Origin of the sequence: Microbacterium gallinarum (genome assembly GCF_014837165.1) — a bacterium.
Lineage (GTDB): Bacteria > Actinomycetota > Actinomycetes > Actinomycetales > Microbacteriaceae > Microbacterium > Microbacterium gallinarum.
Genome location: NZ_JACSPM010000002.1, coordinates 450,986 through 508,656, shown reverse-complemented (window position 1 = coordinate 508,656; position 57,671 = coordinate 450,986). Strand labels below are relative to the sequence as shown.

Here is a 57,671-nt window from a genome sequence, read left to right as displayed (position 1 = left end):
AGACCGACCGGCCTGCAAAAGTGATAGCGAGCGTATGGCGAAGAAAGACGGTGTCATCGAGATCGAGGGCGTCGTGTCCGAGGCTCTTCCGAACGCGATGTTCCGCGTCGAGTTGAGCAATGGACACAAGGTCCTCGCGACGATCTCCGGCAAGATGCGGCAGAACTACATCCGCATCATCCCCGAGGACCGTGTGGTCGTGGAGCTCAGCCCCTATGACCTCACCCGCGGGCGCATCGTCTACCGCTACCGCTAGACCGGTCGAGAAGTAACGCCCCGCGCTCACGCGCGCCCGGCGAAGACAGCGAAACAGGAAATCATGAAGGTCAACCCCTCCGTCAAGCCCATCTGCGACCACTGCAAGGTCATCCGTCGCCACGGTCGCGTCATGGTCATCTGCAAGAGCAACCCGCGTCACAAGCAGCGCCAGGGCTGATCGGATGCTGCGCCCCGGCGCAGCCCGATGCTGACAACTGAACACCCGCGTCTCGGACGCGGACACACAAGGCAGGACCAGAACCCGTTCGCGGGGGACACCTCGGGCGGAGGCCCGGGCACCGGCTCTGCTCCACACCTCCACTCACTCCTTAGGAGAACCGCATGGCACGTCTTGCCGGCGTTGACATCCCGCGCGACAAGCGCGTGGTGATCGCCCTCACGTACATCTACGGCGTTGGCCGTACCCGCTCGAACGAGATCCTCGCGGCGACGGGGATCGACGAGAACATCCGCGTCAAGGACCTCAGCGACGACCAGCTCATCGCGCTCCGCGACCACATCGAGGCCAACTTCAAGGTCGAGGGTGACCTCCGCCGCGAGGTTGCCGCCGACATCCGCCGCAAGGTCGAGATCGGCTCGTACGAGGGTCTGCGCCACCGCCGCGGCCTTCCCGTGCGCGGTCAGCGCACGAAGACCAACGCTCGCACCCGCAAGGGCCCGAAGCGCACCGTCGCCGGCAAGAAGAAGGCGCGCTAAGGCGCGGCCCCCAGGGTTTAGGAGAGCAAAGCAATGGCACAGGCCAAGACCGCCGCGCGCAAGCCGCGTCGCAAGGAAAAGAAGAACATCGCGCTGGGCCAGGCCCACATCAAGTCGACGTTCAACAACACGATCGTCTCGATCACCGACCCCTCGGGCGCTGTCATCAGCTGGGCCTCGTCGGGTGGCGTGGGCTTCAAGGGCTCGCGCAAGTCGACCCCGTACGCCGCTGGTATGGCCGCCGAGTCGGCTGCCCGCCAGGCGCAGGAGCACGGCGTCAAGAAGGTCGACGTCTTCGTGAAGGGCCCGGGCTCGGGCCGCGAGACCGCGATCCGCTCGCTCCAGGCCGCCGGCCTCGAGGTGGGCTCGATCCAGGACGTGACGCCGCAGGCCCACAACGGCTGCCGTCCGCCCAAGCGCCGCCGCGTCTGATCTTCCGGAGCCGGGGCACCCTTGCGGTGCCCCGGCTACCGCACGCTTCCGGCATCCGCCATCTCGATCCGCGGCTGCCCTGAGAAAAACTCAACACCTCACCCACCGCACGTGTCATATAGCGGGCACGTGATCGAAAGGAACACATAGTGCTCATCGCACAGCGTCCCACTCTGACCGAGGAGAAGATCGGGGAGTTCCGCAGCCGCTTCGTCATCGAGCCGCTCGAGCCCGGCTTCGGCTACACGATCGGCAACGCGCTGCGTCGCAGCCTCCTGTCGTCCATCCCCGGTGCAGCAGTGACGTCGATTCGCATCGACGGCGTCCTCCACGAGTTCAGCACCATCCCGGGTGTCAAGGAGGATGTCACCGAGATCATCCTCAACATCAAGCAGCTGGTCGTCTCCAGCGAGCGCGACGAGCCCATCACGGCGTACCTCCGCAAGACCGGCGCCGGTGAGGTCACCGCCGCCGACATCTCGGCTCCGGCCGGTGTCGAGGTGCACAACCCCGAGCTCGTCATCGCGACGCTCAACGACACCGCGAAGTTCGAGCTCGAGCTCACCATCGAGCGCGGCCGCGGCTACGTCTCGGCGACCCAGAACCGCAACGAGTACGCCGAGGCGGGCCAGATCCCGATCGACTCGATCTACTCGCCGGTCCTCAAGGTCAGCTACCGCGTCGACGCCACGCGCGCCGGCGAGCGCACCGACTTCGACAAGCTCGTGCTGGACGTCGAGAGCAAGCCCTCGATGGCACCGCGCGACGCCGTCGCGTCGGCCGGTCGCACCCTGACGGAGCTGTTCGGCCTGGCCCGCGAGCTCAACGTCGAGGCCGAGGGCATCGAGATCGGCCCGGCGCCGGTCGAGACCGTCCTCTCGAACGAGCTCTCGATGCCGATCGAGGACCTCGACCTCTCGGTCCGCTCGTACAACTGCCTCAAGCGCGAGGGCATCAACACCGTGTCGGAGCTCGTCGCCCTGTCCGAGACGCAGCTCATGAACATCCGCAACTTCGGTCAGAAGTCGGTCGACGAGGTGCGCGACAAGCTCGTCTCGCTCGGCCTGTCGCTCAAGGACTCGGTGCCCGGGTTCGACGGCGCGCACTTCTACGGCGGCTACGACGACGAGACCGTCTGAGCACCGTCATCCCCGACCGAATCTCATCCTGGAGTAACTGAGAATGCCTAAGCCCACCAAGGGTCCCCGCCTCGGAGGCGGTCCCGCCCACGAGCGCCTGCTGCTTGCGAACCTCGCCGCTGCGCTCTTCACGCACAAGTCGATCAAGACGACCGAGACCAAGGCCAAGCGCCTGCGTCCGCTCGCCGAGCGCCTGATCACGTTCGCCAAGCGCGGCGACCTGCACGCGCGCCGTCGCGTGCTGTCGGTCATCGGTGACAAGGAAGTCGTGCACGTCCTGTTCACCGAGATCGCGCCGCTGGTCGCCGACCGTGAGGGCGGCTACACCCGCATCACGAAGGTCGGCAACCGCAAGGGCGACAACGCGCCCATGGCCGTGATCGAGCTCGTCCTCGAGCCCGTCACCCCGAAGGCGAAGTCGTCGAAGAAGGCTGCCGCCAAGACCGCCGCTCCGGCTGCGGACGAGGCTCCCGAGGCCGACGAGACCCCCGCCGCCGACGAGGCCGCCGAGGCCGGCGCCGAGTCGCCGGAGGAGGGCGCTGCCGCCGAGGCTGCGGCCGAGGACGCCGTCGAGGCTCCCGCCGAGGAGAAGTCCGAGTAATCGGGCCGCCGGGCGCAGCAGCCCGGCAGGTCGCGCCTCGCGCGACCACCCTTGCACCGCGAGACCCGCGTGCCCTTCGGGGCCGCGGGTCTCGTTGCGTCTGCGGGCGGTGCTGCGGCTGCGCGGGGCCTGGGTGCGTGCGGGGGCCTGGGTGCGTGCGCGCGGCGCGGCGCCCGGCGCCCGGCGCCTTGGGCGCGAGACGGCGCATCCGCGACGAGACGGCGTCACACGCGTGGTGTCTCGTCGCGAATACGTCGTCTCGGCGGCGTAGGGGGCAGCAACAGACAAGCAGAGCGGATGCCGCGGCATCCGCTCTCCGCTGTCTTGAGCCGGTCGGCCGAAGCGAGACGGCGCATCCGTGACGAGACGGCGTCATAGGCACGGCGTCTCGTCGCGAATACGGCGTGTCGGCGGCGGTGCGGGGCGTACGTGGGCGAGCGGGACGTACGAGAGCGAGCGGGGCGGATGCCGCAGCCTCAGCCACAGCCCGGCTCACTGCGCGATCGGCAGCGGGCGGTGCGTGAGCCGCTCGTACAGGCGCAGCTCGCGCTCGTACTGGTCTTGCGCGCGCTCGCGTTCCACGGCGTCGACGCTGCGCGCGACCACCTCGGCGAAGACGGTCGCGCCCCCGGCATCGGGATGGATGGAGTCGCCGGCGAGCAGGTCGGCGCGCGAGGAGATCGCGGCGGACCAGTCGGCGACGACGACGCCGGGCCGCGACTTCGCGAACGCGGCGAGATCGGCGTTCACTCCCGGGATCCAGTCGCGGGGAGCGTAGGCGTTGACCAGGATGAGGTGCCGATCGGGGCCGGTGATCTCGGCCATGCGCGCGAGGGCGTCCTGGTCGACGGGACCGTTCGTGCCGAGGGCGACCACGACGTAGGGACGCAGCTCGCCGCGGGCAGCGAGTCCTTCGAGGATGCCGGGCCCCGCCCACGTCGAGCGCGACACCTCGGCGTCGACCTGGATGCCGGGCAGTCGCTCGAAGAGCGCGGGCACCGATGCCAGCATCACCGAGTCGCCGACGGCGGTGATCTCGTCGCCGGTGACCGGTGTGGGCTGCGGGACGGGCGACGGCTTCGTCGTGAGCGGTCCGCCGGTCGGCGCCGGTGCGGCGATGCCGGGCGCCGGTGCGGCGGGCGCGACCGGCGCGGGGGCGACGGGCTCCGGAGCGACGGGCGCCGGGGTCGCTGCCCCTGTGGGGCGACGGTTGGCCTGTTCGAGCGCGGCCTGTCCTGCGGCCACGGCGCTCTCGCTCGACGACTCCGCGGGCGCGGCTGCGATCGCGGCCGACGTGCCGCCGAGCACGAACACGCCGGCCGTGACCACGCCGACCGCGCGCAGGCGGCCGCGGCTATCGGCGCGCACCAGGTCACGCAGACGTCGCAGCGACGCGAGGAACCCGAGGCGGCGCACCGGGGTCTCGACGAACCGGAACGATGCCTCGGCGGCGACCAGCGTGACCGCGAGCACTCCCAGGCCGATCCACAGCTGGGTGGTCGTGATGCCCGAGGCCGGAAGAGCCGCGGTCGCGAGCACCAGCAGCGGCCAGTGCCACAGGTAGATGCCGTACGAGCGGTCGCCGACCCACTTCAGGGGGCGCACGTCGAGGGCAGGACCGAACCACGAACCCGGCCACACCCCTGCGACGATCGCAAGGGCGGTGAACACGCTCGCCGCCAGGAGTGCACCGGGGAAGGTGGCCGCGTCGTCGCCCGCCGGCAGCGATGCGCAGACGGCGATCCCCGCCAGCGACACGATGCCGAGCCAGCCGGTCACGGTGCGCGCCGCTTTCGAGTCGATCCACGCCGGCCGGGTCGGAGGCGCGGCGCGCAGCGACGCCGGCAGCACGATCGTCCAGCCCGGGGGCGGAGTCACGGACGGGATCGGCGCAGCGGCGACCTCCTGCCGCGCGGGCCGCAGCAGCCCGTCGAGGAGGAACGCGAGCGCGACGCCGAGGAGGATCCCGAACGAGTGCGTGTCCGTGCCGAAGTACGCGCGGGTGACGTCGCCGCCGGCGGACACGAGACCGGCCATCCACGCGGCGGAGGCCGCCGCGAGGGCCACAGCGGCCGCAGCGCGCGCCGCGCCGCGGGGGAGGAGCAGGAACAGCGGCAGCACCAGCGGCCACAGCACGTAGAACTGCTCCTCGACTGCCAGCGACCAGAAGTTGCGGAACAGCTCGGGAGCGGCAGACCCGAAGTAGCCGACGTCGCCGCTGATCGACACCCAGTTGTAGCTGAAGGTCGCGGCGCCGAACACCTGCTCGCCGAGGCGCAGCAGCACGTCGCCGCCGATCAGCCACGCGATCGATGAGCACACCGTGACGACCAGGGCCATCGCCGGCAGCAGCCGTCGCGCGCGTCGTACCCAGAAGGCCCCCAGCCGGATCCGCCCGGTGCTCTCGTGCTCGCGCAGGAGGAGGCTCGTGATCAGGAAGCCGCTGATGACGAAGAACACATCGACGCCGACGAAGCCGCCCGGGAGCAGCGCCGGCGGGAAGAGGTGATAGACGAGCACCAGGGCGACCGCCACCGCACGCAGGCCGTCGAGACCCGCGTAGCGGGATGGAGGTGGTGCGAGCGCGAGGGACGTCATGAGTTTCGTGGGGCGAGATGCCATTCTAAGCCGGGTACTCGTGCCGTCCGGAAGTATCTGCGCGGGTCTTCTCGTCCTCTATCCCACGAACGAACGCGAGCGCTAGTCTGGGCGCAGCCTCGGGGCAGCGGGGTACTGGGGAAGCTTCCTGCGCCGGGGGCGGCGCACGAGGGGGACGACGTGTCCGAGCAGGCGATGCCGACGGCGGCACCCACGGAGTGGGTGGGCACACCGCGCGCTCGCCGGCGGGCCGGACTCTCGATCTACTCGATCCTGCTCATCATGCTGCTCTCGGTGAGCGTCCTCTCGAGCATCGTCGTCGGGGTCATCGGCTACGTCAACGGAACGGAGGCGCTGCGCACCATCGCCTACGAGAAGCTCGTCGAGATCCGCGAGAACCGCGCCCGCGAAGTCACGCAGCTGTTCCGCTCGATCGAGAACGCGGTGCGGCTGAGCGCCATGAACGAGACGAGCCGGCAGGCGGCGCGCGCATTCACGGCCGGCTTCGCCGAACTGGATCAGCAGGAGACGGATGCCGCGGCATCCGCTCTCGTCGACGAGTACTACCGCGACACGTTCGCCGCCGACCTCGCCGAGGCGACGGGGGAGTCCGTCGACGGCTCGTCGTTCGCGCCGCGCGGCGCGGCGCAGACCTACCTGCAGCACCGGTACGTGATCCCGTACGACGACTGGGAGGACGCGATCCTCACCGCGGACGCGGGCGACGGCAGCTCCTGGTCGCAGGCGCACGCGCGCTACCACCCCTACTACCGCGCGATGACCGAGCTGCAGGACTTCGAAGACGTCCTCATGCTCGACACCGAGGGGAACGTCGTCTACACGGCCTTCAAGGGGGTCGATCTCGGCACGAACCTCTTCGAGGGGCCGTACCGGCTGTCGAACCTCGCGGCCGCCTATCGCGAGGTGATGGACCGCAACATCATCGACGACGTCGTGGTCGCCGACTTCGCGCCCTACAGCCCGAGTCTCGGCAATCCCGCGGGGTGGGCGGTCACGCCGATCGCCGACGACGGCGAGGTGATCGGGGCCCTCGCCATCGAGCTGCCCATCGACCGGATCAACGAGGTCATGACCGTCGGCGGCGAGTGGGAGATGAACGGCCTGGGCGCGACAGGAGAGACCTATCTCGTCGGACGCGACCTGCTGATGCGCTCCATCTCCCGGCAGCTGCTCGACGATCCCGACGGGTACGAGCGCACCGCCGTGGCCGCCGGGCTCGCGCCCGCGACGGCGGCGCTCAGCGTGCAGAACGGCAACACGCTCATGCAGCAGTCGATCTCGGGCGAAGCCGTCGCGCGTGCGCTCGCCGGCGAGCAGGGCACCCTCCTCGAGCGCGACTACCTCGGTCGCGACAGCCTGGTGGCGTTCGCGCCGCTCAACGTCGACGGCCTGAACTGGGTCATCGTGGCGCAGGAGACCTCGGCCGAGGCGCTCGTGCCGGTCGAGGACTTCACGCGCAACCTCATCCTGTCGACAGCGGGCATGATCATCTTCGTCTGCCTGCTCTCCCTGGTGCTCGCCCAGGTGTTCGTGCGGCCCCTGCGACGGCTGAAGGCCGCCGCACAACGGATCGCCGCAGGTGATGAGGGGGTGCAGGTCGACGCCGGCTCGAGCGATGAGCTCGCCGACGTCGCCCACGCGTTCAATGACATGAGCCGCAGTCTGCAGGTCAAGTCGCAGCTCATCGAGGAGCAGGAGAAGGCGAACGAGCAGCTCATCCTGTCGTTCATGCCCGAGGGCATGGCCGACCGCTACAAGCACGGCGACGACGCGATCACGCAGGACAGCGATGACGTGACGGTCGTCTTCGCCGACATCGTCGGCTTCGAGGAGCTGGCGCTGACGATGTCGTCCGAAGAGGCGGTGGCACGCCTGAACGACCTCGTCCGCTCGTTCGACGAGGCGGCCGAGCGGCACGGCGTCGAACGCGTGCGCACCACGCGTCAGAGCTACCTCGCGAGCTGCGGCCTGGCCACACCGCGCGTCGACAACGCACGACGGGCCGTCGAGTTCGCCCTCGAGCTCGACTCGATCCTGGAGCGCTACTCGGCGCAGCAGGGCGTGAAGCTCGGCCTGCGTGCGGGCCTGGACGCGGGGCAGGTCACGAGCGGACTGATCGGTCGCGCGCGGGTCGTGTACGACATGTGGGGGGATGCCGTGAACCTCGCGTTCCGCGTGCAGGGAGACTCCGACGAGCCCGGCATCTACGTGACGCAGCGTGTGGCGGACCGCCTCCCCGATTCGATCCCCGTGCGGCCAGCCGGCGACATCGAGACGCAGAGCGGCGCGCAGCGCGTCTGGAAGGTCGAGGCCCCCATGGTGACGGTGGAGGGGTGACGCCGCGGTGGCCGACATCGTCTCGCAGCCGTGGTTCTGGCCCGCCGTCATCGTCTCGGTGGGGCTTCCGCTCGCGCTGATCGGCCTGACCGAGTTCCACAACGCGCTCGCCCGCCGCGGCAGCCGCGCGGCGCCGATCGTGCTGATGGTGCGCAACTACCTCGTGCCGGTCGCGGGCATCCTGGTGCTCATCAGTCAGCCCGGCGCCTGGCAGGGGGGCGGAACCTGGCCACGCGTCATCTGGACGGTCTTCGGGCTCCTCGTGATCGTCGTGACCATCAACGCGATCAACCACCTCGTGTTCCACCGGGCCGAGAAGGGCTCGTGGCGCGACCGGTTCCCGACGATCTTCAGCGACCTCATCCGGTTCGTGTTCATCATCCTCGGCATCGCGGCGGTGTTCTGGTGGGTCTGGGACGCCGACGTGGCCGGTGTGTTCGCGGCCCTCGGCATCACCTCGATCGTCGTCGGGCTCGCGCTGCAGAACGCGGTCGGCTCGGTCGTCTCGGGACTCTTCCTCGTCTTCGAAGCGCCGTTCGAGCTGGGCGACTGGATCGAGACCGGCGGCACCCGCGGGCAGATCGTCGAGGTCAACTGGCGGGCGATCCACCTCGACACCGGGAACGGCATCGTCGTTATGCCGACCGCGGAACTCGCCGACGGATCGTTCGTGAACCTCTCGCGCAGCCCCGACCCGTACGCGGCGGTGGTCGAGCTGTCTTTCGGAAGCGACGATCCGCCGGGGCGCGTCCGCGAGCTCCTCGTCGCCGTGGCGCGCGACATCCCCCTGATCGCACCCGACCGCGAGCCGACGGCGACGACGCTGACCGGCGGCGAGTACGCGGTCGCGATCCCGCTGCGCACGCCAGGCGACCGTGACGCCGTCCGCGACGCGTTCGCGACGCGCGTCTGGTACGCGGCGCGGCGTGCTGACCTGCACCTCGACGGCGACCTCAGCGACGACTGGCGCACGCCCGCGCATCTGCAGGACGCCCTGCGCAAGATCGCGCCGGCGCTGAGCCTCAAGACGGGAGAGGTCGACGCGCTCGCCGCGCACGCGCGGCTCGAGCGCTACTGCGCGGGCGAGTCCATCCTGCGTCCGGGCGTCGTGCCGACCGAGACCCGGTTCATCCTGGCGGGCAGCGTCATGCTGGGCATCCCGACCGACGACGACGGCTTCGTGCAGATCACGGTCCTCGGGCCCGACGACGCCATCGGCCTGACGGCGCTCTCGCGGACCCAGACCATTTCGCGGGCCGTCGCGCTGAGCGAGGTCGACGTCGTGGTGGTCCCGGTCTCGGTGCTCGACGAGATCGTGCGGCAGCATCCCGTCGTGGCCCGCGAGATCGTGCGCGAGAGCGAGAACCGCGTCCGGCTGGCCCGCACGGCGCTGCAGGCGGCGGGCGGCAACTTCCCGCGCGGGCGGCACGTCCTGGGCTGACCCCGTCGTGGCCACGCGGCGACCCGGGCTGACGGAGCCTCCGGATCCCGACGCCTAAGCTGGGGCGGTGCGGATCCGCCTCGACATCGCCTACGACGGCACGCACTTCCGCGGCTGGGCTCGACAGCCCGGGCTCCGCACGGTGCAGGACACGCTCGAGAGCGCGCTCGCCCGCGTGCTCGGCGGCGATCCCCGGCTCGTGGTCGCGGGGCGCACCGACGCCGGTGTGCACGCGTCCGGTCAGGTCGCCCACGTCGACCTCGACGAGGCGCAGCGCGACCGGCTCTTCGCCCGGCGTCCGCGCGCCGGCGCTGAGACTCCCGACCCGGTCGGCACGCTTGCCGCGCGCCTGAGCGGGGTCGTCGGGGCGTACTCCGACGTCGTGGTCACGCGCACGGCCCTCGCCCCCGACGGCTTCGACGCGCGCTTCTCGGCCGTCTGGCGCCGCTACGAGTACCGCATCGCCGACAGCGTGTCGGGGTACGACCCGCTCGAGCGGCATCGCACCACCACCGTGCGCGCAGCCCTTGACGGGGAGGCGATGGATGCCGCGGCCCGGTCGCTCATCGGACTGCACGATTTCGCCGCCTACTGCAAGCCGCGCGAGGAGGCGACGACCATCCGGACGCTGCTCGAGTTCGACTGGCGCCGCGACCGCGACGGCGTGCTGCTGGCCCACGTCAAGGCCGACGCGTTCTGCCACAGCATGGTGCGCGCGCTGGTCGGGGGCTGCGTGGCGGTGGGGGAGGGACGCCTCGACGCCGGCGACCTGCTCGACATCCGCGACGGCCGGGAGCGCGTCCCCGAGGTGAAGGTGCTGGCAGCGAGGGGTCTCACGCTCACCGAGGTCGGCTATCCCGACGACGGGCTGCTGGCGCAGCGCGCCGAGCAGACCCGTGCGCGGCGCGATCGCGAGTGAACGCCACCCCGTCGGCGCGCCGAGTCAGGATCGCTGCAGCGGGTTGAGCAGGCGGTCGGTGACCGTGACGCCGACGCGTTCCCACCGATCGCCGCCGTTCTCGCTCGCCAGGGTGGCCGCCTCGCGGCCCATGTACAGCAGGGCGTCGAGGTCATAGCCCACGACCGACACCGGGGCCCATCCTGCGCTCGCCGAGGGGCGGATGGGCAGCGAGACGTCGACGTCGAGATTCGAGATGCGCTCCAGCACCGTGCGCAGGTGATCGCGGACGGCGGCGTCGTTGCGGGGCAGCAGCACGACCGCCGTGCCCGCTGCCGGCGATCCGACGTCGGACTCGGCAGGGAAGACGGACCGCACCGTGTCGAGGAACCGCCGGGACAGTTCGCCGAGCACGGCCGCGCCGCCCATCTGACGGATCTCGGCCGCATCGTCCAGCTGCAGGTATACGACCGACCACGGCTCGCCGGACTGCTGGGCGCGCGCGAGGCGCTCGACCGCGGTGAGCTGGAAGCGCTGCCAGCCGGCGGGCGCCTCGGAACTGCGGGCGAACGCGGTGTCGCGCGTGGAGATGCCGATCACGGCCACCAGCGCGCAGGCCGTGTAGGCCAGCATCCCGATCGAGCTGATGACACGGAGGAGCGCCAGGTCGTCGCCCGTGGTCGCCGGGAAGACGAAGCCCGCGATGCCGTTCGCAGCGCCGGCGGCGAAGAAGGCGAGCGACATGATCGCGAACGGGAGCGCGACCCGATCGCGCCGCGCCGGAACCCGCACCCAGTCGATGAAGAACAGGCCGGCGCAGACCGACGTGGCGAAGAACACCACCCGATACGCCGGGCTGAACCAGATCGTGTCGCCGGCGGCGACGAGCAGGGCCGCCGACGCGGCTCCCACCAGGGGGCCGACCCAGGGGAGAGCCCGCACACCCCAGAACGCGCGGAAGCCCGACCACAGTAAGGCGGGTGCCCCCATCAGGATGCCGAGGAAGATCCGGCGGACGGTCTCGGCCTCGGCGGCTGCGCCCGCCGCGACGCCGAACGTCGACACCATGGCGAGTGCGAAGGCGAAAGACCAGAAGAGTGTGGCGCGCGAGGGTTTGGCGAGGAACGCGATGCCGATCGTGAGCATCGTCGCCAGAGTCGCGATCGCGGCCTGTGCGATGCCGAGCCCCACGGCGATGTCGACGTCGTTCACGAGTCTTCCTTCTCTGCGCCCCGCGATGCGGGCGCGAACCTCGGCAGCCGCACGGTCACCGTCGTGCCCGATCCGAGCTCGCTGTCGATCGCGAGCGTGCCGCCGTGCGCGGCGATGATCTCGCGGGTGATTCCGAGCCCCAATCCGGTTCCGCTCGCCGTGTCCTTCGCGGTGTCGGTGCGGAAGTAGGGCGTCATGATGCTCGGCAGGTCGTCGGGTGAGATGCCGATGCCCGTGTCGGAGACGGTGAGCGTGACGATGTCGTCGTCGATGGATCCGGTGATGCGGACATCGCCGTCCCGCGGCGTGTACTTGATCGCATTGCTCACGAGGTTGTCCACCACCTGGCGCATGCGGAACCCGTCAGCCGTCGCGGGCAGCGGCTCGTGCACGTCGAGAGCGATCGTCACGTCGTGGGCGGTGGCGGTCGGGCGGAACGAGTCGACGGAGTCGACCACGATCTGCCTGACGTCGATGTCGTCGTACGACTCGCGACCCTCGAACGCGGTGCGCGACGACTTGAGCATGCTCGACGTCATCTCGAGCACGCGCTCGCTCGCGCGGAGGATGGTCTCGAGGCGCTCGCGGATGCGAGGGCTGAGGTCGGGGTCCTCCAGTGCCAGGTCGGCGTTGCCGATCATCACGGTGAGCGGATGCTTCAGCTCGTGCGAGGCGATGGCCGACAGGCGCTCGCGCTCGCGCTGGGCGTGGGTGATCGCGGTGACGTCGTAGGCGAGGAGCAGCATGCTGGCGTCTTCCCGGTCCAGCCCGCTGAGCCGCTTCGAGCTGACGGAGAGCACGCGCCACTCGCCACTCGCGGTGAACACCCACACGCGGGCGTCCGTGAAGATCTCGCCGCGCGCCGCGCGGGCGAGGGGCCGCTCGGACAGCGGCACCGGCATGCCGCGCAGTCCGGTGTACTCGACGGACTTGGCGGGCTGGCTCACGTCACGCGGATCGAGCCCGTACAGGCGGGCGAACGCGTCGTTGACCATCAGCAGCGATCCGGAGAGCGAGATCCGGGCCACACCGGCATCGACGCCGTTGAGGATCTCGTGGGTACGGCGTTCCTGCCCCGAGCGACGGTCGAGCGTCTCGGAGAGGCGGCGCGCCTGACGCTGGAGCACGCGCCGCAGTGCGCGCATCTGACGCATCGCGAGGTGGGCGGTGATGCCGATGAATCCGAGCGACAGCAGGACGATGAAGATGCGCAGCGCCGCATTGCTGTCGGGGTTCGACGTCGAGTCGAGGAGGAGGATGACCGCGATGGTGGCAAGCACCGCGCCCAGCATCGTGGCCGGGAAGTACATGGCCACCCACATGACCGGGAACACCCAGAGGTAGCCGAAGCGCAGTTCCGTGTTGCTGGCCATCAGGCCGATCGCAAGGGTGTCGAGGAACACCACGACCAGGACGGCTTCGCGCGGAAGGCGCGTCCAGGGGACGGCAAGACTCGCGACGGTGACGACGATGATCGCGAGGACGCCGACGGCGAAGTTCCAGACCCCGAACAACGACGGTCGGAGGGCGACGACGAGCACCCCGATGATGACGACGCTCGCGGCGAGCACGAGCTGGGTCAGCCAGATCGATCGCGTGCGTGTGTCGGGGGCGGAGAGCGTCTGGTCGTCGACCAGCGACGGGGCGGCCTTGGGCGTGACCCTCTTGAGCGTCATCGGCACCGCCCGCCGATCGCATCGGGCCTGTCTTGCGCATTCCTTGCGCGAACCTTGCGCAAGAAGGAAGCGTACGTCGACGTCCGTCGAAGGATCGCTTGCGGTCGCGTGGGCAGAGTGGAGACCACAAGCCAGCCACCGACGAAGGACTCGAGATGACCGCCGCCCTTGCCCGCATCACCGCCGACAGTGCGGTCGATCGCGCACCGGCGGGCCGCGCGACGATCGGCTGCCTCATCCTCGCCCGTGACGCCGAAGAGTCCGTCGCCGGCGTGATCGAATCGCTCCTGCACCAGACCCGAGTGCCCGACGTCATCCACGTGATCGTCAGCGACACCTCCGACGTCACTGTGGAGATCGCCTCCCGCTATGCCGGTCCGCGTGACGTCATCACAGCACTGGGCGCGCAGGCCACGCGGGTGTTCGTGCACGACATCGGCCGGAGCCCCGACGCCCGGGCGAGCGCACTCGACTACGGCTGCACGCTGGCGGAGGGCTACGACTACCTTCTCGGCGTCGACGGCGACACCGTCGTGGGCGAGCGGGCGATCGAGCACCTCGAGTCCGAGGCGATGTCCGACACGAGGACGCTCGGCATGTTCTTCACGCTTATCCGTCATGAGAGCGGAGAAAAGGTCTGACGCGGACCCGAAACGCGTCGGATGCCGGGGCTGGGGAGCCCGGTGGGGGAAGTGATGGGGCCATCCTTTTGGGGAAGGATGGCCCCCTCACTGATCACGCTCGTCATGCGTCGGACGTGAGCCGGTACCCCACGCCGCGAACGGTCTCGATGTAGCGCGGATTCGTCGGGCTGTCGCCGAGCTTGCGCCGGAGGTTCGTCATGTGGGCCTCGATCGCGCGCTTGTCGGCGTCGCCGACGTAGTAGCTCGTGACGTACGCCTCGCCGCGCAGCACGAGCGTCAGATCGGCCTTGCTGCGCACCCGCCGCTTCGACTCGAGCAGCGCGGCCAGCAGATCGAACTCGGTGCGGGTGAGGTCGAGATCCTCGCCGTCGACGAGCACGATCCGGTTCTCGGGGTGCAGGCTCAGGTCGCGGTGGACGAGCCACTCCCCGTCGTCGGCTGCGTCGCCGGACACCGCGTCGGCCGCACCGGCGCCGACTCCGACAGGCAGCGCTGCGCCGGATGCTCCGGGCTTGTCTTCCGCCTCCGCGGGCGCGCCCGCCTGCGCCGGGGCAGTGCGCGCGCGACGCAGCAGCGCCTCGACGCGGGCGCGCAGCTCGCGGGGACGGAAGGGCTTCAGCAGGTAGTCGTCTGCGCCGGCACCGAGGCCCGCGATGACGTCAGCCTCGTCCTGCAGCCCGGTGAGCATGATGAGGTACGTGTCGGACTGCGCCCGGATGCGCCGCGCGGCCTCGAAGCCGTCGATGCCCGGCATGCGCACGTCGAGGGTCGTGAGCAGGGGGCGATAGGTGAGCACGGCTCGGACCCCGTCGACGCCGTTGCCCACGGCGACCGTGGAGAAGCCGGCCGACTCGAGCACTTCGGAGAGGATGAGCCGGATCTCAGGATCGTCCTCGATGATGACCGCGGTCTTCACGGCATCGGCGATACTGCTCATCTCGGCGTAGGCCTCTCACATCGGAGTTCACATTCGCCCCAGCGGCCCCCAGACCGTCCGCGCGCCGCGCGGTTATCCGATGCTACACACCCCGACCCCCAAGCGCCCCATGAACGTGTGTCGACCATGAGTGTGCTGTGCGTTCGCCGCCGTCGAGAGGACGAGCGAGCCGATCCCTCGTATCGTGGTCATCACATGAAGGTCATCTCGTACAACCTCCGGAAGCACCGCGCGGTGGGAGAGCTCGTCCATCTGGTCGAGCGCCACGGCGCGGATGTGCTGTGCCTGCAGGAGGCCGACACCACCGACATCCCCGACACCATCTCGGGGCTGCGGCTGGCCGACGCCACCCAGCGCAATCGGCTCGGGCTGGCGGTGTACTACCGCGAGAACACTTTCCGTGCCGTCGACGTCCGTTCCCTCGCGCTCAAGAAGTCGTTGCACGACCGGGTGCTCAAGCCCGCCGAGGAGCGATTGCTGGGCGTGCGCCTGCACGACATCGACGACGGGCGAGAGCTCATCGTCGCCTCGTTCCACGCTGCCCCGCTGACCGCCCTCAACTCGCTGCGGCGTCACCAGATCCGCACGGCGCTCGCCGAGTTGCAGAGCCTGGGCGACGGCCTCCCCGCCCTCATGGTCGGCGACTACAACTACCCCGTGTTCAAGGAGCACCTCGGCCAGAAGGTGCGCGAGCAGGGGTACGAGTTGAATCTGAGCGACTCCCGCACGTACACGCGGTACCGGTTCTTCCGCGGCCACTACGACTTCGCGACGTCCGTCGGGTTCGAGATCGACCGCGTGCGCACGCTGCCTCAGGGCCTCAGCGACCACCTGCCGATCCTCGTGACGGCCCGGCCGCTGACCGACGCCCGGCGAGCGCTCGAGGTGCCGCCGCGGGCCGCGGCGTCTTAGACCGGGACGGCGACGTCAGACGTTCCGGCTCCGGCGGGCTCACGCAGAGCGCGGGAGAGCGGATGCCGCGGCCCGCGTGCTCGTGGTGTCGACCGTCGCGCGGCCCCGCGGGCGCTGGCGGCGAGACTCGTCGGCTGACGAGAACGTCTCCTCCCTGGCGCGGTCGTGCACCGCGCGCAGCTCCAGCGCTGCGGCCACCGTGCGTGCGGCGTCCGCGAAGGCGCGGGCTTCGGCCAGCGCGGACTGCTTCGCGGTGACGTCCGCGTCGGCTGCGGCGTACGACGCCCGCAGCCGCTCACGCTCGGCCTCGTCGAGCAGGAACGGGTGGAGGCGCTGTTCGAGTTCGAGCGCCGCGCGGGTACGGGCGACCTGACTGCGACCGAGGGCGCGCTGGGCACGAGCGGTCTCGTCGTCGGCCTCGATGATCGCCGCGCGCAGGGCGGCCTCGAGGTCGGCGGGGCTGTGGTTCAGGCCGTCCCCGCCGGTATCGATGACGGGCGTGGTGCGCACGACTCGTCGCGGTCGGCGCGACGACGTGGGGGAAGCGGACATCGGGGTTCTCCTCGATCGAGATGAGCACGCCTCGTCGCCGGGTCGACGACGGGCCTTGCACTCATAGAGCACGCCGATGGCTGTTTCGTACATCGAGCTGTGGGATGCCTCATCCCCGCGCGATCGAAGGGTCGGCGTCGTCCCACTTCTCGATGCCCTGCACGACCCAGAACGCGAAGAACAGCGAGAGCGCCGCCGCTTCGGCGATCAGCACGATGGGCAGACCGCGGGCGTCGGCTTGCGGCAGCAGCACAATGTACGCGACGAGCACGGCCGCCAGCGCGACGGCGATCATGACGTAAAGGACGCGGAAGACGAGGGCCGGGGGTGTGCCGCGGCGTGGGAACGCGTTGATCACGGCGACGGCGGCGAAGAGGCCGAAGAAAGCGATCGTGGCGACGAAGTGCCCCTGGGCGAGGAACGCGTCACGAGCGAACAGCCAGGCAGCGGCCACGACGATCAGCACGGCCGTCGTCACGATCAGCGAGAACCCGACGGCGGCGAGGTCGAGCTGCTTGAGGGCAGCGAGGAGCAGCGCGACCAGCACCGTGAGCGAGCCCACGATGAGGTAGGTGACCACGCCGTTGGCGGCGAGGCCTTCGTAGGCCGGCGGAAAGCAGCGCACCGCGCATGGCGCGACGACGCCCGGGATCGCGCCGGGCGCGAGCGTCGTGGGGACGAGCGCGATGAGCGGCGCGAACAGCGCAGCCGCGTCGAGCAGCGCCCGCTCCGCGCCTCGACCCGACAGTGCGACGAGGGCGAGCGAGACGGCGATGAGGGCGCCCACGAACGACGCTCGCGCGGGCGTGTAGAAGTAGTCGCTCACCGACGGCAGCCAGCCGACGGTGGCGGCGGCGACGCCGACGGAGGTGAAGATGACGACGACGGTGCCGGCGATCCCGAGGCGCAGATAGCGGTAGGTGCGCTGCGATGAGGTCGACGCGGCCATGGTGGTCACCATAGTCGGCGCCGCGACGTGCGACGCCGCACGATGCCCGACTCCGGGTGAAGGCGGCGGCGCGGCGGTCTATCCTGTGGGAGAGCGGCTGCCGCCGCGCACTGGGCCGATCACGGGGCGGAACTCGCATGCCAGCTCGACGTGTCATCGCCGCGGGGATCGCGTGGGCGATCGCCGCGGCTCTCCTCGTCGTGCCCACTGCGGCCGGCGCCGCGACGACGGATCCTGGCGCTCCGGCCACGGTGCCGCTCGGGGGCCTGCTGCGGATCGTCCCCGTCGAGGCCGGTCCCGAGCAGGTGACCCTCGACGCCCTCGGCGAGACGCCCGAGCCCGCTCCCGCGCCGACCACCGACGTCGAGGTCACGCTCGTCACCGACGACGGCGTGGCCGTCGAGCTCGAGCTGGACGAAGCGGGACCGGAGTGGGTCGACGCCGCGAGCGGCTCTCGCTTCGAGGGCGCCGTCGCCGTGCCAGGCGAGATCACGGCCGCCGTGGCCGACGAGGTCGCCGCCCGAGACCTGGACCCCGCCGGGCCCGAAGTGGCCGCGCTCGTGGCGGACATCGCCGCAGCCGAAGAGGTGGCGCTGCCGGTCGTCGACGCACAGATCGCCCCGCCGCCCGGTGCCAAGGCGACACCGAACACCGATGCCCGGCAGGTGCAGGCCCTCGCCCCGCCTCGGGCCCACACTCTCGACGTGATGTGGGTCGCCCGGGCCGGAAGCCCCGCGCCGTCCCCGGCGAACCTGCAGGCGGCGATCTCGCGACTGAGCGAGTTCTGGGCGTCGCAGTCGGCGGGGCAGGTCAGCAGCGTCGTGCTGCGCACCGCCGTGCAGTTCCGCACGGTCACGTTCGATCCCTGCAACGCCGACCAGGCGTGGGGGTACGCGGCCGGCCAGTTCGGGCGCACCGAGCAGTCCTACTGGAGCGGGTCGACGGCGAGTCATCTCGTCGTGCTCTCTCCCGCAACAGCGTGCGGTCCTGCCGTGGGCCTCGGCACGCTGGGCGGCGGCGTGGAGGCGGGCGGTCTGATGTGGGGATCGATCGAGCTCGATCGCCCCGCGGAGTGGGATCAGGTGCTGTTCCACGAGTTCGGGCACAATCTCGGCCTGCCCCACTCCAACGCCCGCGTCTGCCTCGCGCCGACGACTGACAGCTCGATCGACGTGATCCGCCAGGCGCCGGCAGACCCCGACTGCGTCGACGCCGAGTATCAGGACCGCTACGACGTCATGGGCGGCGGCTACTGGGTCGCCGACGGGGTGACGGGCGCCCGTGTGGTGTCGAGTCTGCGCGACATCACCGCGCTCTCCGTCGTGCACAAGGCGCAGCTGGATGCGCTTCCGCGAGGCTCCGGGCTGCTCAGGCTGACGATTGCGGGCGGTGCTGAGCAAGTCGTCGAACTGGCGCCGGTGTCCGCGGATGCGGGCATCCGTGGGCTCGAACTCGTCGACGCGCTCACCGGCGAACTCGTCCACGTCGAGTACCGGTCGGGGACCGGGCGCGATGCGCAGAGCCTCTATGCGCAGTGGCCGACGGCGGTCGGCACCACGGCGTTCGCACCGGGAGTGCGCGTGCTGCGCAGCATCCCGACCTCCTGCACCGTGGCGTGCACCATCGGCTATTCCACGGTGCTGCAGCGTCACACCGGTGTCGCATCGCACGCCGCGTGGATGGGGCCGGGGCACTCCCAGACCACGTACACGGGCGCTCTCACCGTGACCGTGCTCGATGCGACGCCCGATCGCGCCACGGTGTCCATCGGCTTCCGTGACACTCCGCTCGAGTTCACGACCTTGCCCGCTCCGACGATCGCCGGGGCGGCGCATTACGGAAGCACGCTCTCCGTCGGTGGAGTGACGGCAGACGATTGGATGCCGAGTGCCTCGAGCGTGCGCTACGAGTGGCTGCGTGACGGCAGTCCCATTCCCCGTGCCACGAAGTCGACGTACATGATCGAGGCCGCCGACATCGGCACGTCCATCAGCGTGCGCGTCACCGGCCTCCGCGGCGGCTACGCGCAGACGCCGGTAGCGACGACTCCTCAGCTGGTCACCGCTCCGGTCACCGCGCGGATCTCAGGCGCTGATCGTTACGAGACCGCCGTCCAGGTCTCGAAGGCGGCGTTCCCCGCTACGGCGGCCGTCGTCTACCTCGCCACCGGGGCGGCGTTCCCCGACGCGCTCGCCGCGGCGCCGGCGGCGGCTCTCGAGAGCGCACCGCTCCTGCTGGTGCCGTCGCGCGGCACGGTGCCCGCGGCGGTGCTCACCCGCATCTCGCAGCTGAATCCGAGCGAGATCGTGGTGGTCGGGGGCGAGGGGGCGATCCCGCCGGCGATCGTGGCTCAGGTGCGGCAGCGGGTGCCCGGCGCCACATTCGAACGCCTCGCGGGCTCCGACCGCTACCAGACAGCACGCGCGATCATCGCCGACTCGTTCCCCTCGCGATCCGAATTCGTCTACGTCGCCACCGGGCGCACCCACGCCGACGCGCTGTCATCGGCGGCCGCCGCCGCCAGCCGCGACGCGCCCGTGGTGCTGCTCGATGGGAGCAGGAGCCGCCTGGATGCAGCATCCCGTGCCACCATCGTCGACCTCGGCCCCTCACGCATCGTTATCGCGGGAGGACCGGGCGCGGTGACCGCCGGGATCGAGGCCGACCTCGCCGGGTTGGCTCCGGTCACGCGGCTCGCCGGCCCGTCGCGCTATGAGACGGGCGTCGAGGTGAATCGGGAGGCGTTCCCCACCGCTCCTCCGGCGGGCCACTTCTGGGCGACCGGGCTCGACTTCCCCGACGCGCTCGCCGGAGCCTCGCTCGCCGCGGCGAAGGGTGCGCCGCTGTTCGTCGTCTGGCGCGGTTGCGTGCCCCCGGGGGTCGCCGCGGAGGTGGGCCGCACGCGAGCCGGGGCGGTCACACTGGTGGGGGGTCCCGGCGCGATGTTCCCCGCGGTGGAGCAGCTCGACATCTGCTGAGGCTTGTCGAACCCTGCCGAACCTCAGGATCAGCCGGAGTTACGCTCCAGATTCCGCGGCAGGTTGCAATCCGGCATATGGGTGCCCTAGGTTCAGGAGAGTTGTCGCATTCGCGGCGCCGGGTACCCGAAGTTCACCGGCGTTCGCGCTCGCGGAAACGCAAACAGTGGGCGGAGCCCGCGCGCCGTGGGGGCGCGATGGGTTGGGGCCGCCTCTGCAGTGATGCCTCTGGGGGGCAGCAATGCGAAATAGTGCTTCACCGCGCCTTGAATCCGGTCGTCGCGCCTCTGCGCGTCGCGGAATCCGGTTCTCAGGACCCGCGATCGTCGCGACCGTGCTCACCGGCGCGCTGGTCGTCGGCGGGTTCGCGCCGGCATCCGCGGCCATGCTCGACACCGGCATCGGGGCCGACCGGCCGGCGACGCTCGGCGCGAGCGTGCGCGACGGGCTCGCGACCGCGATCTCGCCGCTCGAGGTGATCACGACCGAGTGCGGCAGCACGGCGGACTGCGCGCGGTTGACGATCACCAACAGCGTGGTGGGGGGAACCGCGACGGCGTCCGACTGGACCCTCAAGGCCGTTCGCAACAACGCCTCGGCAGACGAGTTCGCCTTCACGAGCGGCCAGTTGCGCACCGTGCCCCGCAATCAGAGCGGCACTCAGACCACCTACACGCTGTCGGCCACACCGGTCGACCCCGCACTCGCGAGCCGCTACACGACGACTTTCGCGTGCACGGTGAGCAGCGGCGCGAGCCGGAATGTCAGCGCACGCACCGTCACCTACGGCGCCAGCGACAGCACCGGCTCCACCACCGCGAGCCGCCGCAACGCGAACTGCACGTTCACGCACACCTATCAGGGCGCCTCTGTCGTCATCGACGCCCGAGTGCTCCGCAAGGAGTCCACGCCCGCCGATCTGTCGAATCCGGCGTACCTCGCCGGAATGACGTACCGGCTGCACGAGGTCGCCGGAACGGGCTCGAACGCGAACCCGTATCGCCCGGGCGCCGCCACGGCGTTCTCCTGCACGATCGGCGCCGCCCCGGCGACATCGTGCACGATCCCGGTCGAGGGGGCGTCTGCCCTCGGCAAGGAGTACTTCGTCGTCCAGGTGCCGAACGCCGCGACCTACACCAACGAGACGCTCATGCTGGGCGACTACGGCGGACCCACCACGCCGTTCCGATACGCCGGCCGCACTCCGCAGCTGGGGGCGGGTCAGACCGTCTCGTTCCCGAATGATGCGCCGGGAAGCACGGGGATCACCACCCGCAGCGATGTCGTCGCGGCATCCCTCGCCAATCCCGCCATCGCGCTGTCGTGCCAGGAGGGTCTGCGGATCGCGATCCAGATGGACCTCTCGAACTCGGTCAGCTCGTCGCAGCGCCTGCAGTACCGCGCAGCGCTCCTCGACCTCGTCGACAGCCTCGTCGGCACGGGCACGCAGGTGGCGCTGTTCACCTTCGGTGCGAGCTCGCCTGCGCGGTCGGGGTGGCAGGCGCCGGCGCCGCGCAGCGTCGACACCGCGCTCGCCGCGATCAAGTCCGACATCACCACGTTCACCGGCGACCCCGGCGGCACGCAGACGACCAACTGGGATCTCGCGTTGCGCTCGATGGCGACGGCCAACGCCGGACTCAGCGACAAGTACGACCTGGCCCTCTTCCTCACCGATGGCGCGCCGAACTACATCAGCAACTCCGTAGGCAACGGCGGCGTCGCGGTGAACAGCTACAACGTCACGACGAAGTCGCTCGAGCAGGCGATCTTCTCGGCGAACCAGCTGAAGGCGCAGGGCACCCGCGTGGTCGCCGTCGGTATCGGCGACGGCGCGTCGGGCGACGTGTCGCGCAACCTCGCGGCCGTGTCGGGTCTGACCGCGCGCAGCGATTACTTCCAGGGGGCGTGGGACGCGCTGGGCGCGTCGATCCAGAACATCGTCAACTCCGCGATCTGCCGCGTGCCGGTGACCGTGAAGAAGGAGACGCTGAACCCGCAGAACCAGTGGACGGCCACCAACGGCTGGGCGATGACGCTCAATGCCTCGGCGAACGTGGGAACGGCGACGCGCAACGGTGCCGCCACCCAGCAGACGGCGGGCACCGCCGGCGCGACTCAGCTCGGGGAAGCGCACTGGACGGTGGACTTCAGCCGCGCGGACGCGGTCGGCACGCTCACGGTCAGCGAGAGCTTCACAGGCAAGCCGGGCTTCGGCTGGCAGTCGGGATCGTACGTGGTGCACCACCAGAACGGCACCGAGACGACCGGCAGCCTCACGGGTCCGTCGAACCAGCAGATCTCGGGCCTCTCGGTCACCGACCGGGTCGAGGTGACCTTCCGCAACGCGGCGACCGCGCGGGTGAAGGCCACCAAGGCCTGGGTTGTCAAGGACTCCGCCGGCAACACGGTCGGCACGTACACGCAGCCCACCACCGGCGCCGCGGTGCCGCAGGGTCTGACGGCCGCTCCGGTCCTCGGTTCGATCGCGAGCCCCGCGTGGGGGCAGGAATACAGCGGCTACGCGCAGGGCAGTGAGCTCAGTGTCGACGAGACGGCATCGGTGGATGCCGCCCTCCTGCCGGGCTGCGAGCTGACGAGCGCGAAGGTCACGAGCGTCAACGGTCAGACGACCGCCCACGACCTCCCCTTCGCTGCGACCCTCGTGGCCGACCTCAACACGTTCGTCATCACCAACACGGTGACGTGCACCCAGACCCTGAACCTCGTGAAGACGGTCGCGGCACCCGGGCTCGAGTCGCCCTCGACGTGGCTGCTCGAGGCGAAGGGTCCGGCAGGCGCCCTGCCCGGCCCGAAGGGCACCTACAGCCCGACGACGCCGGTGACGGCATCCGTCACTCCCGACGCGATCTACACGCTGCAGGAGTCGGGCGGTCCGGCGACCTACGTTCCGGTCGACGGCTGGCGGTGCGTGCTGACGGGCACCACCACCGCGGTGGCCGTCGCGGAGTCCGGCGTGCGGGTGCCCCTCGGGAAGGACGTGACCTGCACCGTGACCAATGCGACGGCGAAGCTCACGATCCTCAAGCAGACCACCGACGGGTCAGGTCTCACCCCCGCAGACTTCACGGTGACAGGCGCGCCCGCCGCGGGTTACGACCTGCCCGTGCTGCAGGCCGCGGGCTCGGCGACAGCGAACGACCAGAACACCTTCGAGGTTCGACCGGCGCACACCTACACGCTCGCCGAGTCCACCGAGGCGGCGACGATCGCGTACCGCAACCTCGCGCTGCAGAAGCTCGTCGCAGGCGGCGACCCGAGCGTCGACGACGACTGGGAGGACGTCGGGTCCACCGACATCCAGGTGGGTGCGGGGGAGCACGCGGTCTACCGCTTCGTCAATGACGATGTGCCGGCCGTTGTGCTGCCGCTGACCGGCGGCACCGCATCCGATCTGTATCTGCTGCTCGGAGGTGCGCTCATGGCCGCGTTCGTCGCGTTCGCCGCCTGGCACGCCTCCCGTCGGCTGAAGCGGGGGAATGCCTGACGCGTCCGACATCCCGAATCACCGACTTCAACCATCCATCCATCCATTGATCGACTTTCTGGGGAAGTAGCTCAAACATGACCAAGTCCATTTCGACGCGCGTGACCGCCGCCATCGGCGCTCTCGCACTGGGGATCCTCGGGGCCGTCGCCGTGTCGGCGCCCGCCTCTGCCGCACCGGGACCGAACTTGACGCCCGGCGACACCGGCACCATCACCGTCCACAAGCACAAGCAGCCGCTCGTTTCCGGCGCACCGGCAACAGGCGCCGACCAGGGCATCCTGCCCGACCCGATCGCGGGTGTCGTCTTCTCGGTGACGCCGGTTAACGACGTCGACCTGTTCACGAACGAGGGCTGGGATGACGCAGCCGACCTCGCCAGCGGACTGGCCGGCGCAGCCGACCCCGATGAGTACATCGCCGACAACCTGACCCTGGGCACCGCGGTGAACCTCGCCGCGACGAACCCGCAGGGGGTCGCCGTGTCGGGCGCCCTGCCCATCGGCCTCTACCTCGTGCGCGAGGTGTCGCAGCCTGCGAACGTCGTGGCTCCCGCCGCCCCGTTCCTCGTGACCGTACCGCTGCCCCCGCTCGAGGCCGGCGACGGATGGAACTACGCCATCCACGTCTACCCGAAGAACGCGGTCGCCGACGCCCCCGTCAAGTCGCTCGACACGACCGGTGCCTACGCGCTCGGCTCGACGGTGACGTGGACCGTCGCCGCCAAGATCCCCGCGTTCGCGAACGGCAGCGACCTGACGAGCTACGTCATCACCGATGACCTCGACAGCCGCCTGACCTACACCGCGCCCGCGCGCGTCTTCGTCGACGGCGTGCAGGTGCCGGCGAACGCAGTCACCATCTCGGCGACCGACCCGGTCACGGTGACGTTCACCGAGCCCGGACTGAACCTGCTGCGCGCGAACGCCGGCAAGGACGTCGTGGTCGAGATCGACACCGTCGTGAACGGCACCGGCACGATCGTCAACACGGCGGTCACCAACGTCAACGGCCGCACGTTCACCACCCAGCCCGTCGACACGACCTGGGTGCCGGTGAAGGTCATCAAGGTCGACACCGAGAGCCCTGAGACCAAGCTGGCAGGTGCTGTGTTCGCGGTGTACACGCAGGAGACCGGCGGAACCCCGCTCGCCTTCCCGGGCAACGCGGCCGGCGAGTTCACCACCAACGCGTCGGGTGAGGTCGTCATCCCGGGTCTGAAGGCCGACGGCACCACCGTCTACTGGCTCGAAGAGGTGCGTGCACCCGAGGGCTACTCGGCCCTCACCGCCCGTGTGCCCGTCTCGGTCGACGAGAACGACCAGGCGATCGCGCTTCCGATCGTGCCCGGCGAGACGGCGGGAACGGTCGTCACCGTCGAGCGAGTGATCGACAACTCGCGCCTCCTCGCCTGGGAGCTGCCGCTCACCGGTGGCGACGGCGCGCTGTGGTTCGGCGTCGGCGGTGCGGCCCTCGTCGCCGTCGCGCTCGGTGCTGCTGCGCTCGTGGCCCGTCGCGCCAAGGCGAACGCCTGAAGCACCGGTTCGCCGTCGCGATAGCGGCGGCATCCTGACCGGACGGTGGCGAGGGATTCCCCCGTCTCTCGCCACCGTCCACCCTTCTTGGCCAGTACGTCGTCCCCTCGCGGACCTCCATGAACGGAACCATGTCGATCACGACCGAGCAGCCACGACCGGCGCCGCTGCGCGACCGGTCGCGCCGGCGTTCGGCGCGACGGATGCCGTGGGCGTCCCTCGGCATCGCTCTGGGCTTCGTGCTGGGTGTCGCGGTTCTGCTCTACCCGTCGGCAGCGGGGTGGTTCACGCAGTACCAGCAGTCGCTGCGGATCGACCACTACTCGTCAACCGTCCGCGAGCTGGCGCCTGCGGCGCGCCATGAGGCGATCACGGATGCTGTCGCCTTCAACTCCGCACTCGTGGGCGGCTCCTCGGTGGTCGCTGCCGGGGAGCGCAAGCCTCTCGCTGAGGGCGAGGTCGACGCGCACTACGACAGTCTTCTGCGCGCAGACGACACGGGACTCATGGCGAGGATCAAGATCCCCGCGATCGACGCCGACCTGCCGATCTATCACGGCACGTCCGACGAGGTGCTCGCGCGAGGAATCGGACACCTCGAGGGCACCGCACTGCCCGTGGGCGGTGACAGCACCCACTCGGTGCTGACCGGTCACCGCGGACTGGCCGACGCCGAGCTCTTCACGAACCTCGATCGCGTCGCCGTCGGCGACACCTTCACCGTCGAGGTCTTCGGCGAGGTGCTCACGTACCAGGTCATCGAGACGAAGGTCGTCAAGCCCGACGAGACCGAGACGCTCTACCCGCACCGCGGGCAAGACCTGGTCACCCTCGTGACTTGCACGCCGCTGGGCATCAACAGCCACCGGATCCTCGTCACTGCCGAGCGCATCCTTCCGACGCCGCCGCGGGATCTGGATGCCGCGGGCGAGCGCCCCGAAGTGCCCGGGTTCCCGTGGTGGGCGCTCGGACTCGGCGGCGGCATAGTCGTGGCGGCGGCCTACGTGGTCTTCAGCTCGCGGCGGCTGGCACCCCGCTGAGCATGACGCTGTCGGCGGCCCCGGCGCGAAGGTGACGCTGGGCCGCGGCCCCGGCGCGAAGGTGACGCTGGGCCGCGGCCCCGCTGCGAAGATGACGCTGGTCGGCGGCCCCGGCGCGATGTTCCCCGCGGTGGAGCAGTTCGACATCTGCTGAACGACCGACGCGAACGGCGTGGCGGTTGGGGTCGGCTTTCGCTGCCTTCCCTCACACCGCCGTCCCTCGGCGCCGCGCTCAATGCCCCGGAGCCGCCCGAGCTCGGGCGCGGGTCAGGCCACCAGGTCGAAGCGAGCTCGACCGCCGAGACGGGGCGTGCGGGATGGGTCGATGTAGTCCGGTGGCAGGAACCACACCTTCGCCGCGACCCCTGTGCCGTCGATGCGGATATCCCACCCGTTGTCGTGAACCCGGTGGTGGCAGGATTCGCAGAGCAGTACCCCGTTCGAGAGGTCTGTGGGACCGGCATCCCGCGCCCACCATCTGATGTGATGGGCCTTCGTGTGCGATGGGGGAGCGCCGCACATGGCGCAACCGCCGTCGCGTTCGACCAGTGCGAGCTTCTGCGGGGTGGTGAAGAGGCGCTTCGCGCGGCCCCAGTCGAGAATTTCGCTGTCCCCGCCGAGAACCCAGGGGATCACCGACCCGCCGGCAGCCATGCGCCGCGCCGTCGATACGCTCACCGGAGTCGTCACGCCATCGATCGTCGCGTAGCCGGTGCCGTCGGCGAGGTCGTTCGCGCTGATGCGCACGACGACGGTCGCGCCGTCGAGCGGAAGGTCGCGGCGGTCGCACCCGAGAGCGTGCTCGGCGAGCCGGGTGAGGGCGTCGGCTTGCATCTGCCGGACGGATCGCCGCGACGCGTCGTCGCCCGCCTCGCGCTGCGCCCGCAGGTCGGCGGTCACCATCGCCTCGATGGCGGTCTTGACGGGCGCGGCATGCTCGGGGTCGAGATGAGCGGTGATCACGATCATGCCGTTGCGCTCTTCGCGCACTGTGAGCGAGCGCTCGGAGCGCAGGTCGTCTTCGCGCGGCTCGACGCCGTCGGGATCGACCCACGCCTCTACGCGTGCGATGAGCTTCGACAGCTGGTCGTGACTGAGCCCGGGAGCGCTCTCGACCAGCCGGCGTTCGGCCTGATCCACGGCATCCATCCCGGCGCGCACCGCGACCCGATCGAGCATCGTGATGATCATCGATGCCGCAGCCGCACCGATGCGCCCCGCGGCGAGCTGATCGGCCACATGCGGGTGTCGTGCGGGTGCGGCCTCGCCGGAGAAAGTCATGCGCGGCGCCGTGGCGTCGCCGACCTGAACCAGTCGCGCCGCCTCGCCGTTGGTCGTGCCGATCGTGGCGGCGATGAGAGCAGTCGGGCTGCGGAAGCCCTGCGCCTTCGCCAGACTCTGCGGACCGAGCTCGGGTCGCGACTGACGAGAGATCTCGGACGCGACCCGCGATTGCGCGGCGTCGAGAAGTCGCCGTGCCCGGCCCAGTGCCTCATTGACGGCGATCACCTCGCCGGGCGTCAGCGCGCTGAGCTCATCGATCGACCACTGCCCCATCGCAGCGCCGACCGCTTCGGCGAGGGCTGCGAGCGGGTGGGTCATGCGAACAACCTACTTGGAACCTCTGACATTCTTTCGAACAGAGATTCGAAATCGTCTGCACGAACCTCGTCACCGACGAACGCCAAGCGCGAAAGGGATGCCACGACCGACGCGTCGCATACGATCGACGCTGTGCATCGCCGCCCTCGCCGCTCTGGTTCCCCCTCCCGCAGCACGTTCCGGACCCCCGCCCCGGCCTCCCGACCCATCGCCGCAGCAACCGCTACCAGCGCCGCCACCCCGGGCGCTCCAGGTCGGGCACCCCGCCCGGCCACCCGCGCGATGACCGCGATCGTCGCGACGCTGGCGGCCCTCACCCTGGCGTTCACCAGCGCCGTGCCAGCGGCATCCGCCGCCGCCGCCACCGCCCCCACCTCGTCAGCCGCCACCGCCCCCACCTCCTCAGCGGCCAGCGCCCCCACCTCCCGAGCGGCCAGCGCCAGCACCTCGCCAGCGGCCAACGCCACCGCCCCCACCTCCCCAGCGGCCAACACCCGCACCTCGCCAGCCACCACCGCCACCCACGCCGACGCCTCTCAAACCCCAGCCCAACAAGCCCGAGCCCTTCAGTCCGAAGCGACCCAGGCCGAGACCACGACTCACACTCTCACCGTCCACACCGCGGACGACCTCGGCAACCCCATCGTTCCCGGCCCCCCGGGACGCATCTCGCTCGTCGCGTTCGGCGGGCCCGAGCCGGTCTACACGTCGCGCACCTGGTACCGCGGGTCGATGGCGCACACCTTCGTCGTGGAGAGCGGCACGGAGTACACCGTGCTGGTCAGCGACTGGGAGGGCGACTACGCCAGCGGCTATCTCGGCAGCGTGCCGGGCATCGATCGGGCGCAGCGCTTCACTCCGACGGCAGACCTCGAGGTCACGGTCGTCATGCCGCGCGCCGTCACGGTGAAGGGGCGGATCGCCGCGGCATCCGGAGTCGTCGCCTCCCACCGGATCGCACAGGTCTGGAGCTTCGATCCCGTCACCAAGGCGCCGATGGGCTGGAACAACGCGATCGCGGCACCCGACGGCACGTACGAGGTCGACGGCCTGTGGCCCGGCGAGCTGCGCGTCGCGTTCCTCAACGACTCAGGATTCGAGTCGGCGGCGGCGTACGAGTACTACCCCTCGGTCGCCGAGCGGGGCGATGCGCAGCTGCTGCCGGCGACCCCCGGCGAGGTGCTAGAAGGAATCGATGGGATGCTCCGTCCCTGGAGCTTCCTCCCCGCACGACGGGTGAGCGGTCCTGACCGCTACGCGACGGCGCTGTCGGTGTCGAGCTCGAAGTTCACCTCGGCTGACGTCGCGTTCATCGCCGGCGGCATGGCGTGGCCCGACGCGCTGTCGGCGGCTCCGGCAGCCGCGACGATGGACGCGCCGCTTCTGCTCACGCCGCGTGAATCGGTGGCTCCGGGCCTGCTCGACGAGCTGCGGCGGCTCGGGGTGTCGCGCATCCTGATCGCCGGGGGAGAGGGCGCCGTCTCGAAGGCCGTGGCGACTCGGCTCGCGACCGTCGCGCCGGTCGAGCGTCTGGCCGGCGCGGACCGCTACGCCACATCACGCACGATCGTCGACTTCGCGTTCGGCGACTACAGCCGCGGCTACCTCGCAACCGGCCGCGACTTCCCCGATGCGCTGTCGGCGGCGGCGTTCGACGATCGCTTCGTGCTGCTGGTGCCGTCGGTGCACGAGGGCGGGTTCGATGCGGGACTGCGCGATTTCCTCTATGAGCGAGGTATGACGGTGGGGATTGTGGGGGGCACGGAGGTGCTCGACGACTCCTACCAGCGCCTGGCCGACTACCTGTCCGGCTGGTCGAACGGCGGGATCCGCTACGCCGGCCAGGACCGCTTCGAGACCAACCGGCTGCTGCACGGGCCGGTCGCCAACGTTCTCAAGGACACCGACTACGCCTACGTCGCGAGCGGGTTCGGATTCGCGGATGCTCTCGCCGTGGCGCCCGTCGCCGCGGCCGAGGGGGCGCCGCTCTATCTCGCGCGACCGACCTGCGTGGATGCCCCGTTGCGCACGCACATGCAGCAGTCCCACCTGCGGCGGCCGATCCTCGTCGGAGGAGCGGGAGCACTCTCGGATGCCGTCGGCTCGATGACTGCCTGCCGCTGAACGCCCGACGGCTCGGTTTGGCGTTTCGTCTCGCTTAGCTCGCTCAACGACCCAGGGGTGAGTTCGCTCAACGACCCGGGCGTGAGGTCCTCAACGCACCGGGGGTGAGGGCAGCTCAGCCCCCGGGGCTTTGTAACTCGAGTGGGGCGTCAGATCGCCCGCCACCGAAGCCGGGTGTCGGTCGGCGACGTCATGCACTTCACGCGCACGCCGGTCGACGTGTGAGCGTGCCAGCCCTCGTACTGCTTCGCGCAGTACGCGCCGGCGGTGACCGGGTTCGGGTAGTGCTGTGTGCTGGGGATGGCCGAGGCGATCGGCGCGGTCGGCTGCGACGTCCGGGTCGCCGAGACATAGCCCTCGAGCGACGCCGTCACCGATACGGTGATCCGCTTGCCGACGAGCCACTCCGTCAGCGGCAGGGTCTCGCCACCGCCGAGGGGCGAGCCGTTCGCGTACCAGACGTACGACATCGACGCTCCCGGCGTCCAGGCGCCGGGGTTGGCGGTCAGGGTGTAGCCCGCCTTCGGGGTGCCTGAGATGGTCGGGATGGCCGGGTTGAGGCATCCGTAATTCGCTGCCGCAGCGTCGCTGACGACCGACGTCCCTCCCATCACGACCGCCAGCGACGCGCCGAGCGCCGACACGGAGGTGCGCACCACATCGGGCACACAGCCGGGGGCGGTGATGTAGAGCGGAGCCCCGACTGCTCCGGCGAGCGCCGCACCCGATAGAGCGTCGGGGAAGTTGGTGCCCGTCGCGAGGAAGATCGTGTCGGTCGAGCCCGCCGGGAAGAACGCGTCATTCACGATCGCCGCGGTCTGGTAGCGATCGGTTCCGCCGTAGCGGGCGACGACGAATCCTGCGGAGGAGAGATGCGACTGGATGCCGGATGACACGGCGCCGGCGCTTCCCGCGATGTGCACGCGCTCGACGCCCAGCTCGCGCAGCGTGTCGAGGACGGCCTGCGACACGCGCGACAGCTTGCCGTCGACGAGGATCACCGGCGCCCCGATCGCACCGGCGGCGCCCGTGGCCGAGAGGGCGTCGGGGAAGGTGCGGCCGGTGGCGATGACGGCGTCCGTCGCCCACTCGAACGTGCTCTGCACGACGGCGAGCCCGGTGGCGTACCGGTCGATGCCGCCGAGGCGAACGGTGGGCGCGAGCGTCTGCAGCTTCTTCACGACCGCGTCGCTGACGACCGGTGCGCGGCCGATCACGGCGATCACCTCGGGCTGCAGCCGATCGATCTCGTCGTACACGGCCTGGGGGAGCGCCGCGGTCGGCGTCAGCAGCAGCGGCCCCCCGAACAGAGCGGCTGCGGAGGCCGCAGACAGAGCGTCGGGGAAGTTGGTTCCCGTGGCGACGAACACCGCCGGAACACCGGGGTCGTAGATCTTCGAGACTTCAATGGCCGTGGCGTAGCGGTCGAGGCCGGCGAGGCGGAGCACGTCGCCCGCGGCGAGTTCGGCGACCGTGGGCCCGTCCGGCGCCGCGGGCGCGACGGGGGTCAGCGCAGACGGCTCGTCAGGCTCCGCGAGAGCGGCGGGCGCCAACGACCGAGGCGCAGACGTGGGCGCCACCCCCGCAGTGGTCGAGTCGGCGGCCGCCGGTGTGGCGACGATCATGGTGGCGGCAATGGCCAGGCTCGCGACAAGCGCGAGAGGTGCGTTACGACGCATCTCAGGTCTCCCCAGTACGCTCCTCAGCGGATCTGAGGTAGAACGAAGCCAGCTTATGCGACCGTCCACGGGGTGCGTCTGTTATCCACAGCGACGCACAGCGGACTGCCTCGGGTCCGGTCAGCTGGTGCCGTCGGTGTCCGACGGCGGGTTCGATGCGGGCCTGCGCGACTTCCTCTACCAGCGCGATATGAAGGTCGGGATCGTGGGCGGCCTCGGGGTGCTGGACGACTCCTACGAGCGCCTGGCCGACTACCTGTCGGGCTGGATGACTGCCTGCCGCTGACCCTCGCGCTGCTCACGCTGGTCCATGACCCCGTGCCGCTGACCCGCCGCAGCGCCAACCCGAGCGCCGTGCCTCACAGGGTGGCTAGCCCTGTGATCTGGGCGCAACGGGGAAACTGTAAGCGACTCACCGGGGTCTCCCACCTGCGACCGAATAACATGGCACGGTGCATCCCGACGACACTCCTGTGCCTGCCGAGGGCTCGCTGCGACGCCACGCGCGCGATGCTGTCCGGACCCCCGCCCCGACGACCGCGGAGCTGTTCGGCGACCCCGCGGAGGACGCACCCCAGACGAAGCGCAAGCGCCGCGTGTGGCCGTGGATCGTCATCGGCGCGGTGCTGCTGGTAGGTGTCGTCGCGGGTGTCCTGGCGATGCAGTTCCTCAACGAGGTGAAGACTGCGCAGGGCGCTCTCGAGCGTGCGAAGTCCGACCTGTCGACACTCAGCACAGGTCTCGGCTCGGCCGATCAGGCGCAGGTCCAGGCCACCGCCGACGACATCACGAAGAATGTGACGCTTGCCGCCGATATCGTCGAAGGTCCATTGTGGAACCTGGCCGCGCAGGTGCCGTTCGTCGGTCAGAACGTCGATGCAGTGCAACGGGTGACGCGAGCCGTCGACATCCTCGTCGATCGCGCGCTGCCGCCGGGGCTGCAGTTCATGTCGACCATCGACCCTGAGAGTCTCACCGTCGAGGGTGGTGGCATCAATCTCGAACCGTTCCGCCAGGTGCAGGCGTCGATCCCCGAGATCGCGGATGCGTTCGCCGACGCGCAGGCTGAGGTCGCACCGATCGATTCGTCGACACTGATGCCGCAGGTGGCAGACCCGATCGCTGAGATCACGACGATCCTCGACCAGGCCAGCCCCGCGCTGAGCCTGGCCGAGGGCTACCTGCCGACGCTGCTCGACATGGCCGGTTCGGGCGGCAAGAAGACGTACCTGGTGATCTTCCAGAACAACGCGGAGATTCGCGCGACCGGCGGAAACCCTGCCGCGAGCATGATCCTCACGGTGACCGACGGCAAGCTCGGGTACGCGGACCAGGCGAGCTCGGCGACCTTCTACGAAGCCGGCACGCAGGGGAACGAGTACGTGTCCCTTCCGCCCGAGACCACCGGGCTCTATCTTCCGACGTTGACGCGCCACTCGCAGGACTACACCTTCACCCCCGACTTCCCGACCACTGCGCAGCTCTTCCAGGCGGTGTGGGCGAATACGACCGGCGCGAACTTCGACGGAGTGATCTCGATCGACCCGGTTGTGCTCTCACACATGCTGGCGGTGGCCGGCCCCGTTACGCTGACGACGGGTGAGCAACTGACCGCCGAGAACGCCGTGTCGGTTCTTCTCAGTCAGGCCTACGAGCGCTTCCCGGACGCGAGGGCATCCGACTTCTTCTTCGCCGACACAGCCAAGCGTGTGTTCGACCACTTGACCTCCGCCTCCTGGGATCCGATGAAGATGCTCAAGGCGCTCGAGCTCTCGGCGCAGGAGCAGCGAGTCAACCTCGCCTTCACGAACCCCGACGCTCAGGCGCTGGCGGTCGAGCTCGGCGTCGACGGCGCCCTCGCGCCCGACACCGTTGAGCAGACCCAGGTCGGCATCTACCTCAATAACTCATCGGTGAGCAAGCTGGACTATCACCTGACCTCGGCGATCACCGCGACGTGCGACGCGCCCGCCCGCACGATGACCACGACGATGACACTGCACAACAGCATCACCGATGACATCCGGAGTGGCTACACGCTGGGATGGCGCAACGGTGGATTCGGGCTGCCGCGCACCACGATGATGCTCGATGTGCTGTTCTTCGCGCCTCCGGGTGCGCAGATCACGCAGACCGTCCCGGCCACGGGTGACGCGCCCAACTGGGACCGCAGCGGGGTGGAGAAGGGCAACACCGCGCTGAGCAGAACGGTGTTCGTGCCGAAGGATGAAACCGTGACCGTCTCGCACACGGTGGCCTTCCCCGAGGGAGAACTCGGTCCCCTGAACCTGCGTCACACGCCGACGGCGTCGTCGACGGCGGTGACCATCGACCCCAGTTGCGACGCCCTGTTCCCGAAGGCCGACTGACGCATAGGGGGTCTGACCGCGGCTGGCCTCGACGCCGGTTGGTCAAGCACACGCCGTGCTGAAACAGATCGAGCTCCGGCTACCGGACGGCCGGCACTCCTCGTCGGTGTGCCATCCCGTTCCGCGCCGGTCGCAGCCAAAGCCCCTACCGGGCCGCGGGTTTCAGCCCTACGCCTTGACCTTCGCGCGGTTGGCAGAGCTCGACTTCTTGCCCTTGCGCTTTCCGCCGGGCTTCTTCGAGCCGTCGGTCTCGTGCGTCGCGCCGTACGTGTACGCGGCGTAGCCGTAACTGTCGGGACCGCGCGTGGGGAGCATCGTGACCACGAGGCCGAGCAGCTGACCGCCGGCGGTCTCGAGGCTGCGGATGGCCCCGGTGAGGTCGTGTTTCCGGGTCTTGCCTGATGCCGCGGCGAGGATGACGCCGCGGGTCTTCTTGCTGAGGACGGCGGCGTCGGTGACGAGCAGCAGCGGCGGCGCGTCGATGATCACGTAGTCGAAGTGCTCGGTGAGGGAGGCGAGCACATGGTCCATGGCGACGGACCCGAGCAGCTCGCTCGGATTCGGGGGAATGGGTCCCGAGGTCAGCACGAAGAGCTGACCTCGGCCCCACTTCTGCAGAGCGTCGGCGAGCTCGACCCGTCCGATGAGCACATCGGTCAGACCTACACCGCCCTCGATGCCCATGTAGTCGGCGACACGCGGCAGGCGGAGGTCGCCGTCGACGAGGGCGACGCGCGCCCCGGTCTCGGCGAGCGCGATGGCGAGGTTCGCCGTCGTGGTCGACTTGCCTTCGCCCGGACCGGCGCTCGATACGACGAACGACCGCGGCCCGCCCTCGATGTTGAGGAACTGGAGGTTGGTGCGCAACGACCGGAATGACTCGGCGCGCGGGCTGCGCGGGTCGGCGTGCACGATGAGCGGCCGCTTCTGCGCGCCCGGGTCGTAGGCGATGCCGCCGAGCAGGGGAGCGGTGGTGAGCTGCTCGATGTCGTGGAGCGTGCGCACCCGAGTGTCGAGCACGGTGCGCAGCACGCCGATGCCGATGCCGAGTGCAAGACCCAGGAGCGTACCGAGCGCGATGTTGAGCATCGTGTTGGGACTGGACGGCGTACTCGGCACCACCGCCGGCTGCACAGTTCTCACCTGCACGGGGCTGGCCGCATCCGCGGAGGCGGGCACCTCGAGCGTCGTCTGCACCGCGGTGGCGAGGCTCGCCGCTGTCGCATCAGCGATAGCCGCCGCCTGCTCGGGGTCGGTGTCGGTGGCGGTGATGTCGATCATCACCGTGTTAAGTGGTGTGGATGCTGTGATCTGCGAGCTCAGAGCGGTCGCGGTCGTGTCGAGCCCCAACTCAGCGATCACAGGGTCGAGCACGAGCGCCGTGTTGACGACATCGACATAGCTGGCGACGATCTGGCGCGCGAAGGTCGTGCCCTGTACAAGGTCGCCGGTGGCGGCGCCTTCAGAGCGCACCGACACATAGAGCTGCGTGGTCGCCTGGTACTTCGGCGTCTGCGCAAATGAGTAGGCGGCCCCCGCTGCGGCGCCGAGCACCGTGAGCACCAGGATGATGATCCAGTTCTTGTGCAGGATCCTGATGTAGTCGCGCAGTTCCACGTGGGCTAATCCTTCGTCGTCGGCGCGACAGGTCCGGCGCCATCGGTCATTCTCTCATAGCGCACACGGCGCGCCTGTGAAGGTGCTAGGGGGCCGCGTGCGTCACGCCGTACGTGTACTGCCCGTACGCGGTGCTGTCGGGGCCTTTGGTCGGAAGCTTGGTGATGACCACGCCGAGAAGCCGCGCGTCGGCGCCGGCGATCGCCTTGACGGCGCCGGCGAGCTGCGGCTTGCGGGTCGCACCTGACGCGGCGACGAGGATGGCGCCGGTCGTGAGGCGCGAGACTACGGCCGCATCGGTGACCGCGAGCAGCGGGGGTGCGTCGATGAGGATGTAGTCGAACGCGCGGCGCATCTCTTCGAGCGTCTGCCACATGGACCGCGACCCCAGCAGTTCAGCCGGGTTGGGGGGCAGCGTGCCGGCGGGCAGCAGGAAAAGCTTGCTGCGTCCCCACTGCTGGAAGGCGCCCGACAGCGGTACGCGGCCGGCCAGCACGTCAGACAGCCCGACCCCGCCTTCGATGTTGAAGTTGTCGGCGAGGCGGGGTTTGCGCAGGTCGGCGTCGACCAGGGCGACGCGCATGCCGGTCTCTGCGAGCGTCAGCGCGAGGTTCGCGGCCGTCGTCGACTTGCCCTCCGCAGGAGCGGAGCTCGTGATGACGAAGGTCGGCGCCTCGGCTTCCAGGTTGAGGAACTGCACGTTGGTCCGGACCCGCCGGAAGGCTTCCGCCCGGGGGTCGCGCGGTGCGACCTGCACGATCAGCGGCCGCGTCGCCGAGTCGGGGTCGAAGGGAATGCCGCCCAGAATCGGCGCGTCCACGACAGACTCGATGTCGGCGGGCGTCCGTACGCGCGTGTCGAGCAGGGAGCGCAGCACCGCGAGCCCCACGCCGGCGGCCAGCCCGATGAGCAGTCCGAGGGCAAGATCCACGCGCAAGTTCGGGGAAGACGGTTCGGTCGGCACCTTGGCAGGCGAGATCGTGTCCACTCGCACCTTGCTGTCGGTGTCGGTTCCGGTAGGGGCCTCCAGCTCGGTCGCAACCGTCGTGGCGAAGCTGTCGGCGATCGCGTTGGCGAGTTGCGCGGCCTGGCTGGGGTTCCGGTCGGTGACGGTGATCGTGATGATCTGCGTATTGAGCGGAGCGGATGCTATCACCTGCCCCGCGAGCTGACGTGAGGTGATGTCCAGGCCCAGGTCCTCGACGACGGGGTCGAGCACGATGGCGGTGGGGATCACCCGGACGTAGCTGGTCACCGCCTGGCGCGCGTAGCTGGTGCTCTGCGCGAGGTCCAGCGCGGCGCCGGTGTTCCGCACGGAGACGAAGAGCTGGCTCGTCGACTGGTACGTGGCGGGTGAGAGGAAGGCGAAAGCAGCGCCGACCGAGCCGCCGATGACCGTGCACGCGAGGATCAGCACCCAGCTTCGCCGGACGAGCGCGATGTAGTCTCTGATCTGCAACGATCCCTCACAGGTCTTCGATGTCGGGACCGTCGCTGCCCGATATTCTGGCTGCGGCACGGACGTCGGCTCCGAACTGTACTCCTGATCCTCCCATATTCCGGAAGGGCCCCATGAGCTCCCTCGCGCACCTCTTCGCCGGCGGTTCGTCCGGTCGGTCGGGTGTGGCGACCCCGGTGGCGAGCGTGGAGCAGTCCGAGCGCCTCGAGGAGCTGTTCGCCAAGCCACGCAAGCCCGTCGCCGCGGCGCCAGCTCCGGTCGACGACATCCCCGCACTGCAGGCACTTGTCGGACCGCGCGGTCGTGCGACGACGATGGCGGCCGGGCCGGTGGCGGGTCCGACGAGCGTGCGACGCGCCGGCAATCAGGTCGACGTGCTCAGCATCGTCATGGCTGCGCTGGCGGTGGTCGCAGTCGTGATCGCGAGCATCATCGCAGGGGTGGTCATCTCTTCGTCATCGCCCGAGGGCGATGCGGTGCGCACCCTTACGCAGACCGAGGCAGTCCTCGCGAACGAGACTCAGGCAGTCAACGCCTCCATCGGCCGGCTCGACGAGGCACGGGCGGGCAGCATCGCCCATGCGCAGCAGTTGGCGCTGCCGCTGGAACAGCTCGAAGGCATGAGCGACGAGGCGGCGCTCGCGGCTGCCGAAGCAGCGCGGGTCGCCTACCTGTCAGCGCTTGAGAGTCTCACCGTCCCGCCCGCAGTGGGCGAGTTCACACCGCCTGCGGTCGACGAAGAGTCGCTCTCGTCGATCGGCGCCGCGATCGACGAAGTCACCACACGATCGTCGGAGGTGTCAGCGGTGGCTACGCAGGTCGACGACCTGCGCGAGGAGGTCGTAGCGCTCGACCGCACGTTCACCGCTGCGATGGCGACTTTCGCGGCGACGGTGCCCGCGAGCGCTGCGTCGATCGTCGAAGAGAATCCCGACGCCGACGAGTCGTTCCGCGAAGCGGTGATTCAGACCGCGGATGCCGTGGCAGCAAGCGCGCTCGCGACGCCGACCTCGGTTGCCACCCTCCCGGCCTATTCGACCGCGGTGACCGCACTGCGTGACGACCAGCTGCGCGCCGAGATCGCCATCGCCGAGCAGCTGGCGAGGGAGGAAGAGGAGCGCCGTCGGCAGGAGCAGGCGCCGCCTCCGGAAGACCCCGGCACGGGCACTGATCCCGGGACGGGCACAGAGCCCGTGCCGGATCCGCCGGTGGATCCGCCTGAGGACCTCGGCGGAGGCTGAGGAGCCCGGTTGGGTTCTTCGCTCACCGTGCTGTCATGGCGACGCTCATGACCCGCACGACCTGATCGATGGCCGGGACGAGTTGCGACGCTGAGAGCTGGTAGGTGTCCCACGACCGTCGATACGGGTCGATCACGTCGTCGTCGGCGGGGTCGGCCGGTGGCGCGCTCATGCCGCGCTGGGCAGCGACGGTGGCGACGGCGGCGCGGGCCCGTGCCGAACCATCGGCCCCAGCGGTGACGGCCGCGGCGGCGATCTCCTCATCTGAGGTGTCATTGGCGAGGCGGGCGAATTCGCGCAGTGTGAACGTCGAGCGAAGGCGAGCCGGCGCGAGCTCCACGATCTTGCGCCTGTGCTCGCGGCTCATCGCTAGGATGAGGTCGGGCGAGCGCAACTCGGCCTCCGTCAGATAGCGCGACAGGTGTGCGTCCACGAGGTCCTGTGCGACGCCGAAGCCGACCGCCAGCCGAACCGCTTCGGGCGTCATCGGCGAGGAGTCGAGACCCATGGTGCCCGCGCTGTGCACGCGTGGCTCGTACGCAGCCAGTCGAGTGCGCAATAGCGTCTCCGCCAGCGGCGACCGGCAGATGTTGCCGGTACACACGGTAAGGATCTCGAACATGACTTCCCTTCGGTCGCCGTGGCTATGGCGCGGTGAAACCCTATCGATGCTACGTGGGGCGGTCGGAAACGTGCGGTGAGGGGAGAATGCGATCGTTACGGGCGCCCCATGCCGTAGTACGTCCAACCAGCCGCCCGCCAGGCTGCCGGATCGAAGGCGTTCCGTCCATCGATCATGATGGGGACCTTAACTAGCGCCGCTGCATGCTCAGGGGCCAACTCACGGCGGTATTCGTCCCACTCGGTGACGAGAACGACAGCATCCGCCCCGCGAAGTGCTTGGTCGCGGTCCGCGACATAGGCCAGCTGTGGGTGGACGCGTCGGGCGTTCTCGATGGCTGCGGGGTCGGTAACGGTAACATTTGCACCGAGGCCCCGGAGTCGAACGGCCACGTCGAGCGCGGGCGAGTCCCGGACATCGTCGGAGTGCGGCTTGAATGCGGCGCCGAGGAGCGTCACATTCCGCTCGAATACCGCCCCGCCGAGCGCCTTGACGACGAGTTCTACGGCCCGGTCACGCCGACGCATGTTGATGGCGTCCACCTCGTGGAGGAACGCAATGGACTCGCCCCGCCCGAGTTCCTCGGCACGCGCGGTGAACGCTCTTATGTCCTTGGGGAGGCAGCCGCCGCCGAAGCCGATGCCGGCGCCGAGGAAGCGTCTCCCAATACGGTCGTCGATCCCGATCGCATCCGCGAGCTGCGTCACATCAGCGCCGGCGACTTCGGCGATCTCAGCCATTGCGTTGATAAACGAGATCTTGGTGGCGAGGAACGCGTTCGCCGAAACCTTTACAAGTTCGGCAGTCGCGAGGTCAGTGACGATGAAAGGTGTGCCCTTGGCGATCGCCGGGTGATAGACCTTGCGGAGGATTTCGGCGGCTCGCTGGCCGTCTTCGCCCACAGGCGCACCGACAACGAGCCGATCCGGGTCGATAGTGTCTTTGAGGGCCCAACCCTCGCGAAGAAACTCGGGGTTCCAGGTGAGGATGGCGCCGGTGGGGCGCACCCGGAGAGCGAGCTCCGTCGCCGTGCCGACGGGAACCGTCGACTTGCCAGCGACGATATCTCCGGGCGAGAGGTAAGGAAGCAGCGCGTCGATCGCAGCGTTTACGAACGTGAGATCGGCGGCGTACCCATCTCTCTGCTGCGGAGTGCCAACCCCGATGAAATGCACGGCTGACCCCGCCGCAGCGGCCATGTCGGTGGTAAAGGTGAGGCGGCCGGACGCGACGCCGTCGCGCAAAATCTGGGGGAGACCCGGTTCGAAGAACGGTGCTTCGCCTCGTGACAGCGAGTCGATCTTGCGGGCGTCGACATCGATCCCTACAACTTGGTGGCCGATTGATGCCATCGCCGCGGCGTGGACCGCGCCTAGATAGCCGCAGCCGACTACAGAAAGCTTCATCGGGCTGCCCGTTAGTCGCGCAACGCGCCGACGTGGTCTCGATACCACGCAACGGTTCGTTCGAGACCTTCTTCGAGGGAAATGCGAGAGGTCCACCCGGCCTCAGAGAGCTTGGATACGTCGAGCAGCTTCTGGGGTGTACCGTCAGGCTTCGACGTGTCCCAGGCTGTCTCGCCTTGGTACCCCGTCACGCGAGCAATCGTCTCGGCGATTTCCGCGATCGTTACGTCAGAGCCGGTGCCGACATTGACCTGGTCGGGACCGTCGTAATGCTCCAGTAGGTGGAGCACCGCGTCAGCCATGTCGTCCGCGTGGAGGAACTCACGACGAGGCGTCCCGGTTCCCCAGTTCGTGACTAGCGCGGCACCAGCTTTCTGGGCCTCGTCATACCGGCGAATCAGTGCGGGCAGGACGTGTGACCCCGTCGGTGAGAAGTTGTCGTTGGGCCCATAGAGGTTCGTGGGCATTGCCGAAATCCAGGGGAGTCCGTACTGCCGCCGCACCGACTGCGTGTGCATGATCCCGGCGATCTTTGCGATTGCATATGCGTCGTTGGTCGGTTCGAGGTGGCCGGTGAGCAACGAATCCTCTCGGATTGGTTGCGGGGCGAACTTGGGGTAAATGCATGACGAACCGAGGAAGACCACACGTTCGACGTCATTGCGAAGGGCCGCGTCGAGAACGTTTGTCTGTATCCGGACGTTGTCACTCAGGAAATCGACGGGGTATGTGCTATTTGCGAGGATCCCGCCCACCTTGGCAGCAGCGAGGACGACGTACTTCGGTTTGATCTGCTGCATATACGAGAAGACCGCGTCACGGTCCTTCAGGTCGAGTTCCGTGGACGTCTTGCCGACGATGTTTTCGAAACCGGCCGACTCCAGCCGTCGCCGGATTGCGGATCCCACCAGGCCGCGGTGTCCCGCGACGTAAAACGTGGCGTCACGATCGAGTTTGCCGGGCGTGTAGTCAACGCCATCGCTTGCCATCAGCGCGCCGCCGTCCAGGCAGGAAGCCTGACCTCGTCGATCCACGGGCGCCCCTCGTGCTCGAGCGCCTCAACGTCAGCATCGACCATGAGTCTTGCCAACTGCAGTCCATCTACAGTCGCTTCCCACCCCAGCTTCTCACGCGCTCTGGACGGGTCACCGATCAGTGCGTCTACCTCGGTGGGGCGCAAGTAGCGCTCGTCGAACTTCACGTACTCCTGCCAGTCGAGGCCGACGTGGCTGAAGGATGCTTCCAGGAAGTCTTTGATGGTGTACCCAACGCCTGTGGCGAGCACGTAGTCGTCGGGCGCGTCGGCCTGCAGCATCCGCCACATGCCTTCGACGTACTCCGCGGCGTAACCCCAGTCGCGCACCGATTCAAGGTTGCCGAGATACAGATCCTTCTGGACTCCTGCCTTGATGCGGGCGACCGCGCGGGTGATCTTCCTGGTCACGAACGTCTCGCCGCGGCGCGGGGACTCGTGGTTGAAGAGGATGCCGTTCACCGCGTACATGTCGTACGCCTCGCGGTAGTTCTTCGTGATCCAGAAGCTGTAGAGCTTCGCCGCCGCATACGGCGAGCGGGGGTAAAACGGCGTGGTCTCGCTCTGAGGTGGCGGCGTAGCGCCGTAGAGCTCGGACGACGATGCCTGATAGAAGCGAGTATCGACACCGGAGAGACGCACGGCCTCAAGCATGCGGATCGTTCCGGTACCCGTGGTGTCGGCCGTGTGCTCCGGCTCGTCGAAAGACACGCGCACGTGTGACTGGGCCGCCAGGTTGTAGACCTCAGTCGGATTGATCTGAGCCAGCAACGTGACCAGGCGTGCTCCGTCGCTGAGGTCGCCAAAGTGAAGGAATAGCTTCGCGCTAGGGTCGTGCGGGTCGACGTACAGGTGGTCGATCCGGCCAGTATTGAACGTCGAAGCTCGGCGGATCAAGCCGTGGACTTCGTACCCCTTGGCGAGCAAAAGCTCCGCCAGGTACGATCCATCCTGCCCGGTGATTCCGGTGATCAGGGCGCGCTTAGTCAAGTGGTACTCCGTTCGGGGCTTCCGCAGCGGTGGTGTGCTGTCTCCCGCTGGGTGTCGCGCGTTCCGCGGCGACGGCTGTGAGAATCTCGGACAATCGGTCGAGGGCCGTCTCTTCGTCGAGAACCGTTTGACGATACCTTAAGCCGTTCTCGCCGTGGCGACGTGCAGCTTCAGGCTGCGCTCGGAGGGCGAGTGCCCCTGCCAGCAGACTTGCGGGATCGTCGGAAGCGACGACGAGACCGGCGCCGGCCGCCGCGACCTCCTCTGCGGTGATCCCGTCGTGGTCTGTCGCGGCGAGCACCGGTCGCCCGGTACTGAAGTACGATGTGAGCTTGCTCGGCACCGCCATCTCAGCGACTCCGGCCTTCTCGTTCACAAGGAGCACGTCGGCCGCGATGAGAGTGGAGGCGAACTCCTCGTCCGGTAGGGGATCGATGAACTGAACGGTGGGAAGATGATTCGCGAGAGCGCGTATGCGGTCGCGCTCGCCGCCGCCGCCCAAGAAGACAAAGCGCAAGGGCGCCTTTCTATCCGCCGCGAGGCGCGCCGCCTCTATAACGTTCTCGAGTCCTTGCTTCACACCAATGTTTCCAGCGTGGAGCACTACAGTCTCGTCGTCGCGCCAGCCGTGCGACGCTCGAACAGAGTCCGTGTTCAGCGGTGACATCGGCCCGAGATGAGCCCAGTTGCGCACGACTTGGATTTTATCCCCGGGTACCCCGAAGTCCTTCGTGATTCGGTCTGCGAACCGTTTGTGGATCACTATGACCGCCGCCGCGTTACGCAGGACCCATCCTTCGATCGCGCTGATTGCCCTGCGCGATCCACGGCCGCCTCGCCCTGTCTCGGTCACACCGACCGTATACAGGTCCTGCACCCACACAACCACCGGGGTTCCGTGGCTGATCAACTTCGCACGCGCGACTACCAGAGCTGTTGCCAAGAGGGCAGGTGAGACGGCCACGATGACATCGGGTGAGCCCCATCGCGTCCAGACCTGCCGAGCGCCGAAGGTTAGTTCAGAGACGACCCGACGAACCGTCGACGGCTTCCGAGGCACGTAGTGCCGGACTCGCCGGACGTCCACGTCGGCGATCGTTTCCCGCCGCGACCACTGACCGTATCCTTCGAAGATCCGCCAGCTCGGGTAGTGAGGGTGTGCCGTGATCACGCCTGTGGCGATTCCCCGGAGTCTGAGCCCGGCGGCTGCTGCTCCCGTGTACGGTGCGACTCCGGTCCGCTCTGGCGGATAGTTCAGCCCCATGAGAAGGACTCGCGTTGGCGGGCCGGTCATACCTTCGAGGTTATCGTAGAGGTACACGAGTCAGATTCGGGGAGTGTGAAGTGCCGCAGATACCGGTCATCGACCTGTCCAAGGCGCCGGGGGAACGCGCATCATGGGATAGGCCGGCGTGGGTCGTCTACCTGTGGGGTCTTTGCGAACTCCTCTTGGTAACGAACCCTCTTCAGATCAGCACTCGCTTGCGCGTCGCCGTCCTTCGAGCGTTCGGGGCTGAGATCGGGCGCGGAGTGGTCTTCCGGCCTCGCACTCGAGTGAGGTTTCCGTGGAAGCTGCATATCGGCGATCGGTCTTGGATCGGCGAAGGGGTCTGGTTCCATAACCAAGATCACATCTACGTGGGTCACGACGTAGTCATCTCCCAGGAGACTTTCTTGTCGACGGGAAGTCACGCACACCGAACAGATATGTCGCTCGTTACCAGGCCAATCCACGTCGAAGATGGTGCGTGGGTTACATCACGTTGTGTGGTTCTTGGTGGCGTGACGATCGGGCGATCTGCGCTGATCGCTCCCACCACCTGCGTTGACCGGGATGTCCCCAGCAACTGCATGCTTGGGGTTTACGGCACACGGGGCGAGCGGTTCGCGACTCGATCCGCGCCTGACTGGGAAGAGCGATCACCATGAGCGGCGAGCATTCGATCACTCTCTGGCTCCAAGGCGGTCTCGGCAATCAGCTCTTTCAGCTGAACGCGGGCGACTTGTTGGCGAAGTCGACAGGTGGTCGTCTGCGTATCTCAACTGCCAGCTACGCCCGGGACCGTAAGAGATCGTTCGAACTCGATCGCCTGACGAGCGATATTCCGAGAGCGTCTATTGCTGAGATCGCGCTGACTGGGTCCCCGTACAACCGAGCCGGTGTGCTACGCCACCGTACCGCTCCACTCCGTCGCGAAATTGTTACCTCTATTGCTGAACGGCCTGCAGGGAACGCGCTTCTCGTGGGATTCTTTCAGGATCAAGCATCTATCCAGGGCGGGACCAAGCGGACAGTCCAAAGACTGCGCTCCGTCACCCTAAGCAAAACCGGGAGCCTGATCTCGAGGCGTGTAGCGGGGGCGCCGGTGGCGCACGTACGCAGGGGAGACTACGTCTCCCTTGATTCCTCGGTCCGCACCTTCGGCACAATTAGGCCCGAGTACTATTTTGACGCCTTCGACTATCTCGGTGTAAGTCCCGCGGCGATTTACTACTTCACCGACGATCCGGACTATGTATATCGGACATTCGGCGCTCGACGTGCGCAAATTATTTCAGCCGACGACCTACGCTCGCCGCTCGAGACCATCCTGGCGATGGGATCGGCGGGTGATCTAGTGATTCCGAACAGCACCTTCTCGTGGTGGGCAGGCGAATTGCTGGCTCCTGCAGGTCGCACTATTGGACCCAGGACATGGTTCTTCGATCGCGACGATCACCTCTCTCCGGCGCGCGACTCCTGGATCCGAATTGACAACTAAGTCCTTGCGGCGGGCTCTCCTCCGGCTGCCCAGGCTTGGCTGGTTGGCGATGGGTCAGATCGCGTCCCTCGTCATTTCAACCGTTGCCTTCGCGGTTCTCGCCCGATTGCTCGGCCCCGACCCCTTCGCGGCGTTCGCTGTGATTGTGTTCGTCTTTAGCTTGCTTGCGCTCCTCCTTGACTTGTCTCCGCAGGGCTACCTGCTCGTGTCAGGTGTGGATCGGCAAACCCGGCGAAGCGCGTGGGCCGTCGCTGGCATCACGGCGGCGCTCTGCGCTGGCGTGGTTTTCGTTCTCCTTTTGGGGATCTCCGGCTTACTGGATGCGTCTAGTTCGCCAGTTGCGATCTCGACGACGATGGCGGCAGCTGTGTTGTGTCAGTTCTGTGCACAAGTGCCGAGAGCGTCTCTCCTGGTCGCGGGCTACTATGCGCGCATTGCTGCGATTGACGTTTCTTCGATGGCCGTTTCCGTCCTCGCAGCAATCGCGGCCGCTGCCGCAACGCAGAGCGTCATCGTCCTATGCCTTCAGCTTCTGATTGTCGCGCTCTGCCGATGCTGCCTCTACCTGGTCTCCGACGGCTTGAGCCGCCGCATGCACGCTAAGGATTTCAACGCCCGGGATCGGCGTCTGTCGGGTGTCGGAGATGCAATTCGATACGGCTTGCGTGTGATGCCGATCAATGTCGCGTCCTACGCCGGTAGATCTTTGGATAGTGGGATACTGCCGTTCCTGATTCCTGCGTCAGCCGCCGCTGCGTACGCGCGAACTTATCAGTTGGTCGTGGTACCCGTGACTCAGCTTCAGCTCTCGGTCGGCGGCGCCATTGTCGCGAGACTCGCCGGCGCGGAAGGTCATAGCCGACGCGAGTTGGGCCGCCGTATCTGGAGAGCTCTTCTGCTAATGGCCGGTCTGTCTGGCATCCTGATTGGCCTATTTTCTCAGCTCATTTCCATCGTGATGTTCGGGCCTGCATGGCCGATGGTCAACGTGTTTATTGCAGCCATGAGTTGCGCTCTGCCGAGTGTGGCGACCACGACATTCTTTGCATGGCAATTGCAGATAGTCGCCTCGGCTGCCAAGTCACTCGCACAGTTGGCTGCCGTGTGTGTCGGGCCGTTAGCAGTGATTCTATGCGCGATCCTTTCCACGCAGGCGGCAGTCGTGGCGCTGGTTCTGACGGGGCTCGCTACGCCTGCCATCTTGCTTGCCACCCATGGCGGTGACGTCTCCGGGGGGCGGCGTTCGCGGATGCTCCTCCAGGTAGCTGGGGCATGGATCCTCCCTTGCCTGATCTTCTGTGTTGTGTCAACTTTGTCCGGATTCTGGACATACAACAATTGGTGAGAGTTGTAACATGCGTGTGAAGAACGTACTTCAGGTGAATGTGCGCCTGTCAGAAGGGGGCGCAGCAGGCGTCGCCAGGACGCTGGCGGACGAGTTGGCGCATAGTGCGGTCAACAGCCGATTCGTCTACGGCTACGGCCCTCACGGCGGCGACTCTCCCGAAGCGGCCGCCTTGGCAGCCGTGAGGCTCACTGCAATGCAGGTGGCGGCGGTGAACAAGATCTCCTTTGAGCTTCTCGGCGAAGAATCTCGTATCCGCGGGCCCCGACGTTGGGAGGAGTTTCGACAGGCGGTCGATTGGGCCGACGTCGTCCACTTCCACGCCGTTCACTCATACATGGCAAATCCGCACCAACTCGTCAGCGCGGTTACAGACGCCCGAAAGCCGCTGGTTTGGACCATGCACGATCAGTGGCACTTTACCGGGAGGTGTGCGCAGCCGGGCGCATGCAACAAATTCGCCACCGGTTGTCAGCCGTGTCCTGATCTGCGGGCATACCCGCCTGCTCGAGTAGACCGTGCTGCTGAGCATTGGTCAACCCGACGCGAACTTGTCGCCGAGCTGCATTCCACAGGGCGGTTCGCGTTAGTGTCGTGCGCCGGCTGGCTTGCGGACCTAGCAGAAGCCAACGGCCTCGGACCTGTACGAACGATCACCAACTCGGTTGATAGGAGATTTTGGGAAGCCGCTACTGCCGAGTGGCGGACGACAAGCGGGCCAAAGGTGCGCGCGCTATTCATCTGCCGTGATCTACGCGATCCGCAGAAAGTCGACTGGGATGTGCTTCGCGCCGTTTCGGGGGCCGGGGGCGTCGAACTCACGATCATCGGTGATAACCCACAGGAAATCTTGCCAAACGTCAGATACGTTGCGTCGACCAGATCGCGTGAAGAGCTGGCCGCGATCATGAAGGCGCACGACGTTCTCGTTTTTACCTCCACCGTCGACTACTACCCTCTCACCTTGGTGGAGGCGCTGACCGCCGGGATGCGAGTCGTCGCGGTCGATTCGCAGGCAGCCCGCGAACTTGCATGGACCCCGCGAGTTCGTATCGTCTCGCACGGCGCAGAGTTGGCGTCCGCCGTGAGCGATATGCCGATTGCGCCCACCGCCGAGCCGCACGAGGTCGGCGTTTTCGCGCCCTCCGTGATGGCGAGAAGGTATCTCGACGTATACGAGGAGGTCTTCAGTGGGTGATCGAGACTTCGGATCGTCGCGCCACCGTCCCGCTCCGTGCCTGTCCGTGGTGACCGTCACTTATCAAGACGAGGAGGGTTTGCGAAGAACGCTACATTCGCTCGATTCGTTGATGAGATCCGCGAGGTCGAGAGTAGAGTGCATCGTCCAGGACGGTGGCAGTAGCTTTGACCTCGGTCGTATCGCCGAGGCGTACCCGTGGAGTCAGATTGAGTCCGCGCCAGATGACGGTATCTACAACGCGATGAACTCTGCCACTCTTCGCGCGCAGGGCAATCACATCTGGTACCTGAATGGCGGCGACGAGTGCCTCGTTGATGATTACGACGAGCTCGCGGCCTGCCTCGTAGAGGGACAGATGGCGCTCTTCGACTTCGAACGCGTCTATCAGTCCCGCGTGGAGCGTCGATTGAGTCGTGAGCCGTCATACATCTGGCACGGACTTCCGACGTCGCACCAATCGATCGTCTACCCACGCCTGCCGGATCTCCGATACCGGGACATTCCCATCGCGGCAGACTATGATCTCACCGCCAGGTTGCTGACGAGCGGTGTCGGGGCGACGGTCCACCACGTTCCGATCGCGAGGTTTCACGTAGGCGGGTTGTCGACTGCCAGATCCCGTGAGATAGCTCACGATGCCTGGCGGGTTCAGCGCGACGTCCTCGGAGTCCCGTTCGCCTTACGCCTTGTGAGTCGAGTGCGGCACTTCGCCGCGCGCTCGGTGACCAGTGTGAAGTACTCAATGTCAAGGAGAACCCCATGAGTCGTGCGCACGAGCGCGGGCACCTTCGCGCCGATCGCGCGCGGTACGGGCGTTGGGCGTGGGTGCAACAACCTGCGTTGTGGGCGATCGCGGTGTACCGATTCGGCCGATGGACGCGATCGGCGCCACTTCCCTTGCGCCCCGTTGTCCACGCCATCTACTACACCCTCTACTCTGTCGTGCGCCTCGCAACCGGGATAGATATCCCGCGCAGTGTAACTATCGGCCCTGGCCTAATGATTCATCACTTCGGAGGAATCATCATCAACCCGCAGGCTAGATTGGGCGCGGGTTGCACGCTCCGACAGGGCGTTACCATCGGCACTAGGGTCTCCGACTTCGATGTGCCGACCGTCGGGGACCGCGTGGAGTTCGGCGCGTACGCGCAGGTGCTCGGTGACGTACAAATCGCAAACGACGCGCGGATTGGCGCACTCTCCGTCGTCATGTGCGACGTCGGAGAGGGGATGACTGCCGTCGGGATTCCTGCGCGGCTGATTGGCAACGTTGGAATCCACGATGAGTGATCGGGGGACCCTTACGGTCGTGATCCCAGCATTTAACGCGGAGGCAACACTTGCTGGCGCGATACAGAGCGGCCTCCTCGCGGGCGCGAGTAAGGTTGTCGTAGTCGACGATGGCTCCGTCGACGGAACCGCTCAGGTTGCCTGGTCGGCCGGAGCGGATGTGCTGACGCAGCAAAACGCGGGTGCAACCGCGGCGAGGCGGCGAGGCCTTCGCTCCGTCGACAGTGAGTATGTCGTGTTGCTCGATGCGGACGATCGTCTGGTACGCGAGGGAGCCGAGATTGCGTGCGGTCTGCTTGCCAGTGATGAAACGCTAGGCGCCGTAGTGGGTCAATACGTCCGCAACACGGGCGGCGTGTCCGCAACCCAGGATGTGCCGTTGTGGCCCGAGGGAGTCACGCTTAGGGCCTTGGTCCGTCGAGGGCACGCGCCGGCTCCGCCTGGCGCCGTGATATGGCGGACCGCGGTGCTGAGAGAAGTGTTCGCGAATCCGATGCCCGCGCTGGAGCCGCGGTGGGCCGAGGACTTCGAGACCCTGGTTCGCGGGACCATGCTCTCCCGAATCGCGACGCTCGAGTCGCGTGTCTGTGTTTACAGCACAGTAGGTGGCAAGTCCGATCAATATCCATTGCGGAGTCTCGAAGCTGCTGAATTGATTCGGAGGCACTACGCCGAGCTCGCAGGGATAGACATCGCGGAGCGAACGCCAGCTGATCTCAGAGCGCTGGTCAAGTTCAGACGCGCGATGGGAACGAAAGGTGTCGCACGCGTGTGGCTGGGCGCGCAATCGATCGCGACAAGCCCTCGGCTGTACTTGCAGCTTGCGAGGGCGCGGTTGCGACGAGTTGCGAACTTAAGGCGCGGACATGCGCACGGGATTGAGCCGTAGCGTGGACGCCGCCACCAATTTCCGAGTCCCAACGGAGCGCGGTGAACGGCAGATGCAAAGAACAGCCGCAACTCGGACGCTTGTACTGACTTCTGCAGCAATTGCCGCGTTTGTATCGCCGTTGACCGAAATGCCGATACCGATTCTCGGGCAGACCGGGCTGCTTGTCGCGTGTGCATTCTTCTGCCTGGTGGGTGGATGGATGATCGGAGGTCGCGGCGCACTCGTCGTCACCGTCGCGCTAGCCGTCGCCTCCTATTGGTTGGTGCTGGTGGCCGTCGCCAGTTCGGCGCAGACCGCGAACTCTGCTACGTCGCTGTCCCAGTTCAGCGTGCTGATAGTGACCGTCGTTGCGATGATCGTGGTTGCTGGGGTGACAGTCCTGGTTACAGGACAAGCGTGGACGGTGCTGCTGGCGTTTACCGCCGGCTGCGCCGTGTTGGCAGGGAGCGTGTGGGTTCTTCCCGATCAGATCAACGGTCGATATTTCGGGTTGGCCGGCCATCCGGTCGAGGTTGGCGGTACCCTCGCGGTCGGCGCCGTGATTGCGATCTTCGCCCCGGTAAAGACTCCGCACGTTCGGATCGTGTTCTTGGCCCTCGCGTCACTGATGCTTAGCGCCATCTTGCGGGCAGAAGCGGCGACCGGCCTGGTCGCCTGGCTAGTTGCCGTCGCCGTCGGGGCTGTGGTCGCGCGCCGGTTCTTGCTCATCGTCTGGATGGCGATCGTTGCAGCGGCAGGGGTGTGGGTGATGTCTCTCTCGACCGTAGGATTGCGCTTGTTATCCAAGGTCGTTGAGCAGTTCGGCGCCTTGCCGTTGGATTACGGCGCGGTCGCCTACGACTCAGCGAATACGCTCGCGTCGCGCATCGCCACAATAACGCTCGGCTTCGAGCGTTTCTTGGAGAGTCCGCTCGTTGGCCACGGGCTAACGAACGAGGCGACAATAGTGCTTGGAAACCTGCATCCGCACAACGTCTTCGTCTACGCCGCGGTTGCTGGCGGCGCCCTCCTGGTGGCGCCTTACCTGCTCCTCCTGCTGTCCGGGGTGTCGGGGGCAACATCTATTGCCCGGCGACGAGTGACGTTTCGTGGCGATGTAGCGATGGTAGCTTCAGCATCAGCTGCGTGGATCGGCGCGCTTTCGGGGCCGCAGCTGTATCAGCGACCGTGGTTGCTTCCGGTTCTGCTCATCGCCTTCGTGACCCTACTTCGCCCCGAGCGCGTTGTGGCGCCCCATTCCTGAGGAGTTGTGCGTGCGGAGCACGCATCTATTGCCAAGGTCCAGGGCGCCACACCACCTGGCCGTCAGTATGCGCCCCTCGTGGCGACGACAGCTTTGACCGTCCGCCACAGAATCACAAGGTCCGTCGTGACGGACCAGTTCTCCACGTAGTAGAGGTCCAGGCGGATGCTGTCTTCCCAGGATAGATCGCTGCGACCGCTGACTTGCCAAAGTCCGGTGATGCCGGGCTTCACGAGCAGACGTCGGTGCACCCAACGCTCATAGGATTCGACCTCGCTCGCCAGTGGCGGGCGGGGGCCGACGAGCGACATGTCACCTTTGAACACGTTCCAGAGCTGGGGCAGTTCGTCGATGCTGTACCGGCGAAGGAAACGCCCGACCGGCGTGATGCGGGGATCGTTGCGCATCTTGAACAGCACGCCATTGCCTTCGGAAGCATCAAGCAAGGACGAGAGTTGCTGCTCGGCATCTGCCACCATCGTGCGGAACTTCAGCATGCGGAAAGGCTTGCCATGCAAGCCGACTCGTTCCTGCCGGAAGAAGGCGGGGCCCGTGCTCGTCGATCGCACGACGACCGAGAGAACGAGGAACACGGGCGAGAGAAGGACAAGCGCCAACCCGCTCACCACCACGTCGGACGCCCGCTTGAGGGCCAACCGCACGCCGGTGAACTCAGGGTAGTCCACGTGGATGAGCGGCAGGCCGGCGACGGGGGTCGAGTGGATGCGCGGGCCGGCGATATCGGTGAGCGCGGGGGCAACGATCAGGTTCGCCTTGCGCTCTTCGAGGCCCCAGCCCAGCTCGCGTAGGTGGCGGGGCTTGAGCGTGTGATTTCCGGTGATGATGACGGTGTCCGCCCGCGCCTTATCGACCACCTCCAGGAGGTGATTCCAGTCCCCGAGCACCGGGACGCGATCCGACAGGGCATGGTCGGTGTTGCCGCGCTCGGTTATCGCGCCGACGATCTCGAGGCCGCAGCCGGGATCACGCTGAATCTGCTGCGCGACGTGCAGTGAGCTCGCGCGATCACCGACCAGCACTGCGTGACTGAGCAGGCGCCCCCGACGACGTCGCCCGATGAGCCATTTGCGCCACAGCCAGCGGCTGACCATCAGCAACAGCCAGCCAAGGGGAAGGGCGATGAGAAGGTAGGCGCGCCCGATCTGCGCCTGAAGGGCGAACGCAAGGATGGCGAAGAGCCCGAAGAAAGCGAACGTCGCGTTGGTGACGCGCTTGTATTCGACGACGCCCGTTCCGATGATCTTGTAGTCGCGGGTGCCGAAAAGGCGTAGTGACAGCGCCCACCCGGCGATCATCACGATCGACACGATCGTATAAGCCACTCCGACGTCTGCGTTGCGGATGCCTGGGAGGACAAGGCTTTCGCCCACGAAACCGAAGCGGATGAACTGCGCTGTGAACACGGCGAGCATGATCACGAGCGTGTCGGTGATCGAGAGCAGGGTGGCAAAGAGTCGCTGCCAGCGCCGTACCCGCGCAGCAGGGGTGGGAAATCGAGTCGGCTGAGGTGCGGTCAACCCGTCAAGAGAAGGGCGGTGCGGAGCCGGGGGTCGCTCGTCGATAGCCATGGCTCAGAGCCCGTTGTGCGCGCGCTGGTCGCGAACTGTCACGTACAGATCATCTCCCGTAAGAATCCCAACCTGCCGCGGGCGCGCGGTTGGGGTCGCCCTTTTCGGTGAGAACGGTTTCCAGGATACCAGGCGGAGATGGGGCGTTCGGGGGTGAGAGGGGAGCGGGGCAGGGGCGTTTCGTCTCACTTCGCTCGCTCAACGACCCGGGGGCGCTCGCCCGCTCAACGACCCGAGGCGCTCGCCCGCTCAACGACCCGGGGTGCTCACTCGCTCAACGACCCGGGGCGCTCGCCCGCTCACGACCCGGAGGCCGGTTTGGCCGAGGCATCCGCGTGTCGTAGTATTGATCTTTGGTGTGCGGCTCAGCTGACCCGGCACCACGAACGTGAGCCCTCCACTGGCGTGTTCCTCGGCCCTCGGCCGGAAGAACCACCCCGGAGTGGGATTCACGAACACCTCCGTTCGAATCAAGAAAGCAGCACTACTGTGACGCGCACTTACACCCCCAAGACTGGCGAGATCCAGCGCGAGTGGCTGGTCATCGACGCGACTGATGTCGTCCTCGGTCGCCTCGCCTCGCACGCGGCTCGCCTCCTCCGCGGCAAGCACAAGCCCACGTTCGCGAACCACGTCGACACCGGTGACTTCGTCATCATCATCAACGCCGACAAGGTCGCCCTCACCGGTCAGAAGCTCCAGAAGAAGAAGGCGTACCGCCACTCGGGCTACCCGGGCGGGCTGTCGTCGGTCACGTACGAAGAGCTCCTCACCAAGAACCCCGAGCGCGCTGTCGAGAAGGCCGTCCGCGGCATGCTCCCCAAGAACAGCCTGGGCGCACAGCAGCTGCGCAAGCTGAAGGTCTACCGCGGCGCCGAGCACCCCCACGGTGCGCAGCTGCCCAAGACGTACACCCTCGACCAGGTCGCCCAGTAAGCGCCGTACAGACTAAGGACACACTCGTGGCGAACATCGAAGAACCCACCAGCTACTCGACCGAGACCCAGGTCGACGAGACCGCGACCGCAGCAGCCGAGCGCCCCGTGCTCTCGGTTCCCGGCGCAGCCGTCGGACGCCGCAAGCAGGCCATCGCCCGCGTGCGCCTCATCCCGGGCTCCGGCGTCATCACCGTCAACGGACGCGAGTTCGAGGACTACTTCCCGAACAAGCTGCACCAGCAGCTGATCACTGACCCGTTCACGGTGCTCAACCTCACCGGCGCGTACGACGTCATCGTCCGCATCTCGGGTGGCGGCCCCTCGGGTCAGGCCGGCGCGCTGCGTCTCGGCATCGCCCGTGCGCTGAACGAGATCGACGCCGAGAACAACCGCCCGACCCTCAAGAAGGCCGGCTTCCTCTCGCGCGACGCCCGCGTCATCGAGCGCAAGAAGGCCGGTCTCAAGAAGGCCCGCAAGGCGCCTCAGTACTCGAAGCGCTGATCGGCTTCTCCACCGCATGCCGATCTTTGGCACGGATGGGGTGAGGGGGCTGGCCAACGGCCCCCTCACCGCCGATCTTGCACTGTCCCTGGCCCAGGCGACTGCCGTCGTCCTGGGCCAGGGCCGTTCCGCCGACGCGCGGCGCGCCGCCGGCAAACGCATCACCGCGGTGGTCGCGCGGGATCCTCGCGTGTCGGGAGAGTTCCTCTCCGCTGCGGTCGAGGCGGGCCTTGCCTCGTCAGGCGTCGACGTCCTCGACGCCGGCGTGCTGCCCACCCCGGCGACCGCATTCCTGATCGCCGACATGGACGCCGACTTCGGCGTCATGGTCTCGGCATCCCACAATCCCGCGCCCGACAACGGCATCAAGATCTTCGCCCGCGGCGGCGTGAAGCTTCCCGACGTGGTCGAGGAGCGCATCGAGCACGCCATGGCCGGGCCGAAGCTGCAGCCCACGGGCGCCGGAGTCGGCCGCATCCGGCGCTTCGCCGATGCCGAAGACCGTTACGTCGTGCACCTGCTCGGGTCGCTTCCGCACCGGCTCGACGGCATCCACGTCGTGCTCGACTGCGCGCACGGCGCGGCGTCGGGCGTCTCGCCCGAGACGTTCCGCGACGCCGGCGCTCAGGTCACCGTGATCGGCGCCGATCCCGACGGCCTGAACATCAATGACGGCGTCGGGTCGACGCACCTCGACAAGCTCGCCGAGGCCGTCCTCGCGCACGGCGCCGATGTAGGAATCGCCCATGACGGCGACGCCGACCGCTGCCTCGCGGTCGACGCCGATGGCCGCGTCGTCGACGGCGACCAGATCATGGCGATCCTCGCCGTGGCGATGAAGGAGCGCGGAGCGCTGGCCGACGACACGCTCGTCGCCACCGTGATGAGCAACCTCGGGCTGCACCGTGCGATGGCCGCGAACGGCATCCGGGTGGAGCAGACCTCCGTCGGAGATCGCTACGTGCTGGAACGCATGAACGAAGGCGGCTTCTCGCTCGGCGGCGAGCAGTCCGGCCACGTCATCATGAGCGAGTTCGCCACGACGGGCGACGGACTGCTGACGGGCCTGCACCTCCTCGCCGAGATGGCGCGGCAGAAGAAATCGCTCGCGGAACTCGCGTCGGTCATGACCGTGTTCCCGCAGATTCTCCTCAACGTCACGGGCGTCGACCGTTCGCGCGCGAACAGCGACGAAGGCGTGTCGGATGCCGTCGCCCGGTCGGTCGCGGAACTCGGCGACTCCGGCCGTGTGCTGCTGCGTCCATCGGGCACAGAGCCGCTCGTGCGCGTCATGGTCGAGGCGGCCTCCGCCGAGGACGCCCGCGCGCACGCCGAGCGGCTCGCCGACGTCGTCCGCGAGCGTCTCGCGCTCTGATACCCCGCGCGCTGATTCGCACCACAGAGAGCCCCGCCTTCCGAAAGGCGGGGCTCTCGTGGTCTTCGCGTCAGGGCGCCGGCGTGCTCCACGAGAGCGACTCGATGTAGCGCAGCAGCACGCCCTCGCGGAGGGCCCACGGCGAGACCTCGAGCTCGTCGACGTCGAGCGCGTGCATGGCTTCGTGCAGGACGACCGCGCCCGCCACGATCTGGAACGTGCGGTCGGGGGTGATGCCCGGCAGCTCCTGGCGCGCGGACGCGGGGATCTTCGCCAGGCGAGGGATCCACGAGCCGAGCGAGGCGCGGGGGAGCAGCATCCGCTCGATTCCCGACCAGCCGGGCACCGGATAGCCGACGAGCTTGGCGAGGGAGCGGATCGCCTTCGACGAGCCGACGACGTGATCGGGGTGCGCGAGCCGCCCGAACGTCTCGGCGACCGGTGCGAGCGTGGCGCGGGCGTGCGCGCGCAGCCGCTCGACCGATTCCTCGCCCGGCGGGTCGTGCGGCAGGAACTCCACGGTCATGCGACCGGCGCCGAGGGGGACGGATGCCGCGGCCTCGGGCAGCTCGTCGGGACCGGCGGCGATCTCGAGCGAGCCGCCGCCGATGTCGAAGAGCAGGATCTGGCCGGCCGCCCAGCCGAACCAGCGGCGAACGGCGAGGAAGGTGTACCGTGCCTCGGTCTCGCCGCCGAGCACCTGCAGCGGCTGGCCGAGAGCGTCCTCGATGAGGGCGATCACCTCCGGCCCATTGGCTGCCTCTCGGACCGCCGACGTGGCCGTCGCAAGCAGTTCGTCGACATTCTCGGATGCTGCGACCCGTCGCGCGTCGGCCACGGCCGCGACGAGTGCGTCGACGCCCTCCTGCGTGATCTCCCCGGCGGGACCGAGGTAGCGCATCAGGCGCAGGACCGTCCGCCGGCTCGTCGTCGCGAGCGGACGGCCGCCCGGCCGGACATCGGCGACGAGCAGGTGGACGGTGTTGGATCCGATGTCGAGGACTCCGAGGCGCACGGGTAGACAGTACCGGTGCGGGTGCGCGGGTGTCGCGCATGCCGCGCATGCCGTTCCGTGCATGAGCGCACGATGAGAAGTCGGCACTTTCGCTAGGGAGTTCCGAATCGCCCGTCTAGCCTCGCCCGCAGGGTGCCGATCCGGCATTCATCCCCGCTCGCGGACGACCAAGGGGGCCGTCCGCGGACACGGCGCTCGACGACGAGTGCCTACGTGAAGGAGAGAACATGAATCGATCCCGCATCACAAGGAGAGGCGGGCTGGCGCTCGCCGCAGCGGCTGCCACAGCGGCGGCGCTCGCCATCGCCCCGGTCTCGGCGGCGACCGCGGCACCCGCCGCGAAGTGCGACAACCGCAACAACAACACGGTCGCGAAGCTGCTCGAGTGCGTCTCGGCGGAGGGCGCGATGGAGCACCTCGAGGCGTTCCAGCAGATCGCAGAGGAGAACGGCGGCAACCGCGCCGTCGACACGACGGGCTACGAGGCCAGCGTCGACTACGTCGTCGACACGATGGAGGCCGCGGGCTGGACCGTGTCGATCGACGAGTTCGACTTCTTCGTTCCCGTGCCGACCGTGCACCAGCTCACGCCGCAGGACGTCGACCACCCCGCCGGGTACTTCGTCGAGGGTTCGGCGGAGGGTGAGGTGACCGGCAACGTCATCCCGGTCGACCTCGCGCTCGGCACGCCGGGCGGTGGCACGAGCGGCTGCCAGCCCGAGGACTTCGACCTCACGCTCTTCGAGGGCGGGAACGACATCGCCCTGATCCAGCGCGGTGCGTGCGAGTTCGGCATCAAGGCGCGCAACGCGCAGAACGCCGGCGCCGAGGCCGTCATCATCTTCAACAACGGCACCGCGGGCAACGAGGGCCCGATGAGCAACGTCACGCTCATCGGCGCGAACCCCACGGCGCTCGACATCCCCGTCGTGAACACGTCCTTCGCCGCCGGCGGGGCGCTGGCTCAGCCCGGCTCGACCGCGACGGTCTCGA

At 68.2% G+C, this 57,671-nt stretch carries 48 protein-coding genes (1 of these 48 cut by a window edge); 31 read left to right on the top strand and 17 right to left on the bottom strand.

Going from position 1 to position 57,671, the window contains the following annotated elements:
• Positions 1 to 34: 34 nt before the first annotated feature.
• From infA to rplQ, 6 genes are all read left to right on the top strand, one after another.
• Positions 35 to 256, top strand: a complete 222-nt coding sequence (gene infA / locus H9622_RS09255) for a translation initiation factor IF-1 (RefSeq protein ID WP_018171468.1) — start codon at positions 35 to 37, stop codon at positions 254 to 256.
• Between the two features lie 63 nt (positions 257 to 319).
• Complete coding sequence (gene rpmJ, locus H9622_RS09250; RefSeq protein ID WP_005050492.1) at positions 320 to 436, top strand: 50S ribosomal protein L36; 117 nt, start codon at positions 320 to 322, stop codon at positions 434 to 436.
• Positions 437 to 600: 164 nt separating this feature from the next.
• Positions 601 to 975 carry a 30S ribosomal protein S13 gene (gene rpsM / locus H9622_RS09245; protein ID WP_191766082.1) on the top strand — a complete coding sequence of 125 codons (375 nt, stop codon included), beginning with the start codon at positions 601 to 603 and terminating at the stop codon, positions 973 to 975.
• Between the two features lie 33 nt (positions 976 to 1,008).
• On the top strand, positions 1,009 to 1,407 hold the full coding sequence (gene rpsK, locus H9622_RS09240) for a 30S ribosomal protein S11 (RefSeq protein ID WP_056117708.1): 399 nt from the start codon (positions 1,009 to 1,011) through the stop codon (positions 1,405 to 1,407).
• A gap of 149 nt (positions 1,408 to 1,556) precedes the next feature.
• Positions 1,557 to 2,546 (top strand): DNA-directed RNA polymerase subunit alpha, encoded by a 990-nt coding sequence (locus H9622_RS09235; RefSeq protein WP_191766081.1) that lies wholly within the window; start codon positions 1,557 to 1,559, stop codon positions 2,544 to 2,546.
• A gap of 43 nt (positions 2,547 to 2,589) precedes the next feature.
• Positions 2,590 to 3,147 carry a 50S ribosomal protein L17 gene (rplQ, locus tag H9622_RS09230; RefSeq protein ID WP_191766080.1) on the top strand — a complete coding sequence of 186 codons (558 nt, stop codon included), beginning with the start codon at positions 2,590 to 2,592 and terminating at the stop codon, positions 3,145 to 3,147.
• A gap of 492 nt (positions 3,148 to 3,639) precedes the next feature.
• Here rplQ and H9622_RS09225 read toward each other — a convergent pair whose 3' ends face one another.
• Positions 3,640 to 5,769, bottom strand: coding sequence for an acyltransferase family protein (locus tag H9622_RS09225; RefSeq protein ID WP_225221841.1), 2,130 nt, complete (start codon positions 5,767 to 5,769; stop codon positions 3,640 to 3,642).
• A 156-nt stretch (positions 5,770 to 5,925) separates the two neighbouring features.
• On the opposite strand from H9622_RS09225, the gene H9622_RS16110 reads away from it, so the two are divergent.
• The 3 genes from H9622_RS16110 (at position 5,926) to H9622_RS09210 (ending at position 10,463) form a co-directional block, all read left to right on the top strand.
• On the top strand, positions 5,926 to 8,103 hold the full coding sequence (locus H9622_RS16110; RefSeq protein ID WP_191766079.1) for an adenylate/guanylate cyclase domain-containing protein: 2,178 nt from the start codon (positions 5,926 to 5,928) through the stop codon (positions 8,101 to 8,103).
• 7 nt (positions 8,104 to 8,110) lie between these two features.
• A complete protein-coding gene (locus H9622_RS09215; RefSeq protein WP_191766078.1) occupies positions 8,111 to 9,544 on the top strand; it encodes a mechanosensitive ion channel domain-containing protein in 1,434 nt (477 codons plus the stop codon).
• Positions 9,545 to 9,611: 67 nt separating this feature from the next.
• Entirely contained in the window at positions 9,612 to 10,463 is an 852-nt protein-coding gene (locus H9622_RS09210) for a tRNA pseudouridine synthase A (protein WP_191766077.1), read from the top strand.
• Positions 10,464 to 10,487: 24 nt separating this feature from the next.
• On the opposite strand, the gene H9622_RS09205 is transcribed toward H9622_RS09210, so the two are convergent.
• The gene (locus H9622_RS09205; protein ID WP_191766076.1) at positions 10,488 to 11,654 is read right to left on the bottom strand and encodes a nucleotidyl cyclase domain-containing protein; all 1,167 of its coding nucleotides are present in this window, start codon (positions 11,652 to 11,654) and stop codon (positions 10,488 to 10,490) included.
• Complete coding sequence (locus H9622_RS09200; protein ID WP_191766075.1) at positions 11,651 to 13,330, bottom strand: sensor histidine kinase; 1,680 nt, start codon at positions 13,328 to 13,330, stop codon at positions 11,651 to 11,653. The genes H9622_RS09205 and H9622_RS09200 overlap by 4 nt, the downstream gene beginning before the upstream one ends.
• 155 nt (positions 13,331 to 13,485) lie before the next feature.
• Between H9622_RS09200 and H9622_RS09195 the strand changes: the two genes are divergently transcribed.
• Positions 13,486 to 13,971, top strand: a complete 486-nt coding sequence (locus tag H9622_RS09195) for a glycosyltransferase (protein ID WP_191766074.1) — start codon at positions 13,486 to 13,488, stop codon at positions 13,969 to 13,971.
• A gap of 103 nt (positions 13,972 to 14,074) precedes the next feature.
• Here H9622_RS09195 and H9622_RS09190 read toward each other — a convergent pair whose 3' ends face one another.
• The gene (locus H9622_RS09190) at positions 14,075 to 14,911 is read right to left on the bottom strand and encodes a response regulator transcription factor (protein WP_191766073.1); all 837 of its coding nucleotides are present in this window, start codon (positions 14,909 to 14,911) and stop codon (positions 14,075 to 14,077) included.
• 195 nt (positions 14,912 to 15,106) lie between these two features.
• Between H9622_RS09190 and H9622_RS09185 the strand changes: the two genes are divergently transcribed.
• Positions 15,107 to 15,823: an endonuclease/exonuclease/phosphatase family protein gene (locus H9622_RS09185; protein ID WP_191766072.1), complete on the top strand. Its 717-nt coding sequence runs from the start codon at positions 15,107 to 15,109 to the stop codon at positions 15,821 to 15,823.
• A 39-nt stretch (positions 15,824 to 15,862) separates the two neighbouring features.
• On the opposite strand, the gene H9622_RS09180 is transcribed toward H9622_RS09185, so the two are convergent.
• Together H9622_RS09180 and H9622_RS09175 are read right to left on the bottom strand one after the other, a co-directional pair.
• On the bottom strand, positions 15,863 to 16,375 hold the full coding sequence (locus H9622_RS09180) for a hypothetical protein (RefSeq protein ID WP_191766071.1): 513 nt from the start codon (positions 16,373 to 16,375) through the stop codon (positions 15,863 to 15,865).
• 109 nt (positions 16,376 to 16,484) lie between these two features.
• Entirely contained in the window at positions 16,485 to 17,324 is an 840-nt protein-coding gene (locus H9622_RS09175; RefSeq protein WP_191766070.1) for a hypothetical protein, read from the bottom strand.
• Positions 17,325 to 17,461: 137 nt separating this feature from the next.
• Between H9622_RS09175 and H9622_RS09170 the strand changes: the two genes are divergently transcribed.
• From H9622_RS09170 to H9622_RS16015, 5 genes are all read left to right on the top strand, one after another.
• The gene (locus H9622_RS09170; RefSeq protein WP_191766069.1) at positions 17,462 to 20,302 is read left to right on the top strand and encodes a cell wall-binding repeat-containing protein; all 2,841 of its coding nucleotides are present in this window, start codon (positions 17,462 to 17,464) and stop codon (positions 20,300 to 20,302) included.
• 334 nt (positions 20,303 to 20,636) lie between these two features.
• Positions 20,637 to 23,810, top strand: a complete 3,174-nt coding sequence (locus tag H9622_RS09165) for a VWA domain-containing protein (protein ID WP_191766068.1) — start codon at positions 20,637 to 20,639, stop codon at positions 23,808 to 23,810.
• A gap of 77 nt (positions 23,811 to 23,887) precedes the next feature.
• Positions 23,888 to 25,345, top strand: a complete 1,458-nt coding sequence (locus H9622_RS09160) for a SpaH/EbpB family LPXTG-anchored major pilin (protein ID WP_191766067.1) — start codon at positions 23,888 to 23,890, stop codon at positions 25,343 to 25,345.
• Between the two features lie 131 nt (positions 25,346 to 25,476).
• On the top strand, positions 25,477 to 26,385 hold the full coding sequence (locus H9622_RS09155) for a class C sortase (RefSeq protein ID WP_225221840.1): 909 nt from the start codon (positions 25,477 to 25,479) through the stop codon (positions 26,383 to 26,385).
• 31 nt (positions 26,386 to 26,416) lie between these two features.
• Entirely contained in the window at positions 26,417 to 26,539 is a 123-nt protein-coding gene (locus H9622_RS16015; protein ID WP_263598680.1) for a hypothetical protein, read from the top strand.
• A 113-nt stretch (positions 26,540 to 26,652) separates the two neighbouring features.
• Here the strand turns inward: H9622_RS16015 and H9622_RS09150 are convergent, their stop codons facing one another.
• Positions 26,653 to 27,987 carry an HNH endonuclease gene (locus tag H9622_RS09150; RefSeq protein ID WP_225221839.1) on the bottom strand — a complete coding sequence of 445 codons (1,335 nt, stop codon included), beginning with the start codon at positions 27,985 to 27,987 and terminating at the stop codon, positions 26,653 to 26,655.
• Between the two features lie 282 nt (positions 27,988 to 28,269).
• Here H9622_RS09150 and H9622_RS16010 point away from each other — a divergent pair, with 282 nt between their 5' ends.
• Positions 28,270 to 30,111, top strand: coding sequence for a cell wall-binding repeat-containing protein (locus tag H9622_RS16010; RefSeq protein WP_191766066.1), 1,842 nt, complete (start codon positions 28,270 to 28,272; stop codon positions 30,109 to 30,111).
• Between the two features lie 149 nt (positions 30,112 to 30,260).
• Here the strand turns inward: H9622_RS16010 and H9622_RS09140 are convergent, their stop codons facing one another.
• Positions 30,261 to 31,790 (bottom strand): cell wall-binding repeat-containing protein, encoded by a 1,530-nt coding sequence (locus H9622_RS09140; RefSeq protein ID WP_191766065.1) that lies wholly within the window; start codon positions 31,788 to 31,790, stop codon positions 30,261 to 30,263.
• Positions 31,791 to 31,917: 127 nt separating this feature from the next.
• Between H9622_RS09140 and H9622_RS09135 the strand changes: the two genes are divergently transcribed.
• Positions 31,918 to 32,076, top strand: coding sequence for a hypothetical protein (locus H9622_RS09135; RefSeq protein WP_191766064.1), 159 nt, complete (start codon positions 31,918 to 31,920; stop codon positions 32,074 to 32,076).
• A 166-nt stretch (positions 32,077 to 32,242) separates the two neighbouring features.
• A complete protein-coding gene (locus H9622_RS16105; protein ID WP_191766063.1) occupies positions 32,243 to 34,159 on the top strand; it encodes a DUF4012 domain-containing protein in 1,917 nt (638 codons plus the stop codon).
• A gap of 168 nt (positions 34,160 to 34,327) precedes the next feature.
• On the opposite strand, the gene H9622_RS09125 is transcribed toward H9622_RS16105, so the two are convergent.
• Both H9622_RS09125 and H9622_RS09120 read right to left on the bottom strand, forming a co-directional pair.
• Positions 34,328 to 35,776 carry a polysaccharide biosynthesis tyrosine autokinase gene (locus H9622_RS09125; RefSeq protein ID WP_191766062.1) on the bottom strand — a complete coding sequence of 483 codons (1,449 nt, stop codon included), beginning with the start codon at positions 35,774 to 35,776 and terminating at the stop codon, positions 34,328 to 34,330.
• Between the two features lie 85 nt (positions 35,777 to 35,861).
• A complete protein-coding gene (locus H9622_RS09120; RefSeq protein WP_191766061.1) occupies positions 35,862 to 37,235 on the bottom strand; it encodes a polysaccharide biosynthesis tyrosine autokinase in 1,374 nt (457 codons plus the stop codon).
• A 113-nt stretch (positions 37,236 to 37,348) separates the two neighbouring features.
• Between H9622_RS09120 and H9622_RS09115 the strand changes: the two genes are divergently transcribed.
• Positions 37,349 to 38,476 carry a hypothetical protein gene (locus tag H9622_RS09115; protein WP_191766060.1) on the top strand — a complete coding sequence of 376 codons (1,128 nt, stop codon included), beginning with the start codon at positions 37,349 to 37,351 and terminating at the stop codon, positions 38,474 to 38,476.
• A gap of 22 nt (positions 38,477 to 38,498) precedes the next feature.
• On the opposite strand, the gene H9622_RS09110 is transcribed toward H9622_RS09115, so the two are convergent.
• The 5 genes from H9622_RS09110 to H9622_RS09090 form a co-directional block, all read right to left on the bottom strand.
• Positions 38,499 to 39,098 (bottom strand): arsenate reductase/protein-tyrosine-phosphatase family protein, encoded by a 600-nt coding sequence (locus H9622_RS09110; protein WP_191766059.1) that lies wholly within the window; start codon positions 39,096 to 39,098, stop codon positions 38,499 to 38,501.
• 95 nt (positions 39,099 to 39,193) lie between these two features.
• The gene (locus tag H9622_RS09105) at positions 39,194 to 40,504 is read right to left on the bottom strand and encodes a UDP-glucose dehydrogenase family protein (protein WP_191766058.1); all 1,311 of its coding nucleotides are present in this window, start codon (positions 40,502 to 40,504) and stop codon (positions 39,194 to 39,196) included.
• An 11-nt stretch (positions 40,505 to 40,515) separates the two neighbouring features.
• The gene (locus H9622_RS09100) at positions 40,516 to 41,493 is read right to left on the bottom strand and encodes a GDP-L-fucose synthase family protein (RefSeq protein WP_191766156.1); all 978 of its coding nucleotides are present in this window, start codon (positions 41,491 to 41,493) and stop codon (positions 40,516 to 40,518) included.
• Entirely contained in the window at positions 41,493 to 42,527 is a 1,035-nt protein-coding gene (gene gmd / locus H9622_RS09095) for a GDP-mannose 4,6-dehydratase (protein ID WP_191766057.1), read from the bottom strand. The genes H9622_RS09100 and gmd overlap by 1 nt, the downstream gene beginning before the upstream one ends.
• Positions 42,520 to 43,848 (bottom strand): glycosyltransferase family 4 protein, encoded by a 1,329-nt coding sequence (locus H9622_RS09090; RefSeq protein WP_318247075.1) that lies wholly within the window; start codon positions 43,846 to 43,848, stop codon positions 42,520 to 42,522. The genes gmd and H9622_RS09090 overlap by 8 nt, the downstream gene beginning before the upstream one ends.
• A 604-nt stretch (positions 43,849 to 44,452) precedes the next feature.
• On the opposite strand from H9622_RS09090, the gene H9622_RS09085 reads away from it, so the two are divergent.
• From H9622_RS09085 to H9622_RS09055, 7 genes are read left to right on the top strand one after another with little or no spacing between them, the layout of a single operon-like run.
• Complete coding sequence (locus tag H9622_RS09085) at positions 44,453 to 45,289, top strand: alpha-1,2-fucosyltransferase (RefSeq protein WP_191766056.1); 837 nt, start codon at positions 44,453 to 44,455, stop codon at positions 45,287 to 45,289.
• A gap of 49 nt (positions 45,290 to 45,338) precedes the next feature.
• Entirely contained in the window at positions 45,339 to 46,634 is a 1,296-nt protein-coding gene (locus H9622_RS09080; protein ID WP_191766055.1) for an oligosaccharide flippase family protein, read from the top strand.
• Positions 46,635 to 46,644: 10 nt separating this feature from the next.
• Positions 46,645 to 47,832, top strand: a complete 1,188-nt coding sequence (locus tag H9622_RS09075; RefSeq protein WP_191766054.1) for a glycosyltransferase — start codon at positions 46,645 to 46,647, stop codon at positions 47,830 to 47,832.
• Positions 47,825 to 48,598: a glycosyltransferase gene (locus tag H9622_RS16165; protein WP_404802864.1), complete on the top strand. Its 774-nt coding sequence runs from the start codon at positions 47,825 to 47,827 to the stop codon at positions 48,596 to 48,598. Before H9622_RS09075 ends, H9622_RS16165 begins: the two co-directional genes overlap by 8 nt.
• Complete coding sequence (locus H9622_RS09065; RefSeq protein WP_191766052.1) at positions 48,595 to 49,125, top strand: serine O-acetyltransferase; 531 nt, start codon at positions 48,595 to 48,597, stop codon at positions 49,123 to 49,125. Before H9622_RS16165 ends, H9622_RS09065 begins: the two co-directional genes overlap by 4 nt.
• Positions 49,118 to 50,014 (top strand): glycosyltransferase family 2 protein, encoded by an 897-nt coding sequence (locus H9622_RS16160; protein ID WP_225221838.1) that lies wholly within the window; start codon positions 49,118 to 49,120, stop codon positions 50,012 to 50,014. The genes H9622_RS09065 and H9622_RS16160 overlap by 8 nt, the downstream gene beginning before the upstream one ends.
• 1 nt (position 50,015) lies before the next feature.
• Entirely contained in the window at positions 50,016 to 51,260 is a 1,245-nt protein-coding gene (locus H9622_RS09055; RefSeq protein ID WP_191766050.1) for a hypothetical protein, read from the top strand.
• Positions 51,261 to 51,322: 62 nt separating this feature from the next.
• Here the strand turns inward: H9622_RS09055 and H9622_RS09050 are convergent, their stop codons facing one another.
• Positions 51,323 to 52,849, bottom strand: coding sequence for a sugar transferase (locus H9622_RS09050; protein ID WP_191766049.1), 1,527 nt, complete (start codon positions 52,847 to 52,849; stop codon positions 51,323 to 51,325).
• Between the two features lie 489 nt (positions 52,850 to 53,338).
• On the opposite strand from H9622_RS09050, the gene rplM reads away from it, so the two are divergent.
• Genes rplM through glmM form a run of 3 tightly spaced genes read left to right on the top strand, consistent with a single transcriptional unit; the run spans position 53,339 to position 55,663 of the window.
• The gene (gene rplM / locus H9622_RS09045) at positions 53,339 to 53,785 is read left to right on the top strand and encodes a 50S ribosomal protein L13 (RefSeq protein WP_191766048.1); all 447 of its coding nucleotides are present in this window, start codon (positions 53,339 to 53,341) and stop codon (positions 53,783 to 53,785) included.
• 26 nt (positions 53,786 to 53,811) lie between these two features.
• The gene (gene rpsI, locus H9622_RS09040; RefSeq protein WP_191766047.1) at positions 53,812 to 54,288 is read left to right on the top strand and encodes a 30S ribosomal protein S9; all 477 of its coding nucleotides are present in this window, start codon (positions 53,812 to 53,814) and stop codon (positions 54,286 to 54,288) included.
• Between the two features lie 16 nt (positions 54,289 to 54,304).
• Positions 54,305 to 55,663, top strand: coding sequence for a phosphoglucosamine mutase (gene glmM, locus H9622_RS09035; protein WP_191766046.1), 1,359 nt, complete (start codon positions 54,305 to 54,307; stop codon positions 55,661 to 55,663).
• A gap of 70 nt (positions 55,664 to 55,733) precedes the next feature.
• Here the strand turns inward: glmM and H9622_RS09030 are convergent, their stop codons facing one another.
• Entirely contained in the window at positions 55,734 to 56,678 is a 945-nt protein-coding gene (locus H9622_RS09030; RefSeq protein ID WP_191766045.1) for a Ppx/GppA phosphatase family protein, read from the bottom strand.
• 227 nt (positions 56,679 to 56,905) lie between these two features.
• On the opposite strand from H9622_RS09030, the gene H9622_RS09025 reads away from it, so the two are divergent.
• Positions 56,906 to 57,671 carry the 5' end (the start) of a M20/M25/M40 family metallo-hydrolase gene (locus tag H9622_RS09025; protein ID WP_191766044.1) on the top strand. The gene runs 836 nt beyond the window's last position, so 766 of the gene's 1,602 nt are visible here — the first part of the coding sequence; it begins with the start codon at positions 56,906 to 56,908; the stop codon falls past the right edge of the window.

Excerpts from the sequence above, each read along its gene's own strand:
- H9622_RS09050 (WP_191766049.1), bottom strand. The coding sequence starts at position 52,849 with ATGGCTATCGACGAGCGACCCCCGGCTCCGCACCGCCCTTCTCTTGAC.
- H9622_RS09200 (WP_191766075.1), bottom strand. The coding sequence starts at position 13,330 with ATGACGCTCAAGAGGGTCACGCCCAAGGCCGCCCCGTCGCTGGTCGAC.
- H9622_RS09085 (WP_191766056.1), top strand. The coding sequence starts at position 44,453 with ATGAGCGGCGAGCATTCGATCACTCTCTGGCTCCAAGGCGGTCTCGGC.
- rpmJ (WP_005050492.1), top strand. The coding sequence starts at position 320 with ATGAAGGTCAACCCCTCCGTCAAGCCCATCTGCGACCACTGCAAGGTC.
- H9622_RS09180 (WP_191766071.1), bottom strand. The coding sequence starts at position 16,375 with ATGTCCGCTTCCCCCACGTCGTCGCGCCGACCGCGACGAGTCGTGCGC.
- H9622_RS09065 (WP_191766052.1), top strand. The coding sequence starts at position 48,595 with ATGAGTCGTGCGCACGAGCGCGGGCACCTTCGCGCCGATCGCGCGCGG.
- H9622_RS16010 (WP_191766066.1), top strand. The coding sequence starts at position 28,270 with ATGACCGCGATCGTCGCGACGCTGGCGGCCCTCACCCTGGCGTTCACC.
- rpsK (WP_056117708.1), top strand. The coding sequence starts at position 1,009 with ATGGCACAGGCCAAGACCGCCGCGCGCAAGCCGCGTCGCAAGGAAAAG.
- H9622_RS09110 (WP_191766059.1), bottom strand. The coding sequence starts at position 39,098 with ATGTTCGAGATCCTTACCGTGTGTACCGGCAACATCTGCCGGTCGCCG.
- H9622_RS09175 (WP_191766070.1), bottom strand. The coding sequence starts at position 17,324 with ATGGCCGCGTCGACCTCATCGCAGCGCACCTACCGCTATCTGCGCCTC.
- H9622_RS09105 (WP_191766058.1), bottom strand. The coding sequence starts at position 40,504 with ATGAAGCTTTCTGTAGTCGGCTGCGGCTATCTAGGCGCGGTCCACGCC.
- rplQ (WP_191766080.1), top strand. The coding sequence starts at position 2,590 with ATGCCTAAGCCCACCAAGGGTCCCCGCCTCGGAGGCGGTCCCGCCCAC.
- H9622_RS09155 (WP_225221840.1), top strand. The coding sequence starts at position 25,477 with ATGTCGATCACGACCGAGCAGCCACGACCGGCGCCGCTGCGCGACCGG.
- H9622_RS09100 (WP_191766156.1), bottom strand. The coding sequence starts at position 41,493 with ATGGCAAGCGATGGCGTTGACTACACGCCCGGCAAACTCGATCGTGAC.
- H9622_RS09075 (WP_191766054.1), top strand. The coding sequence starts at position 46,645 with ATGCGTGTGAAGAACGTACTTCAGGTGAATGTGCGCCTGTCAGAAGGG.
- H9622_RS09160 (WP_191766067.1), top strand. The coding sequence starts at position 23,888 with ATGACCAAGTCCATTTCGACGCGCGTGACCGCCGCCATCGGCGCTCTC.
- H9622_RS16160 (WP_225221838.1), top strand. The coding sequence starts at position 49,118 with ATGAGTGATCGGGGGACCCTTACGGTCGTGATCCCAGCATTTAACGCG.
- H9622_RS09195 (WP_191766074.1), top strand. The coding sequence starts at position 13,486 with ATGACCGCCGCCCTTGCCCGCATCACCGCCGACAGTGCGGTCGATCGC.
- H9622_RS09150 (WP_225221839.1), bottom strand. The coding sequence starts at position 27,987 with ATGACCCACCCGCTCGCAGCCCTCGCCGAAGCGGTCGGCGCTGCGATG.
- H9622_RS09225 (WP_225221841.1), bottom strand. The coding sequence starts at position 5,769 with ATGGCATCTCGCCCCACGAAACTCATGACGTCCCTCGCGCTCGCACCA.
- H9622_RS09190 (WP_191766073.1), bottom strand. The coding sequence starts at position 14,911 with ATGAGCAGTATCGCCGATGCCGTGAAGACCGCGGTCATCATCGAGGAC.
- H9622_RS09080 (WP_191766055.1), top strand. The coding sequence starts at position 45,339 with ATGGGTCAGATCGCGTCCCTCGTCATTTCAACCGTTGCCTTCGCGGTT.
- glmM (WP_191766046.1), top strand. The coding sequence starts at position 54,305 with ATGCCGATCTTTGGCACGGATGGGGTGAGGGGGCTGGCCAACGGCCCC.
- H9622_RS09170 (WP_191766069.1), top strand. The coding sequence starts at position 17,462 with ATGCCAGCTCGACGTGTCATCGCCGCGGGGATCGCGTGGGCGATCGCC.
- H9622_RS09185 (WP_191766072.1), top strand. The coding sequence starts at position 15,107 with ATGAAGGTCATCTCGTACAACCTCCGGAAGCACCGCGCGGTGGGAGAG.
- rpsM (WP_191766082.1), top strand. The coding sequence starts at position 601 with ATGGCACGTCTTGCCGGCGTTGACATCCCGCGCGACAAGCGCGTGGTG.
- H9622_RS09140 (WP_191766065.1), bottom strand. The coding sequence starts at position 31,790 with ATGCGTCGTAACGCACCTCTCGCGCTTGTCGCGAGCCTGGCCATTGCC.
- infA (WP_018171468.1), top strand. The coding sequence starts at position 35 with ATGGCGAAGAAAGACGGTGTCATCGAGATCGAGGGCGTCGTGTCCGAG.
- H9622_RS09115 (WP_191766060.1), top strand. The coding sequence starts at position 37,349 with ATGAGCTCCCTCGCGCACCTCTTCGCCGGCGGTTCGTCCGGTCGGTCG.